Origin of the sequence: Enterovibrio gelatinilyticus, from assembly GCF_028683095.1 — a bacterium.
In the GTDB taxonomy this organism is placed as follows: domain Bacteria; phylum Pseudomonadota; class Gammaproteobacteria; order Enterobacterales; family Vibrionaceae; genus Enterovibrio; species Enterovibrio gelatinilyticus.
In genome coordinates this window covers 57672-115342 of sequence record NZ_JAJUBC010000018.1, presented here as the reverse complement: position 1 = coordinate 115342, position 57671 = coordinate 57672, and the positions used below count along the sequence as shown (strand labels likewise).

Annotated in this window: 50 protein-coding genes (2 of these 50 cut by a window edge); 18 read left to right on the top strand and 32 right to left on the bottom strand. The window is 46.2% G+C overall.

Annotated elements, in window-relative coordinates; all coding sequences use genetic code 11:
- Positions 1-251: part of a hypothetical protein coding region (locus LRP50_RS15930; protein ID WP_274165447.1), annotated on the top strand (this coding region is incomplete at its 5' end). Its footprint begins 239 nt before the window's first position; the window shows 251 of its 490 annotated nt.
- 351 nt (positions 252-602) lie between these two features.
- On the opposite strand, the gene LRP50_RS15925 is transcribed toward LRP50_RS15930, so the two are convergent.
- Both LRP50_RS15925 and yccS read right to left on the bottom strand, forming a co-directional pair.
- The gene (locus tag LRP50_RS15925) at positions 603-887 is read right to left on the bottom strand and encodes a hypothetical protein (protein WP_274165446.1); all 285 of its coding nucleotides are present in this window, start codon (positions 885-887) and stop codon (positions 603-605) included.
- A 24-nt stretch (positions 888-911) separates the two neighbouring features.
- Positions 912-3086: a YccS family putative transporter gene (yccS, locus tag LRP50_RS15920; protein WP_274165445.1), complete on the bottom strand. Its 2175-nt coding sequence runs from the start codon at positions 3084-3086 to the stop codon at positions 912-914.
- Positions 3087-3284: 198 nt separating this feature from the next.
- On the opposite strand from yccS, the gene helD reads away from it, so the two are divergent.
- On the top strand, positions 3285-5372 hold the full coding sequence (gene helD, locus LRP50_RS15915; RefSeq protein WP_274165444.1) for a DNA helicase IV: 2088 nt from the start codon (positions 3285-3287) through the stop codon (positions 5370-5372).
- Between the two features lie 72 nt (positions 5373-5444).
- On the opposite strand, the gene LRP50_RS15910 is transcribed toward helD, so the two are convergent.
- Positions 5445-6896: an HD-GYP domain-containing protein gene (locus LRP50_RS15910; RefSeq protein ID WP_274165443.1), complete on the bottom strand. Its 1452-nt coding sequence runs from the start codon at positions 6894-6896 to the stop codon at positions 5445-5447.
- A 28-nt stretch (positions 6897-6924) separates the two neighbouring features.
- Positions 6925-7362, bottom strand: a complete 438-nt coding sequence (locus LRP50_RS15905; RefSeq protein WP_274165442.1) for a hypothetical protein — start codon at positions 7360-7362, stop codon at positions 6925-6927.
- Positions 7363-7825: 463 nt separating this feature from the next.
- Here LRP50_RS15905 and LRP50_RS15900 point away from each other — a divergent pair, with 463 nt between their 5' ends.
- The 3 genes from LRP50_RS15900 (at position 7826) to LRP50_RS15890 (ending at position 10186) form a co-directional block, all read left to right on the top strand.
- Positions 7826-8575 carry a flagellar brake protein gene (locus tag LRP50_RS15900; protein ID WP_274165441.1) on the top strand — a complete coding sequence of 250 codons (750 nt, stop codon included), beginning with the start codon at positions 7826-7828 and terminating at the stop codon, positions 8573-8575.
- A 204-nt stretch (positions 8576-8779) separates the two neighbouring features.
- A complete protein-coding gene (locus tag LRP50_RS15895) occupies positions 8780-9400 on the top strand; it encodes a chemotaxis protein (RefSeq protein WP_274165440.1) in 621 nt (206 codons plus the stop codon).
- A gap of 51 nt (positions 9401-9451) precedes the next feature.
- A complete protein-coding gene (locus tag LRP50_RS15890) occupies positions 9452-10186 on the top strand; it encodes an oxygen-binding di-iron domain-containing protein (RefSeq protein WP_274165439.1) in 735 nt (244 codons plus the stop codon).
- 104 nt (positions 10187-10290) lie between these two features.
- Here the strand turns inward: LRP50_RS15890 and LRP50_RS15885 are convergent, their stop codons facing one another.
- Positions 10291-10701, bottom strand: coding sequence for a BLUF domain-containing protein (locus tag LRP50_RS15885; RefSeq protein ID WP_274165438.1), 411 nt, complete (start codon positions 10699-10701; stop codon positions 10291-10293).
- A gap of 46 nt (positions 10702-10747) precedes the next feature.
- A complete protein-coding gene (locus tag LRP50_RS15880; RefSeq protein WP_274165437.1) occupies positions 10748-12475 on the bottom strand; it encodes a VRR-NUC domain-containing protein in 1728 nt (575 codons plus the stop codon).
- A gap of 72 nt (positions 12476-12547) precedes the next feature.
- Here LRP50_RS15880 and LRP50_RS15875 point away from each other — a divergent pair, with 72 nt between their 5' ends.
- From LRP50_RS15875 to LRP50_RS15865, 3 genes are all read left to right on the top strand, one after another.
- A complete protein-coding gene (locus tag LRP50_RS15875) occupies positions 12548-14005 on the top strand; it encodes a bifunctional NUDIX hydrolase/phosphatase PAP2 family protein (protein ID WP_274165436.1) in 1458 nt (485 codons plus the stop codon).
- Positions 14006-14243: 238 nt separating this feature from the next.
- Positions 14244-17297 carry a D-2-hydroxyglutarate dehydrogenase YdiJ gene (gene ydiJ / locus LRP50_RS15870; protein ID WP_274165452.1) on the top strand — a complete coding sequence of 1018 codons (3054 nt, stop codon included), beginning with the start codon at positions 14244-14246 and terminating at the stop codon, positions 17295-17297.
- A gap of 178 nt (positions 17298-17475) precedes the next feature.
- Positions 17476-17889 (top strand): VOC family protein, encoded by a 414-nt coding sequence (locus LRP50_RS15865; protein ID WP_274165435.1) that lies wholly within the window; start codon positions 17476-17478, stop codon positions 17887-17889.
- A 182-nt stretch (positions 17890-18071) separates the two neighbouring features.
- Here LRP50_RS15865 and aqpZ read toward each other — a convergent pair whose 3' ends face one another.
- Entirely contained in the window at positions 18072-18761 is a 690-nt protein-coding gene (gene aqpZ / locus LRP50_RS15860) for an aquaporin Z (protein WP_420791230.1), read from the bottom strand.
- A 300-nt stretch (positions 18762-19061) separates the two neighbouring features.
- On the opposite strand from aqpZ, the gene LRP50_RS15855 reads away from it, so the two are divergent.
- Positions 19062-19217 (top strand): hypothetical protein, encoded by a 156-nt coding sequence (locus LRP50_RS15855; RefSeq protein ID WP_274165433.1) that lies wholly within the window; start codon positions 19062-19064, stop codon positions 19215-19217.
- A 57-nt stretch (positions 19218-19274) separates the two neighbouring features.
- Here the strand turns inward: LRP50_RS15855 and LRP50_RS15850 are convergent, their stop codons facing one another.
- The 4 genes from LRP50_RS15850 to LRP50_RS15835 all read right to left on the bottom strand — a co-directional run bounded on the left by LRP50_RS15850 (position 19275) and on the right by LRP50_RS15835 (position 24403).
- Positions 19275-21635, bottom strand: a complete 2361-nt coding sequence (locus LRP50_RS15850; RefSeq protein WP_274165432.1) for a YgiQ family radical SAM protein — start codon at positions 21633-21635, stop codon at positions 19275-19277.
- Between the two features lie 133 nt (positions 21636-21768).
- The gene (locus LRP50_RS15845) at positions 21769-22755 is read right to left on the bottom strand and encodes a DUF2860 domain-containing protein (protein ID WP_274165431.1); all 987 of its coding nucleotides are present in this window, start codon (positions 22753-22755) and stop codon (positions 21769-21771) included.
- Between the two features lie 183 nt (positions 22756-22938).
- Positions 22939-23520 carry a DUF6942 family protein gene (locus LRP50_RS15840; protein ID WP_274165430.1) on the bottom strand — a complete coding sequence of 194 codons (582 nt, stop codon included), beginning with the start codon at positions 23518-23520 and terminating at the stop codon, positions 22939-22941.
- Between the two features lie 13 nt (positions 23521-23533).
- The gene (locus tag LRP50_RS15835; protein WP_274165429.1) at positions 23534-24403 is read right to left on the bottom strand and encodes a LysR family transcriptional regulator; all 870 of its coding nucleotides are present in this window, start codon (positions 24401-24403) and stop codon (positions 23534-23536) included.
- 419 nt (positions 24404-24822) lie between these two features.
- Between LRP50_RS15835 and LRP50_RS15830 the strand changes: the two genes are divergently transcribed.
- Entirely contained in the window at positions 24823-26025 is a 1203-nt protein-coding gene (locus tag LRP50_RS15830; RefSeq protein WP_274165428.1) for an MFS transporter, read from the top strand.
- A 19-nt stretch (positions 26026-26044) separates the two neighbouring features.
- Here LRP50_RS15830 and LRP50_RS15825 read toward each other — a convergent pair whose 3' ends face one another.
- The gene (locus LRP50_RS15825; RefSeq protein WP_274165427.1) at positions 26045-27217 is read right to left on the bottom strand and encodes a GGDEF domain-containing protein; all 1173 of its coding nucleotides are present in this window, start codon (positions 27215-27217) and stop codon (positions 26045-26047) included.
- Between the two features lie 295 nt (positions 27218-27512).
- Between LRP50_RS15825 and LRP50_RS15820 the strand changes: the two genes are divergently transcribed.
- Entirely contained in the window at positions 27513-28187 is a 675-nt protein-coding gene (locus LRP50_RS15820; protein WP_274165426.1) for a hypothetical protein, read from the top strand.
- 185 nt (positions 28188-28372) lie between these two features.
- The gene (locus LRP50_RS15815; RefSeq protein ID WP_274165425.1) at positions 28373-28567 is read left to right on the top strand and encodes a DUF4250 domain-containing protein; all 195 of its coding nucleotides are present in this window, start codon (positions 28373-28375) and stop codon (positions 28565-28567) included.
- Between the two features lie 45 nt (positions 28568-28612).
- Here LRP50_RS15815 and metR read toward each other — a convergent pair whose 3' ends face one another.
- Positions 28613-29524, bottom strand: coding sequence for an HTH-type transcriptional regulator MetR (metR, locus tag LRP50_RS15810; RefSeq protein ID WP_274165424.1), 912 nt, complete (start codon positions 29522-29524; stop codon positions 28613-28615).
- A gap of 103 nt (positions 29525-29627) precedes the next feature.
- Between metR and metE the strand changes: the two genes are divergently transcribed.
- On the top strand, positions 29628-31907 hold the full coding sequence (gene metE, locus LRP50_RS15805) for a 5-methyltetrahydropteroyltriglutamate--homocysteine S-methyltransferase (protein ID WP_274165423.1): 2280 nt from the start codon (positions 29628-29630) through the stop codon (positions 31905-31907).
- Positions 31908-32152: 245 nt separating this feature from the next.
- Entirely contained in the window at positions 32153-33757 is a 1605-nt protein-coding gene (locus LRP50_RS15800) for a CHASE domain-containing protein (protein ID WP_274165422.1), read from the top strand.
- Between the two features lie 30 nt (positions 33758-33787).
- On the opposite strand, the gene LRP50_RS15795 is transcribed toward LRP50_RS15800, so the two are convergent.
- The 8 genes from LRP50_RS15795 to moeA form a co-directional block, all read right to left on the bottom strand.
- A complete protein-coding gene (locus LRP50_RS15795; protein WP_274165421.1) occupies positions 33788-34234 on the bottom strand; it encodes an META domain-containing protein in 447 nt (148 codons plus the stop codon).
- 395 nt (positions 34235-34629) lie between these two features.
- Positions 34630-35385, bottom strand: coding sequence for a phosphate ABC transporter ATP-binding protein PstB (pstB, locus tag LRP50_RS15790; RefSeq protein WP_274165420.1), 756 nt, complete (start codon positions 35383-35385; stop codon positions 34630-34632).
- A gap of 16 nt (positions 35386-35401) precedes the next feature.
- Entirely contained in the window at positions 35402-36247 is an 846-nt protein-coding gene (pstA, locus tag LRP50_RS15785; protein ID WP_274165419.1) for a phosphate ABC transporter permease PstA, read from the bottom strand.
- A 4-nt stretch (positions 36248-36251) separates the two neighbouring features.
- The gene (gene pstC / locus LRP50_RS15780; protein ID WP_274165418.1) at positions 36252-37166 is read right to left on the bottom strand and encodes a phosphate ABC transporter permease subunit PstC; all 915 of its coding nucleotides are present in this window, start codon (positions 37164-37166) and stop codon (positions 36252-36254) included.
- A 97-nt stretch (positions 37167-37263) separates the two neighbouring features.
- Positions 37264-38085, bottom strand: a complete 822-nt coding sequence (locus tag LRP50_RS15775; protein ID WP_274165417.1) for a phosphate ABC transporter substrate-binding protein — start codon at positions 38083-38085, stop codon at positions 37264-37266.
- Positions 38086-38310: 225 nt separating this feature from the next.
- Positions 38311-39930, bottom strand: coding sequence for a putative bifunctional diguanylate cyclase/phosphodiesterase (locus LRP50_RS15770; RefSeq protein ID WP_274165416.1), 1620 nt, complete (start codon positions 39928-39930; stop codon positions 38311-38313).
- A gap of 135 nt (positions 39931-40065) precedes the next feature.
- Entirely contained in the window at positions 40066-40815 is a 750-nt protein-coding gene (gene moeB / locus LRP50_RS15765; protein ID WP_274165415.1) for a molybdopterin-synthase adenylyltransferase MoeB, read from the bottom strand.
- Positions 40816-40924: 109 nt separating this feature from the next.
- Positions 40925-42160: a molybdopterin molybdotransferase MoeA gene (gene moeA / locus LRP50_RS15760; protein ID WP_274165414.1), complete on the bottom strand. Its 1236-nt coding sequence runs from the start codon at positions 42158-42160 to the stop codon at positions 40925-40927.
- Positions 42161-42381: 221 nt separating this feature from the next.
- Between moeA and folE the strand changes: the two genes are divergently transcribed.
- The gene (gene folE / locus LRP50_RS15755) at positions 42382-43038 is read left to right on the top strand and encodes a GTP cyclohydrolase I FolE (protein WP_274165413.1); all 657 of its coding nucleotides are present in this window, start codon (positions 42382-42384) and stop codon (positions 43036-43038) included.
- A 98-nt stretch (positions 43039-43136) separates the two neighbouring features.
- On the opposite strand, the gene LRP50_RS15750 is transcribed toward folE, so the two are convergent.
- Both LRP50_RS15750 and asnS read right to left on the bottom strand, forming a co-directional pair.
- Positions 43137-44330, bottom strand: coding sequence for an amino acid aminotransferase (locus LRP50_RS15750; RefSeq protein WP_274165412.1), 1194 nt, complete (start codon positions 44328-44330; stop codon positions 43137-43139).
- A gap of 395 nt (positions 44331-44725) precedes the next feature.
- The gene (gene asnS, locus LRP50_RS15745) at positions 44726-46126 is read right to left on the bottom strand and encodes an asparagine--tRNA ligase (protein WP_274165451.1); all 1401 of its coding nucleotides are present in this window, start codon (positions 46124-46126) and stop codon (positions 44726-44728) included.
- Positions 46127-46475: 349 nt separating this feature from the next.
- On the opposite strand from asnS, the gene queD reads away from it, so the two are divergent.
- Positions 46476-46838, top strand: a complete 363-nt coding sequence (gene queD, locus LRP50_RS15740) for a 6-carboxytetrahydropterin synthase QueD (RefSeq protein ID WP_274165411.1) — start codon at positions 46476-46478, stop codon at positions 46836-46838.
- Positions 46839-46972: 134 nt separating this feature from the next.
- On the opposite strand, the gene queE is transcribed toward queD, so the two are convergent.
- Positions 46973-47635 carry a 7-carboxy-7-deazaguanine synthase QueE gene (queE, locus tag LRP50_RS15735; RefSeq protein WP_274165410.1) on the bottom strand — a complete coding sequence of 221 codons (663 nt, stop codon included), beginning with the start codon at positions 47633-47635 and terminating at the stop codon, positions 46973-46975.
- Positions 47636-47893: 258 nt separating this feature from the next.
- Between queE and mlc the strand changes: the two genes are divergently transcribed.
- On the top strand, positions 47894-49108 hold the full coding sequence (mlc, locus tag LRP50_RS15730) for a sugar metabolism global transcriptional regulator Mlc (protein WP_274165409.1): 1215 nt from the start codon (positions 47894-47896) through the stop codon (positions 49106-49108).
- A 161-nt stretch (positions 49109-49269) separates the two neighbouring features.
- On the opposite strand, the gene LRP50_RS15725 is transcribed toward mlc, so the two are convergent.
- The 8 genes from LRP50_RS15725 to bioA all read right to left on the bottom strand — a co-directional run bounded on the left by LRP50_RS15725 (position 49270) and on the right by bioA (position 57476).
- On the bottom strand, positions 49270-50109 hold the full coding sequence (locus LRP50_RS15725; RefSeq protein WP_274165408.1) for an energy-coupling factor transporter transmembrane component T family protein: 840 nt from the start codon (positions 50107-50109) through the stop codon (positions 49270-49272).
- Positions 50106-51800 (bottom strand): ABC transporter ATP-binding protein, encoded by a 1695-nt coding sequence (locus LRP50_RS15720; RefSeq protein ID WP_274165407.1) that lies wholly within the window; start codon positions 51798-51800, stop codon positions 50106-50108. Before LRP50_RS15720 ends, LRP50_RS15725 begins: the two co-directional genes overlap by 4 nt.
- An 8-nt stretch (positions 51801-51808) precedes the next feature.
- Positions 51809-52357 carry an ECF-type riboflavin transporter substrate-binding protein gene (locus LRP50_RS15715; RefSeq protein WP_274165406.1) on the bottom strand — a complete coding sequence of 183 codons (549 nt, stop codon included), beginning with the start codon at positions 52355-52357 and terminating at the stop codon, positions 51809-51811.
- Positions 52358-52639: 282 nt separating this feature from the next.
- A complete protein-coding gene (sstT, locus tag LRP50_RS15710; protein ID WP_274165405.1) occupies positions 52640-53878 on the bottom strand; it encodes a serine/threonine transporter SstT in 1239 nt (412 codons plus the stop codon).
- 351 nt (positions 53879-54229) lie between these two features.
- Positions 54230-54901: a ChrR family anti-sigma-E factor gene (locus LRP50_RS15705; RefSeq protein WP_337992920.1), complete on the bottom strand. Its 672-nt coding sequence runs from the start codon at positions 54899-54901 to the stop codon at positions 54230-54232.
- On the bottom strand, positions 54894-55526 hold the full coding sequence (locus tag LRP50_RS15700; protein WP_274165403.1) for a sigma-70 family RNA polymerase sigma factor: 633 nt from the start codon (positions 55524-55526) through the stop codon (positions 54894-54896). Before LRP50_RS15700 ends, LRP50_RS15705 begins: the two co-directional genes overlap by 8 nt.
- Before the next feature lie 66 nt (positions 55527-55592).
- A complete protein-coding gene (locus LRP50_RS15695) occupies positions 55593-56156 on the bottom strand; it encodes an LON peptidase substrate-binding domain-containing protein (RefSeq protein ID WP_274165402.1) in 564 nt (187 codons plus the stop codon).
- Between the two features lie 51 nt (positions 56157-56207).
- Positions 56208-57476 (bottom strand): adenosylmethionine--8-amino-7-oxononanoate transaminase, encoded by a 1269-nt coding sequence (gene bioA, locus LRP50_RS15690; RefSeq protein ID WP_274165401.1) that lies wholly within the window; start codon positions 57474-57476, stop codon positions 56208-56210.
- Between the two features lie 177 nt (positions 57477-57653).
- Between bioA and bioB the strand changes: the two genes are divergently transcribed.
- Positions 57654-57671: the beginning of a biotin synthase BioB gene (gene bioB, locus LRP50_RS15685; protein ID WP_274165400.1), read on the top strand. It continues 1035 nt past the right edge of the window; only the first 18 of its 1053 coding nucleotides appear in the window; it begins with the start codon at positions 57654-57656; its stop codon lies off the right edge, out of view.

Sequence of the window (57671 nt, the reverse complement as noted above, 5' to 3'; positions counted from 1 at the left end):
TCACCTTCCCTAGGGAATGTAAAAACGCATTGGTATCAACCAAAACTACTATTAATGGAGCGCATGAGAGAGTTAAAGCGGGTTTCACTATCATGCAACAAAAAGAAGGTGTGTGGCTGATACCAATGCAAAACGGTATATCGTCAACTTCAATACGCTTAAGCAAGAGAGAACAAGTATTGGTTACTGAATCTGTATCAGGAACTATACCAACTAGGGTGAAAGTTCTACTTGAGTCTTGGGAGCTTTAAGCAATGCGGAAAGAAATACCTAACAGTGTATTAGACCCAAAAATGGTGTGTTTAAACACGCCATTTAGTCCAAAAACAACAAACTGCTATTTTACCACCATGCGTAACATTCTGTTTTATAAAACTAAGATCCGACCTGCAAAAATCACGTTGTTAAAATGTGACAAATCGGTGAGATTGAAGATTATGCACCGTCACCATCAGGCCTTAGTGTCATAACCAGTGCTTTAATTACTACAGATACGCTATCGGTCATTAGCTTAGATATGGGAAATTTAGTGGCGCGGAATTTTGATGAGCTTTTACTCTAAGTGACTTTGGGGCAAAAACACGCCAACAAAGCGCGGCATGTTAGTCCTCGCTTTGTTGGGTGAATCCGTGTTTCTCGAAGCAGGCGGCGGCTGCTTTTAAATCATCGAGAGCGGCTTCAATATCGCCGTCATTAAGGTTGGCAATATGATGAGCGGCTTGGTTAATGCCGCAATTGTCAGAAATGACATCAATCACATCATCGGGAACCACTTCGCCTTGTTGGTTTAGCCAGACAATGCTGGGAAAGGGGTCTGCATTATGGCTGTCGTTGGCGTGCGCATTGAATGCAAAAAGCAATGCGAGAACCATTGGGATTTTCATCATGCCTTTCTATACCTTCTATACCTTCTATGCTTTTGAGCTCTTGAGTGCTTTTTGTGCCAACACATCCGTTAGTTGGTGCATTTCAGGCATGATTCGGTGAATCAAATGAAGTTGCTGCAATACCATTCGGGCAGAGCTGCTTTCTTCTTCACGCCATCTTTCTAAATGCTTGCCCAATGCATCATCTAAGCAAGGCGTTTGAGTCTCTGAATTGCCAGAAAGAGTGGTGATCAAGCAATCCAATTCTGCATGAATGCCCCGGTGCGCTTTGGATACCAGTTCATGAATGCTGTCATCATCCATTTGCATACGGTGTGCGCCAAGCGTTGATATATAGCTCAACATGGCATGATTCAAACAAAGAAAGCGAAAGCTCTCATCAATCGCAGTGCGGTATCGCCCTGGTTCGGCGAGCATGTTACTGATAGCAGTGGTCAGTTGCGCGTCTTGGTTGTGCGCTTCTCGACGTGCAACGCGATAAGCCATTGTGTCTCGTTTACCGATGCGATATTGACCGATGATTTGTGCAAGATAGTCGCGGTTTGCTGCTACGGAATCTTTCATGATCCCCCGCAAGCGGTGAGCCTGCCAATCTGGCAATACAAAACGTACAGCGGCGACGGCGAGTAAGCAGCCGATCAAGGTATCTCCTAATCGCGGTAACATCACGGCATAGCCTTCACCAAGTTGGTTGAAACACATCAACACCAATAAAGTGATAAAGGCTGTCGCGGCGGCGTAGTGCGTGGTTCTAAAGGCGAAAAACAACACGCCAAATAGCACCATTAAGACGAGTTGCCCGGTTAAATCAGGGAAGAGGGTAAGCAATGGCAGGCCAACAAGCAAACCAATCAGTGTGCCTGATATCCTTTCAGTCAGTTTGCTTCGGGTAGCGGAATAGTTGACTTGGCAAACGAACAATGTGGTGAGCAATATCCAATAACCACGTGTGAGATCAAACGCTTGAATGATACCGTAGCCAGCACCTAGCGCTAAACTCAAACGCACCGCGTGACGGAATAGCAAGGATTTTGGCGTCATCTGTGCCCATACGCGAACACACTTTTCCTTGAAGCCGTGGGCATTTGAATCGGGGATTTCTTTGTCTTCATCGTTGATCGTGGCATCAGGGTTGCTGATGTTTGATAACTGGCGCTCGACCGTGGCGAGGTTATTGAAGAGGAAATCGAGTTGCCCCAGCAGTAAATTCCATTCAGGGTTGTTTTCCGCTTTGATGTACATCAGCGATTCATGCAATTCATCCAGTGCTTTAACGCTCTCTTCACCATGACGGTAGGGGCGAGATAGGGTTAAGCAATGAGATACCTCCAAGCATGCCTTGGACTGCAAGTGCAGTAAACGTTGAAGGCGGAACATGACATCACTATGGAAAAACACTTCTGCTAAATCTTGGTAGCGAGAGTGGGACGAATTTGCGCGTTCATGGATATCTTGAGCGAGAAAGTAAATCTTGAGCAGTTGGCGTGTGTTGCTGTTGACGCGTCCACGACGCATTCGATTCATGAGCGCGTTTTTTGCCCCGTTCAACGCATTAACGACTTTGATGTTTTCATTCGCATCTCTCAGGCGTAAAGGCTGAGGGTTGATGTTTCGGCTGGGGTGGAACATCTCAGATTTTTGGTCGAGGTACTGGGACAAAGTGTTAAACACCAAGGCGATGCTTTGTTGTACCGGCTGTAACGGCCAAAGAAGCAGCCATACTAATGAAATACATCCATACCAAGCCGCACCCGCGATAAGCAGAGAAGGCTGATACCACAAAGATACAGAATCTTGCGCCCCGAGCATGGTGTAGATGGCGGTTAAAACGGATGCAAACGCAATGCTGGTATACCGCGGGCCAATAGCCCCTAGCATGATGAAGCTGAAGGTGGAAACAACCATTCCAGAGACGAATAAAAGGGGATACTCAAACAGTATTTCGACAGAAAAGGTGGTGATGGCGAAACAGAACAACGTGGTAAGCAGTGCAGAGAATCGACCGGAGAAATTATCATCTGTTTCTGCCAGTGCCGAAGCAATAATGCCTAGAACAAGCGGTGTGATGGCCTCTGACGCGCCGTACCACCAACAAGGGATCGCAACGCCGACCAGAGCAATAAATACTCTCACGCTATAATTGATGCGACTGTTGGCCCAGTATTCACGGAATGTTAGCGAAGTGCGTTTTGAAATCATGAGAACGAAACTGGAGGAAGAATGGGAGTAAGATAGCAGATTGGCGTCTTCATCCAAGGGATGAGATCAAAATCAATGTATTTTTCCCTTTCATAAGATCATTTTGTTGTATTTCATTCACCTAGTCCCAGCTATACAGTGAGAAGGGAGCGATAAATTGTTATTATCGTCTTGTTATTCCTATGATAGAAACCGTTCATGAAATTGTCTGCCAGTAAGCTTGCTCAATGGTGTGTACAGGGCGATCACTACAGCATCGCATTGTGTGATAACCACCTTATCTTTGAGTCAAAACAGCTCACAGAAACCGTTCCTTTTGCAATTTGGGATGGTCAATGCAGGCTTTCCCGTGGCCTGCTCTGGGGCAAAGTCACCTTCATTGTTTCCCCTTCGGATCAACCGGCGCGTTCCATCTCAGTGTATGGTCTTCCTTGGCAAGATTTAACGGCGTTTGTGAGTAGAATCACTGACGCTTACCAGTTGTGGCTGGGTAAACAGCAAAATCGTTTCATGTTGGTGGAGCATGAGTTGATCGCACTACGCGATGAGATTGGTGCCCATAAAGGCTATCTACGTGATGCCGACCTGCGACAGTGGATGAACAAGGCAAATAAGCAGATTGAGGAGTTGGGCGTTCACCCTCAGGTGGCGGCGTTAGCAAACCCTGAGCTTTATCAGTCGCTTTTTGTCTGGCTGCAAAACGGAAGCGCGATGCGGGATGCGCGTAATGTCCGATGGAAGAAAAACGAACTTACGCGATGGTCTCAGTGGTTCGATGGCATCGAGTCTTCACCACTGAATCTTTCGCAACGTCAGGCTGTTCTAATGGATGACAACCATAATTTGCTGCTTGCAGGCGCAGGGTCGGGTAAAACCAGTGTGTTGATGGCGCGTACTCAATATCTTGTCGCCAGTGAACAGGCAACGGCAGATCGCATTGTGATGTTGGCGTTTGGCAAAAAAGCCAGTGAAGAGATGTCCCAGCGACTGAACGCTGCGGGTTTGAAAGATGTACATGTAGCAACGTTCCACAGTTTTGCGACCCGAGTGATCAAAGAGATCACGGGAAGCGCACCTGTATTGTCACCGCTAGCGACCGATGAAGAAGCGAAACTGACGTGGATGACGTTGTGGTTAGCAGAAAATCTGTCACAACCCGCTGTTGAAAAACGTTGGTTGAAGCATCTCACTCAGTGGCAAATTTCAGGTTTGAGCAGTGAAAGAGCGCTGGCAGAGCAAGCGCACGAGCCTCGTCTTCATAAATGGTTATGGCGACAAGTTGATTTGCTGATCCAGCAAGACAAGTCACAATCGGCGTTTCGTGGCTTGGTGAAAGGGGATGCCCGTGCGGAAAGTGAATTCGCAATGGTGTGGCCGCTGATGCGAAGCTATCAACAACATCTGTCCCAAGCCAACGAGCATGATTTTAACAGCCTGATTAAGACAGCAACCAAACTGCTATCGAAAAAATCCAGTACATTTGCGGCGCAATATGACCACATTATGGTGGATGAATACCAAGATATTTCGCCATCAAGGATGGCAATGTTAGAAGCATTGTGTGGTGGTAAGCGAGAGCGTTCGCCTTCGTTATTTGCAGTAGGGGATGACTGGCAGGCCATTTATCGTTTTGCGGGGTCGGATGTGAGCTTAACGACTGACTTCTTAACGCGATTCTCTGCAGGTGTGATTGGATATTTGGATGTGACCTATCGTTTTCATTCTCAGATAGGTGCTGTTGCTAACCCGTTTATTCAAGTGAACCCCAAGCAAATCACCAAACCGCTCAATAGCCAAAAAGAACAGAAGAAAAAAGGCGTACACCTTTTAGCGTCGGAATCGATTGAAGAGACATTAGCCAAGTTGGCGAACACCGTGGGTGATCGCGACGTGTCACTTATGATGATTGGCCGTCAACATTCCTGTAAACCTGCCGATCTATCGTCGTGGCAAGCCCGTTGGCCTGCAATAAACATGACGTTTGTGACGGCTCACGCCAGTAAAGGCTTAGAGGCGGATTTCACGTTTATTCTTGATATGAATGAGGGTGTATTTCCCGCCAATAGCCACAATGAGGGGTTAGAGTTCGCACTATTGAGTGTTGATGGAGAGATGGTTCACGCAGAAGAACGGCGCTTGTTTTATGTGGCTCTCACGCGTGCCAAACAAGAGTGCTGGATTTTCTGCCAACCAGAAAAAGCCTCTGAGTTTGTAAAGGAGCTTTGGCAAGGCGACTATCCAGTAACGGTAAAACTGCCCAAAAAAGCCCTTCATTCGTCGTTGTGATGGCGGGATGCTTCCTATCGCGATCAGACAATAATCAGACAATAGTTGATCGGCGTGGCTGGAACTGTCAGATTAGGCTGCATGCGTGTCTTTATCGCTGTATTGCGCCGCAATATCAATAAACTGGTGTTCACACATAAGAAACGCGTCAACGATGGCGGGATCAAAGTGGGTGCCATTGCCCTGCAAAATGATGGCTTTTGCTTTTTCGTGACTAAATGCGGGTTTGTAAACTCGTTTTGAAATCAACGCATCGTAGACGTCTGCAAGGGCCATTAAGCGCCCTGACAGCGGGATTTTTTCGCCAGCTAACCCTAGCGGGTAACCCGATCCATCCCACTTTTCATGGTGCGTTGCCGCGATTTCTTTGGCGAAGCGCAAGAAAGCAATGCCATCAACGCTTTGTTCTGTCATGGACAAGGCATCAGCCCCTAACTGGGCGTGGGTTTTCATGATCATAAACTCTTCATCCGTCAGTTTGCCCGGCTTGAGTAGAATTGCGTCAGGGATACCTACTTTGCCAACATCATGAAGTGGGGCGGATTTGTAGAGTAGATCAATCGTTTCGTTGCTGAGGTACGCCGCATATTTGCTTTGTCTACGCAGCGTGTAGGCGAGTGCTCGCACATAGTTCTGTGTGCGAAGAATATGCGCCCCTGTTTCGTTATCCCTCACTTCCGCTAGCGTTGAAAGTCCGATGATGGTCGCATCCCGTGTTCTATTAATTTCGTCATAACTGGCATGAAGGTCGCCCAACATCTTGTTGGTGTAGTAAGCAATAATACCCAATTCACCAACATGATTTGACGGAAGCGTTTGATCTAATTGACCGTGAGAGGCGAGGACCATTACATGGGTTTGACGTTCCAATTGCTGGTGGATTAAATCCGCCCCATTTTTTGAAATGATCGCGATATAACCAACGACGACCAATGCGACGAAGAAGAACTCCTTAAGAATGCTATCAATATCGGCAATCGCTGGCTTGTGTTCAGTATGCTCGACTAACCAAAGCAAATCTTTGGTGACGACTAAGCCCAAAAGTACCGTTACCATAACAACCAGAAACATCGCCCCCAAGCCAATCTGTCCTGCCAGTGGTGTGCATTTTTCGGGAGCATCTTGAGATAGATTTGGTGACTCAAAAAGGTGGCGAGCGTTATCTATAGCCAAATCAAGACTGATGACAATGCCCAGCAATGTCACGCCAAACATCACCTTCAGATTACTGTCTAGCGGAAAGTCATAAAGGACTCCGTACCACGTGGCAAAGCCTATTCCTGTGACAGCAAAAACGGTGACATTAGCCGGTAGGCTGGCTTCTCCATGATAAATAGTGCGTAAAATCAATCGTACAAAGAAGAGTGCAATAAACACTGTCGCAGTTTGGATAAGTAAGACCGTGGTGGGAAGAGAGTCAATGAAGGGGCAAACTTTTGAGCCATATAGGGTGAAAATAATAACCGCGACGACATAGTGAATGATGGCTCGTTTTGGAGATTGTACCCGTGCTCTTTCTGTCATGTTGTCTTTCTCTATTGGGTCAAAGTGTTTAGTTTGTTTGGCCAGCGCTTACGCCACATTGCATTAGTGTTTTGTTGGCGATGAGTTCGGTCACCAACACATGAAAATAGAAAGGAGCATCGCCAGAACGTATTTTTTGCTCGGGTTCGGTCAGTGCGTTTTTCGTTAGCGAACCAAATTTTTTGAAGACGATGGAGGACGACTCTCCCGTTATCGCCATGCCGAGTTTCGCGCAAGTAGTGAGGTTGTTCATTAAGGACATGTGCATGCCATTTTCATCAGTGTCACTGACTCCCAACACGGCAAAATAGTCATTGTTACGCAGCCAGATTTCCCCATTTTCAATGATCTGCTTTTCCCCTGTACCTATGCTCGCCCACGGTCTTTCGAAACCCAGCGCTTTGAGTGCTTTCTTGATGTTCTCTGTCGGTGGATAGCTTTTTCCTTCCGAGGAATGTGCTGACACGGAGTAAACCGCGAAAGTGATCATTGACCCGAAGAGGAGAAGAGCGGGCGCAAAACGCCACAAGCCGCGTTTAACCACAGGCACCACGTTTATCTAAGAATGTTCTCTAAGTGTAGACGGATGAATGTATTTATCGATAAATCCCGAGTTTGAAATTTCCGTTCATCTAATGACTCACATCACAGAATCCATGTTTCTTGATGGCTGGATTTATGCTGAACAAGAGAGCGAAGGATATAACTCAATAAAATACAAGGTAGTAGAGCGTGATTTTCGAATAGGCGCAGTTAACTAGTTTGTTGAATTTACGTGATCTTTTGCCTATATATTAATGATAGGAAAAAGAAATGTTAGTCATGGGATATGCGAGGGACTTGTCAATATTTCTTACATTGACCGATTAAGCATGTAAATAAAACTGAAATTATGCATTAGAAATATGTATTTCCGGCGAGGGATAGCAATGAATACAAACTCGGCACCAGCGAAAAGTCCGCCGGCAAAACCAAAAGAACGTGTGATTATGGGCCTTCAGGCCATGGATTTTATCCAGCACGGCACTGAAGCGTCATTGGAAATAGTAACGCCCCTAGGACAAAAACTTGATTTCAAATCCAATTTTATTGGGTTTGATGATCAACAACATATTTTCTTTACGATGCCAAAGCTGAGTAAACGACAGTATGAAGAGTTTTTTATGGAAGGCTTTAACGTTGATATTGAAGGCATTTCTGAGCAAGGAGAGGGGGCTTTAATACGCTTTCGAACGCGGATCGCGCATGTGGTTTTACGTCCTATTCAAGTGTTGGTTTTCCCCGTTCCTCAGCAAGCTAAGCTTGTTTTGCTACGAAACGAAGTGAGATATGACTTGCGTCTACCTGGCGATATTCAACTGTCGAACAGAAAGCTGGGTGTGATTTTGACTGATGTGTCTTCAGGTGGGTGTGGCTATAGCTACGAGGCTATTTCGCCAGAATTTGATGTCGACCAAAAGATTGTGCTGGAAGTGGTTAACAAAGCCAATGGAGATACTTATGCACTGAGTGGCTCTGTGAAAAATGGTCGTAAAAAGCGAGGGAAGCAAACCTATGGGATGGTATTTGATGAACCCGGAAAGGCTAACTGCCGTCGCTTACTCTCAACCTTGATTTATGATGGGACAAAATATGTATTTAGAAATCCCAAAAAAGAAGCTGGGCCCGGTGGAGGCTAAGTTCTAGCGACACGACGTTTCGCAAAAGATATAAACGACAAAAGCACCGATGAAAATCGGTGCTTTTGTCTGTTGTTAAGTTTCTTAGTCATCGGTTGTGAATAGTTGCGTTAAATCAAATAATTAACAAAAAATGTCTTATTTCTGATTATATGGGAAATCTTGTCTAAACTTAGCGGATAGCGTTATAAATCAGAGTTTTTCATGAATGACCTGAATGTTGATAATCACTTTGTAACGGCTGCCGTAGTTGCCGCAGAATTGTACAAAGCGAGAGAGATAGCCAATGACATTTCATTGACGGCGAGCAATGCCCGTGCGTTGGCGTTACGAGCAGGTCAAGGCGCGGCTGGCTTTCGCGCCATAACAGATTTCATTGATCAGCTAGCCGATACCACAGTTAAAACGTCAGACATCATCAATTTTAGGGCAGTGACAATCAGCCGCTTAGCGACCAATATCGTTCGAAGTGAACGAACGATAGCGCGTTTTAAACAAGCAGCGAAAGCCAGTCACGATGCTCGGTTTGTGCAAAGTATTATTGATCCCATCGTGCACATGAAAAATGAACACGCCATAGTGCTTCGACAATTTCACCGCGAAGTCGCGCAACTCAGTGAGCTTCTGGAAAACCTCGCGAGAGAAATAAAAACGGCATCCGTTTTGTCTGCGATGTCTCGCGTGGAAGCGTCACAGTCAGGGAAAAAGTTTGAAGAAGGACTAAATGTGGTGGCAGATAATGTATCGACCGCTGCTGAGCGTATTCAAGTGCACATTTCGCTCTCTCAGTCACTGTGTCGTGAATTGTCGGACGACTATTACTGAGATTAATTGCATTTATTAGGAACGGCTCTACTGCCTCGGAGATAGGCTTTAATGATTACAAAAGAAATCTATTCTGGTGAAACGCATCAATGGTTTATGTTTGGTCGAGATCCCTCTAAACCTGAAAAAATCATTGATACAAACCAGTACATGATTCGTACCCCTAAAAGTGCTTTGTTGATGGACCCCGGCGGGATTGAAATATTCTCAGCGATGTTGGCATCAGTGGTTAAGCAAGTACCTATCACGCAAATTACTCATTTATTTGCTTCTCACCAAGACCCTGACATTATTTCGTCGTTGGGGCTTTGGGACACGGCATTGCAAGACGCAAAGCTTCATGCTCCTTGGTTGTGGGAAGGCTTTATACGTCACTTCGGGATGGAAAATATCGAATATGCACCGATTGCAGATGAAGGGGGAAGCCTGGTCTTAAATGGGGTGGAAGTGCGTTTTATTCCAGCTCATTACCTTCATGCATCTGGTAATTATCATGTTTATGATCCCGTGGCTAAGATCCTTATGAGTGGGGATGTTGGGGCGGCGTTGGAAGCCGACGACTCACCGTTAGAGGTGGAAGATTTCGAAGAACATATCCCGAAAATGCAGGGTTTTCATCAGCGTTGGATGCCGTCGAACGAAGCAAAGAATGACTGGGTGAAGCGTGTAAGAATGCTAGATATAGAGATGATGTGCCCGCAGCATGGGCGAGTCTTTACTGGGGATAATGTGGGCAAATTTTTGGATTGGTTTGAAAAGCTTGACGTAGGTGTGGCTATCAAATAGGTCAATCCTTTAGGTTTAGGTTTAGGTTTAGGTTTAGGTTTAGGTTTAGGCTTCTGCATTCATTCAGTTTGCTGACAAAAATAGAGCGCCATTGGCGCTCTTTTCTATTCTCTGAAGACTAGCAATAGATTGAGTGCTTCACCGGGGTCAATTTGGTGATTGATGTCATCGGAAAAAAACTGATTAAAGCCAGCGAGTCTTGGGTCATTATTATTTATATGATGAAACCCCATACTCCAGTTTTTGAATTGTCGCTCTGTGATGCTTTTTCGCATGAGTTCTACGATGGAATAGTGCCGATGGTCTTTACATATCACCTCAAAAAGTGGGTAAATCACGTCTTCTTCACCTTCCATGACTTGTATAAAGTCGCCGTCTTTGTAAAGAAGCATACCAGTAATACCGCGTTTTTCGTTGTTCTTGCGTATTGAAGCGAGCATGTTCGCGAGTTCTAGTTCGCTAAAAGGGTGCTCAGCGCTACTGATATAGACAAGTTGCCTTAATGTGTCACTCATTATTTACCCTGTTACCGTGTTCGACTTTTCTTACTATAAGTATGTATTAAGTCGCAGTATTTGCACGATAACTTGATGAATTTACGTAGAGAACTGAACTTTCTATTTGTTGTTGGTTCAAGAAGTTAAGCCAGCGGACTTGGTGGTGCTGTAGCTTGTCACCAGGGCCTTTGATTTCAACGAACTGGCACTGTTTCTCCTTAACCATAAATAAATCGGGATGTCCTGCTCGGTTGGATTTGGGGTCAAAGAGAATGCGTTCTACACAGCGGATGATCTGTGTCGTGGTGAATGTGGAGCATATTGCTTCTACCAATGATCTATCGACGAGATGCCATTGTACCCAATCGTTGGTGATACCTATTTTTTCGTCGTATACCTTGAGCAACGAATAGTGGCCTTGTTGTAGCTCAAGGAAGCGGCTCTCTATCAGCGAATGTCTATTTAAGCCAAATTCTGGGGAATACATGTCTCTCGGTGAGCGCTGAAAAGGGTGCATAAATGCCCCTTTAATAGGGGCAAATATTATGTCCCAGAGTAGAAGTCCAAATACTGCGTTCAGTACGGCATTTTCACAAAACCAGACATTCCATCCTTGTGCTTCAAAGGCCAATGCGGCAACCCGTTCGACTCGCTGATCGATATCCATTGAGGCCATATTCGTAGCAAATTCTTGAGGTGGAACGGCGGTATTCTCCGAAAGAAGAGGGGGCAATAACACGCTGGTCTTCGGGGCTTTCTTGACAATTTGCCGAGCGAGTCGTTGAGCCACCTCCTTTTCATCTTCAGTGATGGGTGAGCGCAGCATCGCTTCTATCCAATTACATGCACCGTTAAGGTCACTTTGCTTGAGCGCGATGCGTGCAAGCCGCTCACGAGCGGGGGGCAAGTTGGATTGTGCAAACAGGGTTGCTGCAGTTTTTAGATCGTCCACACGTTCAGCATCTCTTGCCAGTTGGTTCGCTAAACGATCCCACTTTCTGCTCAAAGGAGACCATGAAGGTTTGGGCGGCAACGCATTGAGCATGGAAAGTGAAGACTTAACCTCTTTATTTTCAGTGAGTTTGAATAAATCATCGCTTAGTGTTGAAAAAATTAACCAATCTTGCACTTGGTCTCTGGAGTTAAACAGTCTGTCTCGATAAAGAAGTGATACCCTTTCGAACCGATAAATACCTAAGTCGCTTAAAACAAACTGGCTAAGGTCTTGTCGTGAGTTACCAAAATATAACAAGAGAAACACAGGCAGTACGTCATGCGATATGCATAGGCAGTCTGATGTCATTGGCGGGATCTCTTTCCCTTCTAGTAACACCACAATTTCATCTATGAGGTCAGCTTTCTTGGCCGAGGGTTTGAGTGCGTTTGATGCGTGCTCTGCAATGGATGAAAAGTGCTTGATGAGTTCAGGTTTTGTCATGAGGTCAACAGCCACGAGCACTGGCGGTGTTCGTGTTACCGATATCATGTTCTGCTCGACAAGCTCTTGAATGGCTTCGTCAATATCGGAGATTTCATCGTAATGAAGCTTGTCACGACGAAACCAGTTTCCTTTGCGTGAAAGCAGTCGCACCGTCAGCAACTTTGCGTTTGTCGCGAGGGCAGAAAAAGAAGCTAGCCATTCTTTTTCTGTGTTAGTCAGCAGGTCTTCATAGCGATGCGTCACGATATCTACGATGGATAAAAAGTTGTCGAGATAGTACCGCTCAGGCAAAACCTCAGTAGGGCGTTTTTCCGAATTGTCCTGATGTATAACGAGGTTTTCACGTTTCATAATTTGTATTTTTTGATTTTGCTTGGCTCAGTATGGCAGGCGTCATTTTGTTTTGATAGAGGTTCTCGGCTCGTGAATATTGTTCGCTTAATAGTAGTGTCAGTTTTCTTTTTGGCATTTAACGTGTTTGCTCAGGCGTCAGGGAATGCAATCAATAGCACCTTGCCTATCAAAGCGGCGGACTGTTTGATCGTTGATGAGGCGGGCAATATCTTGATGGTTCAAGAAGTCATCAGCGGTAAGTTCTCCATTCCGGGTGGCGCCATCATTGATGATGAATCGCCGGCAATGGCCGCCATCAGAGAAGTCTATGAAGAAACAGGATTTCATATCTCGGTCGGAGATATGATTGCTCGAACGTATAATTCAGCGATTTTTTCGTGTCAGATAAAAACGCCAACGCCCTATTTCGTCGATGAAACAGGCAAACGCGTTGTCATGGGGTGGTCGGCACCGCACTTTGGCAAAGAAGTGAAGCGAGTTCTCCTGTTGCCTAATACGGCGCGTATGCGAAATAACTACCGATTCCCAGAACACAAATGGATGTTCCCTAAGTGGGTGCCAGAGGTGCCAGCGAGTGATTTCGTATTATCCCCCGGCGAAGAGAAAGGATTAACGCCTTTTTACCGGAGCCAGTTAAATGCGCTTCAAGCATTGCACAGTGCGAGCGTTTCAAGCCGAGGCTTCATATACACCAGTAACACATTGATTGCTTTTGGGAGTCTATTTACGCCACTTTTCTTCGTGTTGTCTTTGGCGTTTATTCGTGCTTTTCACGGGCACCGTGCGTTGCTAATTTATGGCGCAGGTTTGCTTGGGGTGTCGTTTTTCTCATTGTTACTGAGTACGGTTATTGAGTTGCCTAGACCGTATTTCATCGACCCTGTATTTGGGGAGCAAGATACCATTGGGTACACACTACCGAGTATGACCTTAGCGCTGACAGCCTTTATGTTTTGTTGGTTTGTACTAAGTTGGGATAAAGAAAAACAACCGAAAGGCAGAAAGCGATTGGCACTGCTGGGCATTGTTGTCGTTATGCTAGTCAGTGGGAAATCGCTTCTTCAAGGCGAACATTTTCCTTCCGATCTTTTTGTCGGTGTGTTGATCGGTGTGGCGGCAAGCTTTGCACTGCGGCGTGCGAAAGATTTACGCTTTTCCAATCGAAACCGCGTGCTGATATCGGCGAGATTTTGGCTGCTGGCATTTGTGTTTAACGCAGTGATTGGTCTTTGGATTCATAAGCCACAAATTATCTATCTCTCAGCGATCTGCTTGGGGACGTATTGCTCCTTATTGTGCTTAAAGATATACCCGATCTATGTGTCTGCTGTTCGGCGTCCGGCGAAAGTGACATTTTTCGCTTTGGCGACGGTGGGTATTTTGTTATTGGTAACAAGTAATCTGTACGTGACTGGCAAGTATGCGATTAATCAAATTGTTGTCGCTATGAATTGTGGAACAGCTTGGGCAATTGCCGTGTTGTTGCTGGTTGTCACACCGAGAGTGTTTCTTCGGTTGATGCGCTAATCAAATTGTTTATACATTGCGTTATACATTGTTTTATACGTTGTGAATAAGATGAACGAAAAAGCGGTTGGGTATGCACGGGTAACTTGTGTGTTTTCAGCCGCTTTTCGCTATTGATGAGCATCATTTCCACTTTGATGCACCTCACACCTGAGGTAAAGTGTGTGGCATTGAATTCAACGTAATTTGCCAGAAGCCGTATGGAATAACGGTGAGTATACTGGCCTCAGGGAGCATGATGTTACCAGCACTTACCCATCAGCACACACTTGAACCTGTTGTTGGACGCTATCTGGATGCGCTCAAAAGCAATGGTTTTCAAGGTGATGTAGAAACATTCTACGCAAGCCGACTTGCCGTCGCGACGGATAACTCTGTCTATCAACTCTTGCCACAAGCCGTGGTTTTCCCAACTTCAATCCAAGATCTGTCGATGATTGGCTCTTTATGCCAACAATCAGAATTCAGTGATATTCGTTTTTCAGCGCGAGGGGGCGGTACAGGCACTAATGGGCAATCGTTGACCCAGCACATCGTTGTTGATATGTCTCGTCACATGCGCAATATCCTTGAAGTGAACGCGGAGGAAGGCTGGGTTCGTGTTCAAGCCGGTGTGGTGAAAGATGCGCTGAATGACGCACTGAGACCTCACGGTTTTTTCTTCTCGCCTGATCTCTCAACCAGTAACCGCGCGACGATCGGCGGTATGGTTAACACCGATGCGTCAGGTCAAGGGTCGTTACGTTATGGCAAAACCTCGGATCATGTTCTTGGTCTTACTGCGGTCATGGCAGATGGCTCTTTGCTGGATACTGACACGCTATCAATGGATGAAATTGCAGCCAATCCACGCCAAGATTTTGCGGGAAATGCACTGCGAACCGCTGCGGATATTTGCCGTTCAAAACGCGCAGAAATAGACGCTAAGTTCCCACCATTGAACCGCTTTTTGACAGGCTATGATCTCAAAAATGCCTATCAACCAGAGTCGGACACCTTCAACATGGCTCGTTTGCTGTGTGGCGCCGAAGGTTCGCTGGCATTTATTGCTGAAGCTAAACTCAACATTACCCCAATCCCGAAAGCGCGTACTTTAGTCAATGTAAAGTACGACAGCTTTGATTCGGCACTGCGCAGTGCGCCAGTGATGGTCGAAGCGAAAGCCCTGTCTGTTGAAACTGTTGACTCACGGGTATTGAACCTTGCTCGGGAAGATATTGTTTGGAATACGGTCAAGGACCTTCTGACCGATGTACCAGGCAAAGTGATGCAAGGCATCAATGTGGTGGAGTTTGCGGGTAACGACATTGACGAAGTGAACGGGCAGGTCTCGGCATTGATAGCGCGTTTGGACGTGTTAGTTGAAGCTGGCGATCAGGGTGTGATTGGGTATCAAGTCTGTGATGATCTCCCGTCAATTAACCGAATTTACAACATGCGTAAAAAAGCGGTGGGTTTACTAGGTGCGACCAAAGGCGCAGCCAAACCTATCGCATTTGCTGAAGACACCTGTGTGCCGCCTGAAAACTTGGCAGACTACATTGTGGAGTTTCGCGCCTTGCTCGATAGCCACAAGCTAGATTATGGCATGTTTGGTCACGTTGATGCGGGCGTACTTCATGTCCGTCCCGCCCTTGATATGTGTGACCCTGAACAAGAACGTTTAATGAAAACAATCTCCGATCAGGTAGTCGCGCTGGTGGCGAAATATGGCGGCTTGATGTGGGGCGAACACGGTAAGGGCTTCCGCTCAGAATATGGGCCTGATTTCTTTGGCGATGAATTGTTTAACGAACTGCGTAAGGTCAAAGCTGCGTTTGATCCTGATAACCGGATGAACCCGGGCAAAATCTGTACGCCGTTTGATAGTGAAGAAACGCTGGTAAAAGTGGACGGAGCGAAACGCGGTACATTGGATCGCCAAATTCCGGTTGTAACACGTGACAGTTTCCGTCAGGCGATGGAATGTAATGGTAACGGGCTTTGCTTCAACTACGACACCAGTTCTCCGATGTGTCCGTCGATGAAAATCACTTATGACCGCCGCCACTCTCCAAAAGGTCGTGCCGGTATTGTGCGCGAATGGTTGCGTTTACTTGCCGAACAGGGCGTTGATCCACTGGTACTTGAAAAAGACCTCAATGAAAAAACGCCGTCAGTACGTCAGATTGTTGCGCGCTTTAAAAACACATGGCTTGCAAAGAAAGATGACTATGATTTCTCACATGAAGTGATGGAAGCCATGAATGGATGTTTGGCATGTAAAGCATGTGCCACTCAGTGTCCTATCAAAGTCGATGTCCCTAGCTTCCGTTCTCGCTTTATCAACTTGTACTACAGCCGCTATCAGCGACCAGCTAAAGATTACTTAGTTGCGAACATTGAATCTATGCTGCCGTGGATGGCGAAAGCGCCTGTTATCGTTAACACCTTTACCCAACCAAAGTGGGCACAGGCTGCGACCAAGAAAGCGATAGGGTATGTTGATGCGCCTGCGTTGTCGGTTCCGACTCTGATGGAGTCTCTTGATGGTCATCATGCTGTTAACTTCGATTTGCAATGGCTCAAGGCGCTGAGTGTTGAAGAACGCTCGCGTTATGTATTGATTGTTCAAGATCCCTTCACCAGCTTTTACGAAGCCGATGTGGTGAGTGACTTAGTACGCCTAGTCGAAAAATTAGGTAAGAAGCCGATGTTGTTGCCATTTAAGCCAAATGGTAAGGCTCAGCACATTAAAGGGTTTTTGAAGAAGTTTGCTAAAACCTCGGCAAATACGTCAGAGTTTCTTAACCAAGTCGCTGACCTGTCTATTCCAATGGTGGGTGTCGACCCCGCGCTAGTGCTTTGCTATCGCGATGAATACAACGAGATCCTCGGTGACAAGCGCGGTGATTTTACGGTGTTAACTGCGCACGAATGGCTCTTGGATGAAATTCAAGATCTACCCGCAAAAGACAACGTCGATACCGACGCTTGGTATCTCTTTGCGCATTGCACAGAAAAAACCAAGTTGCCGAATGCGGAAGCTGAGTGGGGACGTATCTTTGCGCACTTTGGTGGAAAACTGGAAGCCGTTCCTGTTGGCTGTTGTGGAATGGCGGGTACATACGGTCATGAGTCAGACAAACTCGAGAACTCGAAAGGTATCTACGGCCTAAGCTGGAAACCGCAACTTGAATCTTTGCCGAAATCTCGTTGTATGGCGACAGGCTATTCATGCCGTAGTCAGGTGAAACGCTTTGAACATAAGAAGCTGTTCCATCCTGTGCAGGTATTGCTGAGGATGGCGTAAACCTTGGTGCGAATGTCTGAAAAAGGGCGTTTACAAACGTGATGAAAGGGAGCGATAAGCTCCCTTTTTGCTCACTAGATAGATATGAATGTGAGTGCTGTCTTAATAGTTAGCCGAGACTAAATGAGCCAACTGTTAGTCTTACCCATAACGATTTCGTTATTGGTGAGGAGTTGTTATGAATATGCTTCAGCCACATATCACGTTTCATGGAGTATGCAGAGATGCTTTGCTCTTCTATCAAACAGCCTTGGGAGGTAAGGTTAACACCGTCACCACTTTCAATGATTCGCCTGTTGAATTTCCTTCCCATATCCTTGATCGAGTGATGCATGCAGAATTTGTTTCTCCAGAGGTCAGTTTTCTTGCATCCGATGGGCTTGATGACTCATTAGCCCAAGGCTCTGGCGATGTGGCATTTCACGTCTCGTTCAGTGAAGAACGCCGCCAAAGTGAGGTGTTTATAGCGCTGTCGGATAGGGGGCAAGTCATCATGCCATTGGACTATACGTTTTGGGGAGTGAAGTTCGGCATCGTTACTGACCAGTTTGGTATCCGCTGGATGCTTAGTTGCTCGGCACAGGACAATTGAACGGTCGCTGATTTTAAGCTTAAGGATTTAATGAACGAGAATTGTAAGCTAAGGATGATTGTAAACAACAGAGTGTTAGCCCCACATACCCACAAAAAGCCCCAGTCCTTTGCAAAGACTGGGGCTTTTATCGTTTTAGCGTTGAACCATAACTAGCCTCAAACGCTGAAACACGACAGGATTTATTCCTCGTTAGGGCTAAGCCAGCGGTAAGTCACACCCGCAATAAAGGCGCCAATAAGCGGGGCTACCCAGAACATCCAAAGTTGCTCAATCGCCCAATCACCGACAATCAGTGCTGGCCCAGTGCTTCGCGCTGGGTTAACCGAGGTGTTTGTAATAGGAATACTGATTAAGTGAATCAATGTAAGCGACAAGCCGATTGCCAACCCAGCAAAGCCAGGGCTAGCAAGTTTATGGGTAGCACCCATGATGACAATCAAGAACATAAAGGTCATGACAACTTCAGTCAGGAAGCCAGAAAGCATGTCATAGCCACCCGGAGAGTGATCACCATAGCCGTTTGAAGCCAATCCGCCTGCGAGATCAAATCCGGGTTGTCCGCTGGCAATGATGTACACAGTGAAAGCACCGAGTATGGCTCCTAAAACTTGAGCAACAATATAGGGGAGGAGATCACTCGTTGGGAAGCGGCCACCGGCCCATAAACCTACTGAGACTGCGGGGTTTAAATGACATCCTGAAATATGGCCAATGGCGTAAGCCATGGTGACGACCGTTAGGCCAAATGCGAGTGCAACACCTAAGAATCCGATGCCCAATTCTGGAAAGGCTGCGGCAAATACTGCGCTACCACACCCACCAAGTACGAGCCAAAAAGTGCCGATGAACTCAGCGGTAAGTTTTTTCAACATATTATAACCTTCTATTACAAAAAGTTTTTGGAGCGAGGGAATCCCTTGTTCAGAAAGTCTAGTAGAGCTTTCACCCGTCGAGGTAAATAAATCTAGCGAACTATACTGATTGATTAGTAAATACTATTCTTTCGTATGGGCGTGCCATCAAATGGTAGTAATGACTTACCACATGCTTTATGTGTCACAACTGAGTGTGGGTATCGCAGAGCGACAGTCGCTTGATCCATTCGTCGCTGTCTAGACGTATATGTGTTAACGTTGAAAAATCATAGAGTTGGCTAACGAGGCTATAAAATGATTAAAATTGCGGTGATTGTTGGACTGATCATTGTTGGTTTATTGGCTGCCAAATTTCTTGATGAAAACGCACAGAAGAAAGTATTGATTGGGCTGTGTGTGGTCGCGGCGCTTGCGTCCTTGGGACTGGTGATTTCTGAATTGATGCGATGAACATTGTGTGTGCAAAAAAGTAAAAAGCGAACCTTTCGGTTCGCTTTTTTGGTTTTGTTAGCGTGCTGCAGGGCGATTTCGGTTACCGGAAGGACGGTTTTTGTTTGCGTTCGGCTTCGAGGCTCCAGGCTTAGAAGCTGTTGGTCTAGAAGCACCAGGTTTAGAACCAGTCGGCTTGGCGCCTTGGGCTCTTGTTCCTGGCTTAGAACCGTTCGCACCTTGAGGCTTTGGCTTACCTGTCACCGGTCGCTTCTGACCATTCGACGCAGATTGACCTTTGGCCCCTCTACCTTGGCCCTGAGGCTTACGGATGTCAGGTTGATTCGGATGCTTGGTTGCAAAGCTCTTCTTACCTGAACGGTTTGAGTTACGACGCATCAACGCGGCTGCTTCTGCTTCGCTGCCTTCTCGTGGGATCAAACAGTCAGCACGATCACCAATCAAATGGCGTTTGCCCATGCTGATCAACGCTTCGCGAATCATCGGCCAGTTGGCTGGATCGTGGTAGCGTAGTAGTGCTTTGTGCAAACGACGCTGAAGCTCACCTTTGGCAACGAACAGCTCCTCACGTTTCTTGTACTTCACGCGTTTTAGCGGGTTCGTCTCAGAGTGATACATTGATGTGGCATTACACATCGGCGACGGATAGAAGTTCTGAACCTGATCACACTGGAAGTCGTTCTCTTTGAGCCATAGTGCCAAATTCAGCATGTCATCATCAGTACAGCCAGGGTGTGCTGCAATGAAGTACGGGATCAAATACTGCTTCTTACCTGCTTCTTTCGAATATTTTTCGAAGAGTGCTTTAAAGCGGTCGTATGTACCCATGCCCGGTTTCATCATCAGATCCAGCGTACCTTTTTCGGTATGCTCAGGTGCAATCTTCAGGTAGCCGCCAACATGGTGTGTGACCAATTCTTTCACGTACTCAGGGGATTCAATCGCAAGGTCATAACGCACACCTGATGCGATAACGACTTTCTTCACACCCGGCAACTCACGTGCAGAACGGTAAAGATCGACAGTGTGCTTATGGTCCGTGTTCAATTTTTCACAGATTTTCGGGAACACACAAGATGGTCGACGGCAGTTTTGCTCGGCGCGAGGATCTGAACAACCAAGGCGATACATGTTTGCCGTTGGGCCACCGAGGTCTGAAATCACGCCTGTAAAGCCCGGTACTTTTTCGCGAATATCTTCAATCTCGTTCAGGATAGATTCCTGAGAACGGTTTTGAATGATGCGTCCTTCGTGCTCGGTGATCGAACAGAATGAACAGCCACCAAAACAGCCACGCATAATGTTGACTGAGGTTTTGATCATCTCGTACGCGGGGATTTTTGCATCACCATATTTCGGGTGAGGCACGCGTGCGAAAGGCAGGCCAAACACATAGTCCATTTCCTCAGTGGTCAGAGGAATAGGCGGGGTGTTAACCCAAAGCTCACGTTCGCCGTGTTTTTGGACGAGTGCGCGAGCCGAGTAAGGGTTGGCTTCCAAATGCATGACGCGACTTGCGTGTGCGTAAAGCACTCGGTCGTTGACCAGTTTCTCGAAAGAAGGCAAGCGAACATAGCTGTTTTCAGCATCATGGCGCGGAGGGCGAACCATGATAGGTTTCGCTTCAGCTTCTTTTTTGGTCTCTGTCTCGCAGGCCGTTTCTGTGGCATATGGGTTCGGCATGACCATCGACTTGCCCGGTTTGTCGATGCGTGAGCTATCAACTTCCGTCATGTCCTCTGGCGCTTTTTTCAACATCACGGCAGTACCAGCGATGCGATTCATGGTTGCAACGCTTTCGCCTTTAGCAAAGCGGTGGGCAACTTCAACCAAAGCACGTTCAGCATTACCGAACAGAAGGATGTCGGCTTTCGCATCGCACAGAACAGAGCGACGTACTTTATCTGACCAATAGTCATAATGTGATAAGCGGCGAAGACTGGCTTCAATACCACCTAGCACAATGGGTGTTTCTTTATAGGCTTCTTTACAACGTTGAGTATAAATCAACACTGCTCGGTCAGGACGCATTCCACCTTTGTTATCAGGCGTATAGGCGTCATCGTGACGAATTTTTTTGTCTGCGGTATAGCGGTTGATCATGGAGTCCATGTTACCCGCAGTAATACCGAAGAAGAGGTTTGGCTGACCTAGCGCCATAAACGCTTTTTTGTCTTGCCAATCTGGCTGCGCAATGATCCCGACGCGGAAACCCTGAGCTTCTAATGTACGACCAATAACGGCCATACCAAAGCTTGGGTGATCGACATAGGCATCGCCTGTAACAATAATAATGTCACAGCTGTCCCAACCTAGCTGATCCATTTCTTCTCTGCTGGTTGGCAGAAAAGGTGAAGTGTCATAACACTCAGCCCAATATTTAGGGTATTCGAAGATGGGAGTGACGGAATTGCGCATTTCTTAACCTCTTTTTCGCAAGGCGGCAATTATAGCGGCTTGTAGAGAGGAGAGCCAGAAGGTTTAAACCCGCAGTTTTGCAGGGTTTTTGACAGGATTGGGCTGCACTACCTGAAAATGCAGCCCATTTGATTCAGAATTTGTAGCTTACACCCAGCGAAAATAGGTATTGGCTTGCGTTGTAAAAGTCGATATTTGAGTCGATGTTGCTATAACCTGCCAGTGAAATGAATGACAAAGAATCCAGACCAAAAATCTCGCCATATTCATAGGCAAGGAAAGCACCATATTCTTTATCTTCTCGTGTAGCTTCGAAAACAGGATGTATCGCGTCGTAATCACGTACGTGATATTTACCCGTTAACACAATTTTATTTCTGCCGGCAAAGCTGAAATAAGAAAGCTCCCCACCAATGGATTGGTATGACATGGCATCGCCATCGGCATCATGGTTGATGTAGACCACGGCAGGCGCGACCCCTAGACCGCGACCTAGAAATTGACGATAGCTGGCCTTGGTATAAAAGCTATCCCCCTCGCGTGCAAGCTGGTTTTGTTCGGTTGGTGAAAAGCTGCTCGTGCCACTTTGTTCATTGTCGATTTCGGTTTGTGCGTAAGCGAAATCCAGTGACAGGGGTGAACCGCCAATTCGACTAACTTGCAGGCGATATGCATTACCAGACTTGTCTGTTTCACTGCGGGCTGTATCGGTGAGGTAAGGATTTGCCCAAACTTCTTCTGAGACAACGGTGGGTAGATAAGCGGCGGTGACTTGCGTACCTGAAGCAAATTCATATTTATAGCCGATTTCCAGTGCAATCGTTCCCACTGCAATATCTTCTCGCGTCGTACCTGCGAAAACCTGATGGTTTAACCCTGCACCCCATGTGAAAGCCACACTACCCAGTGGACCAAAAATGCTATCGGTTTCCCTGTTACCGCTACGGTTTAACGGTGAGTTTTTTGTAGCTTCACCACCTGTAGAGAGGTTGGAATCTGTAGAAACAACCCCACCAATCAGTGAAATTTCGCCACTAATACCTCCGTGCTCGGCGAGCCCCGCATGGGCAAACATGGGCAGCAGAGCAAAGCCCATTAAGGCATGGTGTTTAATATTCATCGGTGCAATATCCTTTTGCGCGTGCGGTTGGCCTGCTTATGTACTGTTTCTATATAAGCGATAAGTTGAGTAGTGTTGCCATCTTAGCAAAGGCTGTGACAAGAAAAATAGTCATGTCAGCCTGAAATTAACAATTAGTGCCGTAGTGATAAATTACGGGTTAGTACGCCAAAAACGATCACTCTATTCAAGGTGATTTATAAAGTTATCGTGTTGTTGGTGCTCAAGTGATTGCATTAACCCGATGAGAACGTCGATTTTATTATTCGATAATTGGCGATAATCAAAATAGGGGCAAACGATGAGTGGCATCGTGGGGTGTTTGGCAAATTCATGGTCAAGCCAAACACATTCCGTTGCAATGCCTAATTGGTTGGCATGTGTTTTTCCTGCAATAAGGTGGATTTGGTGCTCGAAAGGTTGATGATTCTTGGTTGGCAGTTGCAGGTGATGGTGACCAAAACACAACCGGGTATTGGATGATACTTGTAGCAGTTCGTTGTCTCTGTACGCTTGCCATGTCTCAAACCCTTTTGGCCTTAGAGGTGAGTTTTCGGGTAAGGCATGAAGTAACTTTGCATACACGTTGAACACTTTGCGCCAGCCGTTTCCGCCTACCTCTCCAATGGCTTTGATCTCTTCAGATGAGAGTGGTGTATTGCTCCCATTTAGCGGCATGTCACCCCATAGCTTATCCAGCGGTGGTGCTTTTTCGACATAAACAATGATTGATGCGTTGGGAGAGCCCAAGGAAAATGAATGCACAGTTGTTTTCCTGTTATTTGTTTTGTTGGACAAAGTCGATGAATGCGCGGTCTGCCAGTGATAAGTAACCGTGTTTGCGCCATGCCATAGAAATATCTAGGGTCACGGGTTCGTCAAAGGGAATCGCAACGAGCCCAGGTTCGTGTTCAGTGACCAGTTCCAGCAAAGCGGTGATCGCAAAACCATGACGAACGATATTGAGGATCATTGCCAGCAAATTGGTTTCAAAAGAGAGGTGGGGGCTGATTTTGTGGGTGGCACAAATCTGGTCAATGAATTCGCGATGGAAATAGCCTTTTTTAAACATCACCAGTTCTTCATCAAAAAATGACTCGAAGCTAATCGAGCTTCTTGTTGCCAGTGGATGGTCCGTACTTGTAACAGCGACCATTTGCGATGTGATTAAATGAGACGTATCCAACGCTGCAGGCACATCTTTGCTGTGAATCACTCCGACATCGAGTTCTCCATCTAGCAGCATTTGGCGAATAGACTGAGTACCTGCCTCTACGACACTGAGCTTGAGGTCGGGGTATTGGCTCTTAAAGCCCATTAAAATAGAGGGGAAAAAGTAGGAACCCAACATACCTGGTACGCCGACACGAACTTCGCCTTTTTGCAAACCACGTAGCTCCGCCATTTCTGTGTTCGCATCTTCCATCATTTGTAAGATTCGATGTGCATGGGGCAGAAGAAGTTTGCCTTCATACGTGAGGTGAACTTGGCGTTCGTTGCGATCAAAAAGGTTTAGTCCAATGCTACTTTCGAGTTTTTTAATCGCGATGCTTAATGCAGGCTGCGCGATGTGCAATTTTCTTGCTGCGCGGGTGAAACTCATCTGTTCCGCGACACACGCGAAGTAGCGAAGTTGGCGAACATCCATGTGCAGTAGCCTTTAGGGGAAAATGTCTAAGCGATTTATGGGAGTTTGGGTATATACCCAAACAACCTGAAGATGCTCGATTTCAGAGGCCATCAGTGCGTTCAATTCAAGGCAAATTCTTGTAGAAATAGTCATTCTATCTCACAGGAATTTAACGATGAAGTGGACGCACTGAGGGCCTCCCTTCGGGCGAGTTTACTGACGCCATGCTCGGTGTTATCCCTTTTTAATGGAGATCGCTACATCGGCAAAGGGACGCCTTGATCATAACGCCAGTAAAACTCGCTGAATCCTGCATCTTCATGTTACTTGGGTATAAGTATAAACAAACGATCTTACTTCTATATATTTAATATACTTTATATATCACCAGTAGGTTGCTAATTTCAGAGTATATTTTGACATCCGTAATGTAGAGCATGATTGAATTACAGACTCCCGCTTATCGCAAAGCCGCATTTGCCCTGTCTTTTGGCTCCTTTTTGGTATTCTGCAACCTATACCTATTTCAGCCAATGCTGCCTATTTTTGCCGATAGCTTTCATGTAACTGCAACCAAAGCCAATTGGTTATTGGCATCTTCAACCTTGGGTCTGTCCCTGAGTTTATTGCCGTGGGCATTGCTGTCGGAAAAAGTTGGCCGTCGCCCCGTTATGTTTTCGAGCCTCTTACTTCTGCCTATCGTGGGAATTGCTTCATGGCATGTTGAAGCTTTTTGGGGGCTCGTGGCTTTGCGTGGGTTAATGGGCATCGCCTTGGCGGGTTATGCCGCTGTCGCTGTGGCGTATATGGCTGATGAATTTAGCCCGACAGCGCTGGTGGTAGCAGTTGGTGGGTACATCAGTGCAAATTCATTAGGGGGTATTTTTGGCAGACTGTTTGGCGGCGTGTTCTCAGATTTCTTGGGGTGGCAAGGCGCGGTGATGGCAATGGCAGTTGTCACTGCGATTGGTATTATCTTGGTGTTCTGGCTGCTACCGGCACAGCGCCGTTTTGTCTCATCTAAGACTTCTTTTCTTGCTCAAGCAAAAATGATTGGTATGCATATTCGCTCTCCCATACTTTGGGTCGCGATGATCATCGGTGGCGTCAACTTCGCGTTGTTCGTTAACATTTATTCGGTAACAACATTTAGGCTTCTGGAAGCGCCGTTTAACCTCCCAGTGGGGGTCGCCTCTGCTATTTTTGTATGCTATCTCGCGGGTACGTTAACGTCTCGTTTAAGTGGACGTTGGGCAAATAGATATTCTCCTGTGTCCGGCATGACGTTTGGCACAGTTGTCACGTTACTCGGTGTGCTGGTGGCAAGTGTAGAGACCGAAATAGCTGTTATTGTTGGGCTTCTGATTGTTGGAGGTGGCGCCTTTTTTACCCATTCATTGGCTTATGGATGGGTGAGTCGTCGCGCTGTTAGTGGCAAGGCGACAGCAACCGCATTGTATTTGGTTCACTATTATGTCGGTGGAAGTCTGGGCGGGTTCTATTTGATTGGCTGCTGGGAGTATGGTGGATGGTTTGCTGTGACACTCGGTGCCGTTTCATTGGCAGCGGTGAACCTGATTTTGATTCAATTCCTAGGTGTCATTGAAAAGAAAGCTATCACCCATAACGTTTGCTTGTAATGGGTGAATGGGGATTAAGTTAATTTGTCGCTTCAAGCCAAGGGCGCTTGTATTTCTCTTGTACCTTCTCACCACAATTCTCAAACGTTTGACTACAATCTCTGCCATTGTTCTTGGCGTGGTACAGGGCAAGATCTGCCTTTTCTAGCAATTGGTTCATGGTATCTTCCGTCGATACGCTCGTGCTAATCCCAACCGAGGTTGTCACGTGAATTGGCTTAGAAGTACCTTGAACTGGAATGTTTAAGTTCCTAATTCTGCTCATTATCCTATCGGCCACCAGTTGCGCATTTTCTGCCGTACACTGAGGCAGAAAGAGGATGAACTCTTCACCACCAAAACGTCCAAAAATATCAGATTTCCGTAACGTTTCTTGCACTGATTTGGTGAAAGCTTGCAGTACGAGATCGCCAGCAAAGTGACCATATCTGTCGTTGATCCGTTTGAATTTATCGAGATCCATGATTAAGACGGAATAAGGACGTGCTCTGGTTCGTGTGTTTTCAATGTCTCGTTGTGCGAGGGTGAGTAACATTCGGCGATTGTAGACACCGGTTAGTGGGTCTAATGTCGCATGGCGATAGAGGCGAAGCATCATGTGCAACTTGGATGTTTGTCCCCAAATCACCAATAAACCGACAACAGTTTGTAGCCAGTAAATGGCTATTGTATCAAGTGATAACAATGCGCCGTTATGGTAGTCGACAAACAATTGTGTGAGGGCTGTAACCAAAATGAGTGATGATGATTCCCTGATGGACAATGGGAAAACGGTTAACATGATGACATGCAGAAAGGGCAGTAGCGTATAGCAGAAACTAAATGAATTAACGGTATGAGGGTAACCTAAGGTGTGATTCGCCAGAAGGTAGAAAACGTTGAAACTCATTACCAAACTCACTAAGGCAATTCGGCAATCATGAAGCGAATTTCGCACGCTGACAGCGCGAGCAATTGAAAGCAAAGCAACGGCGAGACCTACCCTTAAGAGTACTAACGAGTAATTATCCTGGGGCATAACAAGACGATCGACAGGAATCCATGCGAGGGTCAATACCGCCCACACATAACTCAGCGCGATGATACGACTGCGTAGATACGTCGCTCGCGTCGTATTGAAGCTACTCGCATGGCTACTCGCGCTCCAAAGCTCACGAAGAGAGAGTTTATAATTTCGGTAGGTTAACTCCATGTTTCCTTAGCCTAAAATTATTGGATAGTGCCTATCAGTACGTCGTAAATTAACCGACAGATCGTCTAATATTTTTGAACCGTGTTCACAATATTCACTTCTATATTAAAACAGTTACATATCAATGCGAGCTAAAGCAAAATAATCATCAATATCTGTGAGGTTATCTACGTTGTTTTGTGAATGAATCCTAAATTTGCATTCCAGTGGAGGTTCATGAAGGTGATGTTTAGAAACCTGCATATTCCCGTAATTTGGGTATAATCGGGCGCACGTTTTCATTGGGTAAGAAAGAATGTACGAATTGTTGAGTTCGGTGGTGATGTCTGGGGCCTTGGGCGCCCAGTGTGTTTTGACGTTAGTGTTACTTAAAGGGGATATCTGCCCCGGTCAACGTGGTCGTCTCCACAAAGCTTTTTGGTTTATCGTTGCAGCGTGGGCGGTGGTGATTCCCTTCTCGCCATTCTCGGTATTGCCGTTTATCGCGCTTGGTATTTTCTCGTTGCGCTCAAAATCAGGAAAAACGCGATTATCAGGCCCTATTCCAATACTGCATCTCGCCAATGGCTTTGGTGTTTTGGCGGTGTTGGTGTCTGCTTGGCAGCAGGGTAGTGCAGCAGGTTTGCTAATGCTTTCTCAAGTGCTGTTGGTTGGCGCAATTACAGCGCATTGTTTACTGGTTCGTGCTCGTTCTCGTTTACAGGCTTTTCACCGCATTTTGCCTGTCGTCGGCATTGTCGCCTCCATGTTCATGGCAGTGATTATTGCGGTGACAAGCGCTTCAATGCCTGAGTCCGAAGCTAACACATTGATTACTTCGTTGCTTTCTAGCTTGGGCTTGGTAGTGTGTGGCGTGATAATTTGGGCACTACATTTACTGCGTCAAACTCCCCCCCGGCTAGCCCAACTCTGTTGTGCGCTTATCGTTATTGCGAGCGCCTCTGGCTTGGCAATGTCTGCGATGGTCTAAGTCCTTAATAGCCAAACTCACTCTGTTATTCATCATTGTTCTGCGAGCTTCAGTTTTCTGTTTCAATGGTAGGAAAAGGCACATGAAGTGCCTTTTTTGATCCTGTTGTTTATAGCAGATGATCTAACTGGACTAAAATAGACATGTGGTTACTTGGGTATAATGGCAGACAGAGAGCAGTGTTTATGGAAATTCATAATCTCGATCATCTTGATGGTGCGATCATGTATGGCATCGTGAATGAAAAGCTGCGTTTGGAGTGCAGCAGTCTTGACGACTTGCTAGTGCAATTTGAATTGGACCAACAAGCATTCCAGCACAAACTGGACGAAATGGGATGCTACTACGATCCCGTTGTGAACCAGTTAAGGCAAAAATAGCCGTTTGAATTTTCTGCTTTGACAACCATGAGCCGATTTCTCGGCTCAGACTTTCTTGATCCCATCCAAATGCGTATGGCATTGATTTCGTGCTGTGGCGAAAAATGCCTGAAGGTAAGGACGGTCACTTTCTTGATGCCTGACTGCTGCATATAGTCGTCGCCATAGTCCTTTTCCTAACGGCTTATCAACCACTAATCCTTGTCGTGAAAATTCACTGATTGCCCAATTCGGCAAAGCCGCCACACCAAGACCTGCCGTCACCATTTGAATTAGCATCAGTGTGTTGTCTGCAGATTTAAAGTTTGCCGGCTCGATGCCCGCGGGATGGAGAAAGTGTTTGATGACATCCATTCGTTGACGCTGAACGGGGTAGGTAAGAAGCGTTTCATTCGCCAAATCCTCGGCTTCAATAACACTTTTCGATGCCAGTGGATGCGTATCCGAGAGCACCAATCGCATTTCAAAATCAAACAGCGGCTCATAGTGGATTTCGCTGCGAGGGCTAATGTCTGACGAAATAACGAGATCCAATTCCCCACTAGCCAAGGCAGGTAAGGGTTCAAACCCAAATCCTGAAGAGAAGTCCAATGTCACCAAGGGCCAGCTCATTCTGTATTCTTTCAATGCTGGCATTAACCATTGAAAGCAGGAATGGCATTCGATCGCCATATGCAATCGACCTTGCGCGTCTTCCTTCAACGCTGCGAGTTCCGTTTCAGCTCTCGCAAGGCGAGGAAGCATGTCATCCGCCAGTGCCAGCAACACTTGGCCTTCTGCAGTAAAACGAACAGGACGTGTTTTTCGAAGAAACAATGGAGCGCCTATGCGTTGCTCTAGATCTTTGAGCTGATGTGACAAGGCAGATTGTGTCAAACAAAGTTGTGTGGCTGTCGCTGTCAATGAGCCTGTATCGCGTAATACAGAGAGCGTTCGCAAGTGCTTAACTTCTAACATGAATTATTCTCAACATCCGTTTGAGTAATTTGAGTTTGTTTTATGCACTCTAATGAATCAAGGTGGACATGTAAACATCTGGACGGCTAAAAAGGAGAAGATAATGTCCACTACACATATTCTTGGTTACCCGCGCATCGGCAACAAACGTGAATTGAAATTTGCATTGGAGAGTTACTGGCACGGGAAAAGTGACCAACAAGCCCTTCGCGATGTTGCTGCTACTATTCGCCACAACAACTGGCAGTCACAAGCCGATGCTGGGCTTTCTTACGTCACGGTTGGCGACTTTGCTTGGTATGATCATGTTCTACAAACCAGCCTGACCTTGGGTCATATTCCTGAGCGTCATCGTAACGGTCATCCAGATCTCGACACCTTATTCCGGATTGCTCGTGGTAAAGCACCGACAGGTTGCAGCTGTGCAGCGTCTGACATGACAAAGTGGTTCAATACAAACTATCACTACATCGTGCCAGAGTTTACTAAAGACGATGAATTTTCTTTGAGCTGGAATCAGTTATTTGAAGAGGTGTCAGAAGCACAGAAGTCGGGTTACAAGGTGAAGCCTGTGGTTTTGGGACCTGTTTCTTACTTGTATCTCGGTAAAGAGAAAGAAGACGGTTTCAACCGCCTAGATTTACTTCCACGTTTGTTATCCGTTTATCAGCAAATTTTCACCAAGCTAAAATCACAAGGCGTTGAATGGGTGCAAATTGATGAGCCTATTCTTGCGCTTGATTTGCCCGAAGAGTGGAGAAAAGCCTACAAGCTTGCGTACCAAGTCATTAGTGGCGACGTAAAACTGCTTCTTACTACCTACTTTGAATCTGTTGAGCAACAGCTTGATGTGATTAGCGCACTAAAAGTAGACGGTCTGCATGTTGATTTGAGTGTTGCGCCACAACAGTTGGATGCCGTGATCGATGCAGTTCCCTCCAACTGGGTGGTTTCACTCGGTGTCGTAAATGGCCGTAACGTGTGGAAAGCCAACCTGAACAAATGGCTGCAAGCACTCCAGCCTGCCGCGGAAAAGCTGGGCGATCGCCTTTGGGTATCAAGCAGTTGCTCTCTTTTACACTCGCCGATTGATTTGAACTTAGAAACTAGCCTCGACGAAGAAGTGTATTCTTGGTTGGCCTTTGCTAAGCAAAAGCTGAATGAAGTAGCGTTATTGGCAAAAGCACTTGATGGAAATGAATCTGCCATTGCAGCTTGTGAAGTGTATAGCGAAGCCATTGAAGCGCGCGCATTCAGTGAGCGAGTCAACAAGCGAGATGTACAAGCGAAAGTGAACGGCATTACTGCTGCGTTAGGTGAGCGAGAACTACCGTATGAAGCGCGCGCAAAAGCGCAAAAAACGGCGCTGTCGTTACCTCTTTTCCCAACTACGACCATTGGTTCATTCCCGCAGACGGCCGAAATTCGTCAGCAGCGCCGTGATGTTAAGTCAGGTGTTCTGTCTGCCACAGATTACACGGCTGCAATGCAAGGCCATATTAAAGATGCCATTGAGCGCCAAGAGAGACTCGGCCTTGATGTGCTGGTTCATGGCGAACCAGAGCGTAATGACATGGTGGAATATTTCGCTGAAAACCTTGATGGGTTTGCTGCCACCCGATTCGGTTGGGTACAAAGCTACGGGTCTCGCTGTGTGAAACCTGCTGTCATCGTGGGTGATATTTCTCGCCCTGCACCGATCACTGTGGATTGGACGTCCTATGCACAAAGCCTGTCAGACAAACCGGTGAAAGGTATGCTGACGGGGCCTGTGACGATTTTGGGTTGGACTTTCCCTCGTGAAGATCTGTCTCGCCAAGCCATTGCAGAACAAATTGCGCTGGCGTTGCGTGATGAAGTGGCTGATCTACAAGAAGCAGGTATCAACATTATTCAAATTGATGAACCTGCAATTCGTGAAGGGATGCCGTTAAAAGCGGGTGATTGGAAAGCGTATCTCGATTGGGCGGTTAATGCATTTAAGATCTCAGCGGCAAGTGCCAAACCAGAAACGCAAATCCACACACACATGTGTTACAGCGAATTTAACGACATTATTGACTCTGTTGCTGCGCTCGATGCCGATGTCATTACCATCGAAACGTCGCGTTCAGACATGGAATTGCTTCAAGCATTTGAAGAATTTTCGTATCCAAATGAAATTGGCCCGGGTGTGTATGACATTCATTCACCAAACATCCCAGAGGTAGACAGCATGGTTGCTTTGTTGGAGAAAGCACGTAAAACCATTCCAGATTCACGTTTATGGGTTAACCCAGACTGTGGATTGAAGACGCGTAACTGGGACGAAGTTGAAGCCGCGTTGTCTAGCTTGGTCAATGCTGCGAGCATACTGAGAGATAACGTCAGTAAGCCTCGTTGAATCCTGAATCTACAGGTTGTTTGGGCATAAAGAGGTCGAAAATATAGACCCTCTTTAATAATTCTTTGCATTTTCAGCGATGCGAAATCTCGTTGATCCCTTCTCGCCCTGATGGTTTTTTCCGTCAGGGCGAATTTATTTTCACTTCCTCACCAAAGAATTCAAGCGCTTAGTTTGCCCCATGGTGGCAGGATTCGTAAATATGACTAACAATTAGTTAACATATAACGGAGGGTATAAAGAGGATGGCAAAGAAGGTTTTGTATTCAACGATTGTAACGGTCCTCGTTGGGCTGTTTTTTTCGTTCCTCGCAGCCATGTCTTTGTATCAATCTGAGAAGCAAGCCGTTAAACATGAAATTCAAAAAGACGTTGAAAATGCAGCCCTTTCTTTAGGCAGAGAGCTCAACATCAGTATCGAACTCCTTTACGCCCTACGCAGTCAGCTCTCCCTTAGCAATGAAATCAATGAAGATGCCTTCAGCGCGTTGGCTAACAATGTGATGGATCGACATCCTAATATACGCGCAATGGAATGGGCGGAATTTGTCACGAACGATGAACGCTCCCTCTATGAAGCGGAAGCGGCGTTAGAGTTTGCGTTGTTTGAAATTGTTGAGCTGAATGAAACGGGAGATTTGGCAAAAGCAGGGCAGAGGGATCGCTATTTCCCTGTTCGGTATGTGACGCCATATGCTGAAAATCAGAACATGGTGGGGTTTGATTTGGCCTCGCGAGCATCAATGAAAGATGCGTTGGAAATGAGTTGGTATCGTGGTGTTCCTATTGCAACACCTGCTATGCGCTTAAAAAGAGAGTTTGAAGACAATAGCGGCTTTCTTATGCTACTCCCCGTATTTTATGGTGAGCCGGAAACAGCAGCCGATCGCCAAGAAACGTTGAGAGGCTTTTTGTTAGGGCTGTTTGCTGTTGGGGATATTTTTGATTTAGCCATTAACAACACGGTAAAAGAGTCCATCAACTTGGAATTGCTGGATGTGGGGCTAAAAGCGCAAAGTGACGTGATTTATCGGAACGTTGTCGATTTGTCTGAGCCGCCAGTAGAAGCATTGAGCTATACCTCTGCGCCGATTTATTTTGCTGGAAGAGAGTGGTTGTTAAAAGGCACGCCTTCACCCAGTTATGTGAACGAGCGGATGAGTGTTTATCCCCACTTAATTTTCTTTATCGGTGTTTTGATTTTTACGTTACTGGCATATTTGCTTTATATGCTTCAACACCGCGCTTTACTGATACAAAAACGTGTGGATGCAAAAACCCGTGAGTTGCGCGAAGCTAACAAAAAACTCGAAAGGATCTCGAAGAGCGATGGTTTAACGGGGTTTTGTAATCGAGATTACTTCGAAGAATGTGTACAAGCTGAAGTGAAACGCACTCAGCGTGACAAGCTAGCCATCAGTATGATCATGATTGAAATTGATAATATGTCCCACTACAACGCAAAACATGGTCGCGTTGTGGGTGATAAGGCGATTCGTTTGATTGGTCAATCTTTAGTAGATACGTTAAAGCGCCCTGGGGATCTGTTGGCCCGTTATGGAGGAGAAACATTTGCCATACTTCTGCCAAATACCAAAGATGGCGCTCCGATTGCTAATGTGTGTTTAGAAGCGATTAAACAGTTGAAATTGCCTTTTGACAAAGAAGAAGGCAGTCAGCTCATGACCATTTCGGTTGGTGGGGTTACCGTGCTAAATGCCGATAACATGGATGCTTCGAAAGTGATTGCTTATGCGGAGATAGCCTTAGGTAAAGCGGTTGTTGCGGGGCGGAATCAGTCTAATTGGATATATACCGAAGAACGAAAACAGCCTCCCGAAGGAGGCTGAATATACTTGTAACTGGTTATCGAGGGGGAGTTAGTTCACCCAATCACGCAGCTGGAAAGACAGTACATGCTCGCCATTTTTCAGAACGAGTTTTTGTTTAGTCAGCGTCACGTCGCTCCAATCACCTAATACACTGGTCATTACGCCTTCGAGATCCATTGCTGATTCTGGGCATGCCATCATAGTGCTTGCCATTTTATCGATGCGGAATTGGTCTTCCTTCAGTTCACCTTGACCAAAGTAACGGTTACAACCGCCATGGCCATTAGCAGTGAATGACTCACCAATCTCTAAGCTTGGCGCAGCAAAACCTTCTGGAAGGTTTAATGGCTGACCATCAACGCTTTCCAGAATCCAGTTGTGGTGCTGCATGTTGACAACAGAAACATCCATAGCGTCGTTTTGTGCTGAAGTGCTGGTTGCACAGCCTGCTAAGATTGCTGGTGCAACCAGCATTGCAATTGCCATTTTTTTCATTTGTTACTCCAGATATGTCACTGAATGCATGTATTAAAGACAGTGCCGATGAAGGAAAGTTTCCTCGTAACTCAAACACGGTGTTATGAAGAACATTGTGCTTATTATACCGCAGTATTTCGGGGCTGCGCGGGTATATTGCTTACCAAATCAGCGGATAAGGTCAGAAATCTGTTAAATCTGAATGGAGTAGGTCATTTCGGTCATTTTTTGTTGGTGATATACCGGCACAATATGGGGAGAACCAGCAGAATGAATGGATAGCGGTTGCTTAAAAAGGTAGTAAAACGCTCTCACTGAAGTGAGAGCTTGAGGGAATCTTATCACGGCATTGCTATTACGATTTCTATCCTCTTAGTATGAGGATGTTTGGCTAAGTAGAAAAAATTGACCCGTTAGCCGAAATCGCCATTCACGTAACCACGCGTGCGCTGATCACGAGGGTTGGCAAATAACTGGTGTGTATCGTCATGTTCAACCAGTTCACCCATCAAAAAGAAAGCGGTGCGGTCTGAGATACGACGAGCCTGTTGCATGGAGTGTGTCACGATGACGATGGTGTAGTTCTTTTTCAATTCTTCCATCAAATCTTCGATTTTCTTGGTCGCTATAGGGTCAAGTGCAGACGTTGGTTCATCCATCAGAATAACTTCGGGTTCCATGGCTATGGTTCGGGCAATACATAGACGCTGCTGTTGGCCGCCTGATAAACCAAACGCATGGGACTTCAACCTGTCTTTCACTTCATCCCAAAGGGCAGCGCTTCTCAAACTCTTTTCAACGACTGTATCCAGTGTTTTTTTATCCTTGACGCCTTGGGCACGCAAACCGTAAGCAACATTGTCATAAATGCTCATTGGAAATGGGTTGGCTTTTTGAAACACCATACCAACTTTAATGCGAAGGTTTGCAATGTCGATGTTGCCATAAACATCTTCGTTATCCATATCCAAGCGACCGTCAATTTTCACGCCTTCAATGAGATCATTCATGCGATTCAGGCAACGTAATAGTGTGGACTTTCCGCAGCCAGACGGGCCAATCAACGCCGTCACTTTTTTATTCGGGATCGGTAGGTTGATATTCTTCAATGCGTGGTTTGCGCCGTTACCGTAGAACAGGTTTAGGTTTTCAATGTTGAATTTGTTCATGATTATTCTTCCAGACTCAATAAGTGGCTTTGCTGAATTTGCTAGCGATGAGTTTGGTCATCATGTTGATAAGCAGTACGACAACAATCAGTACCGTTGCAGTGGCGTAAGCTTGGTGCCACTCGTGGACGGTGTAGAGCTCCTGAGTCAATTTATACAAATGTACGGTGAGGGTACGGCCTGAATCCAACACGCTTTCTGGGATTCGGGCGACCATACCTGCAGTTAGAAAAACGGGGGCAGACTCGCCAATAACGCGTCCTACACTCAAAATGATGGAAGTCACGATGCCCGGCATCGCACTCGGTAGTATGAGTTTCCAAATGGTGTAGATTTTCGATGCCCCTAGTCCATAGGAGCCTTCACGGTAAGTGTTTGGCACTGCCATCAGCGCTTCTTCGGTTGTGCGAATAATGACAGGCAGAATCAAAATACTTAACGTTAATGCGCCTGATAGAATCGAGAAGCCTAGTCCCAACACGGCGACAAAGAATGTCATACCAAATAGACCGAAAATGATTGACGGAATGCCTGCAAGTGACTCCGTACAAAAGCGAATCACTTTTACCCATTTGCTACCGAGCGCGGCGTATTCGGTGAGGTAGATGGCGGTCATGATGCCGATCGGCGCTGCGATAGAGATAGACGCAATAACCATGTAAATGGTGGAGACAATCATTGGCCAGATGCCAGATTCTTCACCAATACGGCTGTAGTCGCTTGTGATGAATGACCAGTTCACGTATTGCAAACCGTTGCTTAAAATGTACCAGATGATCCAAAACAGAAATCCGACGGTCATGCCTGCAGCTAGCCAAACGGTAACTAGCGAAAGTTTGTCTTTGAATTGACGTGTCATCATGGGGTTACTTCGCTTTTTCTTGGTTTAGGTATAGCAGGGCAGCATTCAAAATCATGATGAATACCAAGAGAACGATGCCTGTGGCGTAGAGCGCATTGGCGTGAATGCCAGACGCGTAGGACATCTCTAGTGCGATGTTTGCCGTTAGCGTACGTGCTGATTCAAGAATACCCTCAGGCATTGCCGGTGCATTGCCCATCACCATGATGATGGCCATGGTTTCACCGAGAGCGCGGGCAATGCCCAAAATAACACCTGTCATAATGCCTGAACGCGCTGCTGGAATGAGTAGCTTAAACGTTGTGAACATCGGTGATGCGCCGAGCGCAAGGGAGCCTTCTTTGTAGGCTTTAGGTACGGCACGCAACGATGTTTCAGACACTGCAATCACAGTGGGAAGTATCATCACGGCAAGCACGATAATGCCTGCAAGCAGTGTGTTGCCAGCAGGTACGTTGAAAATGTCTTGGATCATAGGAACGATGATCACTAGGCCAAAGAAACCGTAAACCACCGATGGAATGCCAGCCAGTAACTCGACAGCTGGACGAATAATGTTGGCTAGCCACTTAGGTGCGACTTCAGCTATGAAAACTGCTGTTAGTACAGCAACGGGCACGCCGATGACAACAGCGCCAGCGGTTGATGCTAGCGATGCCACAATCATTGGGGCAATGCCGTAAAGAGCAGGGGGGAGCCACTCCGAACCTGTCACTATGTTGACAAGGCCAGCCTGCTGAATGGCAGGAATCCCTTCACGGAAAATGAAAAAGCCAATAGTGGCGAGAGACAACACGCCAAGCGCGGCAGCAGTGAGAAATAGGGCGCGGAAAAACTCTTCACGCCAGTCGTGGTTTCTACCTCGACCGAGCTTACCTGCCGGAAGGGGTTCGATAACGTGTTGATGTATGGTGGTCATGGTTCACTCCATGATGCCAGTTTTGGCATTGAGGAAGTTTGTTAACGTGGCCCAACTAGAAACGAGTTGGGCCAATATGGTTAGTGATTAAGTTTGATTAATTGACTGGCACGTAGCCTTGGTTTGAGACGATTTTCTGGCCGTCTGCAGACATGATCCATGTCAGGAACTCTTCGGCTTCAGGTGATGGATTACCCACCTTATTGAGCACCAAGAACGGACGCGCAACTTGGTATATGCCTGCAGCCACCGCTTCTGATGTTGGTGATACGCCGTTAACCTTGACAGCTTTCAGAGACGTGTCGATAGAGCCTAGTGAGATGTAGCCGATAGCAAATGGATTGTTAGCGACGATGGTTTTCACTACACCATTGCCGTTACCGACCTGAGCGCGTTGGGAAATGGCTGAGACAGACATGCCGTTGATTTTGCGCTTAAGGCTCATGATGTCTTCAAACGCACCGCGTGTGCCTGAAGCAGTATCGCGGGTCACAACAACGATAGGTTTGTCCTCGCCACCAACGTCTGACCAGTTCTTAACGTCTCCGCGATAAATTTTCGCGATTTGCTCAACAGTGAGGTCAATTAGCGGGTTGGCGTTGTTGACTACGACAGCGATGCCATCACGTGCTATTACGGTTTCAGTGATTGATGATTCTTTTTCTGATTCCTTCAATTCGCGAGAGGCCATACCAAACATGGAGGTGCCGTTTTTTGCCGCTTTAACTCCCGCCGAAGACCCCGTGCCTTGCACTTCAATAAATGTGCTGTTGTTTTGCTTGTGATAAGTCTCGGCAAGTACTTCCATTACTTCAGTCACTGAGGTTGAGCCGGAAACAGTGATTGTTTGTTGCGCTGAAGCGGTTGTGGCCATCAATGCGCTTGCTACGCACAATGCAGAAAATACGTTTGATTTCATTGTCGCTTTCCTTTGGGTTGCCTTTTGGTGAGGCGCTGTATGAGTCAACGAAAGCAACTTTAGGAGAGTTTTATGACAGCTATGTTTCACTAATTTGAAGCATTAATGACGAGACGAATGATTCGTAAATGAATCGCTTGTTTTGTGTGCGAATAGTTAGGTAAACGAATAAACGAGGGGAGAACGGAGGTGATTCTTAACATTTGGAGCGACTCAGGTGCAGGCTTAGTTTTGGCTAGCAACTCTGAAGTTAACTAAGTGAGATTCATGTAGCCAAGCATCCGTCTGGGCCAAAGTCATCGGACGTCCATACCAATAGCCTTGTATCTTGTCACACCCAATGGACATCAAATACTGGCCCAATGCCTCGGTCTCTACACCTTCTGCAACAACACGGCATTCAAGGCTGTGTGCAAGATAGATTGTCGACCTAACAATGGCTTCGTGGTTACTGCTATAGAGTAAGTCTGTCACGAAACTGCGGTCGATTTTTATTTCATCTATGGGCATATTGCTAAGAATTGATAGCGATGAGAAGCCCGTACCAAAATCATCGATGCTTAGCGAAACGCCCAGTTTTTTGATTTTTTCGAGGACTTCTCGCGCCTTGCAGGGATTTTGCATCATGCTGGTTTCGGTCAGTTCTAACGTTAATTGGGCAGGGTTAATGGCGTAGGTTTTCAATAATCGCTTTAAGTAGGGTTCCAGGTTGTTATCCTCCAGATCTTTCACCGATAGATTCACCTGTACTTGCGGAAAAATACCTTGTGAATGCCAAATAGCTAGCTGGGCAATTGCTGTTTCCAACACCCAATGAGTGATCTGTTTGATAGCATTAGTTTGTTCGGCGATGGGAATGAAATCGTCAGGGCGTACGATGTATCCATCATTCAACGTCCACCGAATGAGAGCTTCAAATGTAGTTTGGTTTGGAGTTTGAACATTCATGACGGGTTGAAAGTAAAGTTCGAAATCCATTGTCGAAATTGCATTGTGTAGCATGGCAGCTAATTCAGTCTGATCGTAAAAATGGCTGGTTCTTGAGGGTTCATAGATGGCGTATGGCGCTTGAATACGTTTCGCGCTATACATCGAAATCTCTGCGCGTTTTAGCAGTTCTTCAGCATTGGAACCATGTTCTGGAAAGAGTGCAACGCCAGCGGTATTGGTCAAGTTCATATCATGATCGTTGATGGTAAGTGGATGGTCGAGATACGCTTGCATGCCTTCAATGTATGCTGGGATGTTGGTGTTTTCAGGGTTAAGAAGAACCAAAGTAAACCGATTGCCACTTGAACGAGCAAGAAATATATCGTCGTCAACGTACTCTTTCAGTCGTGTTGAGAATTGAGCGAGTAAAACGTCCCCTTTTTGATGACTAAACACCTCGTTTAAATTGTTGAAGTTATTAATATCAATAATGATTAAGGCAAGTTTTTGCTGAATAGTACTGTCATCGGTGATTTGCTCGGTGATTGTTTTGAGGAGAAATCGTCGATTAGGTAAGCCAGTTAATCGGTCGTGTGAGGCGTTATGGCGTTGTTGGAACTCAGCAAAAGCGATGCGTTCCATACTCTGAGAAACGACGCCAAATATCATGACGCAGAAAATACCGCCACCAAAGAAAATGACAGCAACGACGCACTCGATAAAGGTGATTTCTGGCTTCATCGATAGAAAGGCAGCATACAAGATATAGCCAATGATGAAGCCAAGCACGACAGGAACAAAACTGAATGTAGAAGGGCGTCGATCACGTTGATATAAGGAGATCGACGACTTTAACGCAGAAAGGAGCGCAAACATACCCATGATGACAAGGACAATAGATAGGGTTTTTATCATCGTTGTTGCAATGCACCCACATAAAAAAGGAACGTCACTCTGTTGATGCTGTCAGGTAAGCAACAACAGAGACCCTCCTAATTGTAGTAGATGTTTCTCATTTTGAGATTTGTGTCGCTTAATTGAGACCGAGTGTTAAGTAGAGCAAGCACCACACTTAGGATTCTTAGGCAAAGAAAACGACCGCCATTCGCTGCTCAGTGCATCATAAAACATTATTTTACCTGTTGGCGCTGGTGAGAATTTTGATATGACTTTAATGGCTTCAAGTGCTTGGGTTGCTCCAATGATGCCAACGACGGGCGATAAGATCCCCGCTTCTACACAGCTCAGCACCTGTTCGCCAAACAGTGCGCTGAGGCATTGGTAACAAGGCTCTTTCTCTCCATAGGTGAAGACAGCTACTTGTCCTTCCAAACGGATAGCGGCACCGCTGATCAAAGGCGTTTTTGAACAGAAGCAAAGTTGGTTGAGTTGGTTTCGTGTGCCAATATTGTCTGAACAATCGATAACGATACTGTGCTGTTCGATTAATGCCAATAAGGCATTGTCATCCAACCGTTTTTCGATGGTGTCGATACTTACATGTGGGTTGAGAACACGCAATGCTTTGGCCGCAGACTCTACTTTCAGCTCACCAATTGTGCTGTCATTGTGAAGCACTTGTCGCTGCAAGTTTGATAGTTCAACGCGGTCATCATCAATGAGCGTTATTTTCCCAATTCCCGCAGCAGCAAGGTATTGGCTTGCTGCACAGCCTAAACCGCCAGCACCTAGAATAAGGACTTGGCTTTGCTTTAAAGCCTCCTGACCGTCGAAATCAAATTGTCTGAGCACGATTTGGCGGTTATATCTGAGTTCTTCTTCGGGAGAGAGAATGTCCACGTTGTCCCTTAGCGTTCGGGTAGATGAGTACAAGGAGTGGGGAGAGGCCGGGAGTGTTTTAGCGTGACGCTAAAACACCGGCGACCTCGTTGGCGAGTTCAATGCAGGATTAGTTCAACACTGCACTAAACGGTTCAACCATGACTGAGTCACCCACTTCTATGTGGCCGCGATCTTGCTCAAGAATGGCAAAACAATTTGCCAATGAAAGCGAACTAAATGCGCCAGAGCCTTGGTTGCCTGTTGATGCGACAACGAGTTCACCTTGTTCGTTCATGCGATAGATAGCTCGTTGGTAATCAGTGCGACCCGGGGCTTTTTTGAAACGCGTTTCTGCTTTGGCTTTTAGTGCGATGCTCTGCTGCCATTGCGTATGTCCTGCTAGTTTCGCTAGAAGTGGCTGAACAAGCACGTGCAAAGTCACCAGTACAGACACTGGATTGCCAGGCAATCCACAGAAAAGCGCGTCTTTAACAGTACCGAAAGCAAAGGGTTTGCCAGGCTTGATAGCGATTTTCCAAAAGCCAACTTCCCCTTCTTGGTCCAAGATGTCTTTGGTGTAGTCGGCCTCACCGACGCTGACACCGCCCGATGTCACGATGACATCCGCATCGTCTGCAGCACTTAGAAAGGTTTGTCGCAATTTTTCCGGGCAGTCAGGTACCACACCTAGATCGATTGCTTCACAGTGCATCTTTTCCAGCATTGCGCGAATGGTATAGCGGTTGCTGTCATAGATTTCACCCTTACCCAAAGGCTCACCAACTTGACGTAATTCGTCGCCTGTCGAGAAGAATGCAACTTTGGGCTTGCGAATAACAGTGACATTCGCAATGCCTAGCGTTGCCAGCATAGGCACTTCTCGAGGCGTTAGCAGCGTGCCTTTCGGAATAACGACAGCGCCTTGCTTAACGTCGTCGCCGATAGGGCGAATGTTCTGTTGAGCGGTCGCTGATGCAGTAAAGATAATCTGATCGCCGTCTACTTCTGTTTGCTCTTGCATAATGACCGCATCTGCACCTACTGGCACTTCAGCCCCGGTCATGATGCGAATACAGGATCCTTCAGGCCAATCGCCCTCAAAAGGAATACCAGCGAAAGATTTACCTGCCAAAACGAGGGTGCGAGATTTTTCTAAATCAGCACAGCGCAGGGCATAGCCATCCATTGCTGAGTTGGCAAAAGGTGGGACATTGATAGGCGATCGAATATCTTCCGCCGTAATGCGATTTTGTGCGTCAATCAGTGACACGTTTTCGGTTTGTGTCAGTGGCGTGGTTTGATCCAAAAGAATGTCGATAGCCGTTGATACAGGCATCAAACCAGGAGTGTCGCAGCAACCCATAATGAACTCTCAGTAGTTTCGAGCAACTTATGCTCAATACGCAGAATAAAGCGGGCATTATGGCAAACTTTAGCCGCTGAAACTAATGCCCACACGCATTTCGAGGTGTAAATTTTTTACTATAAACGCTATGCTTCAAAAATCTGACAGAAATTGATCCTTGTCTGTGAATGACGAGTAATTAATTAGATAACAACATTGCAATAATTCAAGGATTTTCCATGACAGCATTGAGCGATTCAGCAACACGAGTCCGCGAAGCCCTTATCGCACGCGGTATTGAGACACCAATGCAGACCGGCTCCACAATGACCGCGGAAGAAAAGAAAGAACGAATTGAATATCACATGCGGGAAATTTTGTCTGTTATCGATCTTGACCTCGATGATGACAGTTTGACTGAAACACCAGCGCGCATTGCAAAAATGTACGTTGATGAGGTGTTTTCCGGACTTGATTACGCAAATTTCCCCAAGATTACTGTGATCGATAACAAGATGGGTTGTGACGAAATGGTGAGAGTGAAAGACATCACCATGACCAGCACCTGTGAGCATCACTTAGTCACGATTGATGGCAAGTGTACTGTCGCATATCTACCTAAGAACAAAATCATTGGTTTGTCGAAGATCAATCGTATCGTACGTTTCTTCGCGCAGCGCCCTCAGGTTCAAGAGCGTTTGACTCGTCAAATTTTGGTGGCTCTGCAAACGCTATTGGAGACGGAGAATGTTGCTGTTCACATGCACGCGACTCATTATTGTGTGAAAGCGCGTGGAGTGATGGATGCGACTAGTGCGACGACAACGACAGCGTTGGGTGGTAACTTCAAACAGAATGCCTCCACGCGAGCAGAGTTTTTGCACGGCGTCGGTTAATTCCACGTTTGGTGGTACCCAAGATAGGTTTCCATTAACCGGAATAGAAACAAAAAAAGCGCCGAAAGGCGCTTTTTTATTAGAGGTTAGTGCGATGATTATTTAAGAACCGCAGCGATAGCTTTACACAGTGGACCCATGTTAGAGCGCATCATGCCGGCAACACTGATACGGCCAGAGCCTACGATGTACACACCGAATTCTTCTTTCAGGCGTGTCACTTGTTCTTTGTTTAGACCAGAGAAAGAGAACATGCCGTTTTGGCGTTGAATAAAGCTGAAATCACCTTCCACGCCTTCTTCTTTCAAGGTAGCAACGAATAGCTCGCGCATTTCTTGAATGCGAACACGCATATCCGCGACTTCTTGTTCCCACTCTGCACGCAAGGCAGCGTCGTTTAGGATCGCTGTCACAACTGCAGCACCATGCGCTGGTGGGTTAGAGTAGATAACGCGTGCAATGCTTTTCACTTGGCTAAACGCGGTTGCGGTTTCAGCAGCGTTTTTACCAACGATGGTGAATGCGCCTACACGTTCGTTGTACAAGCCAAAGTTTTTCGAGAAAGAGCTCGCAACTAAAAGCTCTGAACATGCATCAGCAAAAATGCGAAGGCCTGCTGCATCTTCTTCAACGCCCGACGCAAAACCTTGGTAGGCAAAGTCGAACATTGGGAGTAGGTTTTTCTCATTACACAGTGCAGCCAGTTGTTGCCACTGCGCGGCATCTGGGTCGATACCGGTAGGGTTATGGCAGCAGCCGTGCAGAAGAACCACATCACCTTCGCTTGCGGTTTGTAGATCTGTCAGCATCGCTGCAAAATCCATGTCTTTAGTTTCTGCGTTGTAGTAGCCGTAAGATGCCACTTCCAAGCCAGCCGCAGCAAATACACCGTTGTGGTTCGCCCATGTCGGGTTACTCACCCATACTTTTACATCGCCAAGTTGACGCTTGATAAATTCCGCCGCCACACGCAGTGCGCCTGTACCGCCTGGTGCTTGTGCTGTTTGTGCGCGTTTATCTGCAATAAGAGATGCATCGTTACCAAACAGCAGCTTTTGTACGGCTAAACCATATTCAGGCGTACCTGGGATGCTTAGGTAAGATTTTGTGGTTTCACTTTCAAGTAGAAACGCTTCGGCTTTCTTAACGGTAGCTAAAACAGGTGTATTACCGGATTCATCCTTGTAAATACCGACGCCCAAGTTGATTTTCTCGGCGCGTGTATCTGCTTTGAATTCTTCAGTAAGACCTAGAATAGGGTCGGCAGGGGCTGCAGCTATTTTTTCAAACATCTCATTCATCCATGGCGTTAGTAAAGGGAACTACCTTTGTTTATACCATTTTGATCCGTTGTAATAAAACCGAAATTTCCTGAAATTTTATTGTTCTTTGTATCTGTCTATTCGCGCGATCAATCGCACATTTTTTAGCAACCGTTGGAATCATGTTCTTATTGACCTTTTCGACAGGTTTCGCGCGGAGTCCTGTGTTCGTCAGGTTGCTTGTATCTCTAAGGAAGAATGATTCTGAATCGTACTTTTATCATCTATCAGCGTGTGGAAAGTGCATTGAAATAGACGATGTGGGCTGAGAGGGGCGTTTTGAGGGAAAATTACATAAAAAAAGACCGCTAATAACAACAGCGGTCTTTCGAAACATAATTAGAACGTATCAGCGATGCAAAAAATTAGAAGTTTGCACTGCGTGGCGTACGTGGGAATGGAATAACGTCACGAACGTTGCCCATACCTGTTACGTAAGAAACCAGACGCTCAAAGCCTAGACCGAAACCAGCGTGTGGTACGGTGCCGTAGCGACGAAGATCGCGATACCAGCTCATGTGCTCAGGGTCGATGTTCATTGCGCGCATACGTGAATCTAGAACGTCTAGACGCTCTTCACGCTGAGCACCACCAATGATTTCACCGATACCTGGTGCAAGTACATCCATTGCCGCTACTGTTTTACCGTCGTCATTCAAGCGCATGTAGAATGCTTTGATGTCTTTCGGGTAGTTTTTCACTATAACAGGCGCTTGGAAGTGTTTCTCTGCAAGGAAACGCTCGTGCTCAGATGCCAAGTCGATACCCCATTCAACTGGGTTCTCAAACGTTTGGCCTGATTGAAGCAAGATGTCGATTGCGTCGGTGTAATCCACTTGCGCAAAATCAGAGTCAACGAATTTCTCTAGACGCGTGATCGCTTCTTTGTCGATGCGCTGAGCAAAGAATTCAAGGTCATCACGACGTTCTTCAAGTACTGCTTTGAATACATACTTCAGCATGTCTTCAGCCAGTTTTGCTACATCGTTCAAATCTGCAAACGCCACTTCTGGCTCAACCATCCAGAATTCCGCTAGGTGGCGGCTGGTGTTTGAGTTTTCAGCACGGAACGTTGGGCCGAAAGTGTAAACTTTGCTCAAAGCACATGCATACGCTTCTGCGTTCAGCTGACCTGAAACGGTTAGGAAAGTTTCTTTACCGAAGAAGTCTTCGTTGAAATCCACTTTACCTTCGTCTGTGCGAGGTAGGTTTTCCATGTCCAGTGTAGAAACTCGGAACATTTCACCCGCGCCTTCTGCATCAGAAGCCGTGATAAGTGGCGCAGAAACCCAGAAGTAACCTTGCTCATGGTAGAAACGGTGAATCGCTTGAGACAGGCAGTTACGAACACGTGCAACTGAACCAATCACGTTGGTACGTGGGCGCAGGTGAGCAACTTCGCGTAAGTACTCAATAGAGTGACGAGTTTTTGCCATTGGGTAAGTATCAGCATCTTCAACCCAGCCAACGACTTTTACGTCAGTTGCTTGAAGTTCAAATGCTTGACCTTGTCCTGGGCTTTCAACAACTTTACCTGTCACTTCAACAGAGCAGCCTGTGGTAAGACGCAGTACATCTTCTTTATAATTATTCAGCTCATTAGAAACAACAGCCTGAATTGGATCAAAACAAGAGCCGTCATAAATGGCGAGGAAAGAGATACCGGCTTTTGAATCACGACGGGTGCGGATCCAACCACGGACAGTGACTTCTGTGTCGACTGCCGTTTTGCCGCGCAGGACGTCTGCTACAGGCATATAGTTCATAATTTGCATCTAACTCCGTTGAAGAATGCCTGACAAATCGTGTCATCAGGCTAGGATAATTCGCGCTTAAGCAGGCAAGTTTACCTTTATCGCCAAACTACCTCAAGATACTTGATTTACGTGGATTGCTTGCCCGTACTGTTCGGAGAAAATCTAAGCGAATACAGTGTGGATCATTGGTGCGGAAAGAGGGGATAGCAACCTAAATGTGTCATTTCGGGAACGACAAGGGGCTATTGGCAGTGATTCAATTTGAGCTGGGCTCAAATATTAAGTAGCATCGCCCCCGCAAGTGATACCCAAGTGCGATTATTTGGGTATGCCATTATCGATCACAGGAACGTACAAAATGCACACCGAACTGTTTAAAGAATTCATGTTTGAAGCGGCCCACCATCTCCCACATGTCCCAGAAGGTCATAAATGTGGTCGATTGCACGGTCATTCGTTCCTTGTGCGTATCTATGTCGCGGGTGAGGTTGACCCTTATACTGGCTGGGTCATTGATTTTTCTGAGATCAAAGAGGCTTTTAAGCCAATTTATGATCGTCTCGACCACTATTACTTGAACGATATTGAAGGGTTGGAGAACCCGACCAGTGAAGTGTTAGCAAAGTGGATTTGGGATGAACTGAAACCGTCTTTGTCTTGCCTAAGTAAAGTGATGATCAAAGAAACGTGTACTGCAGGTTGTATTTACACCGGTGAATAACACGCCATTCTGAGCCACATTCACGATATAACGTGTAGATGCGATGTGGAATGGAAAACGAAAAAGGGCCTGAGGGCCCTTTTTGTTTAGATTGTTGGTGAGTTTGACACAACGTCGAGAGTTTCTGGGTTGAATCAGGCGATATCTAAGTACTTATGTGTCTGAATCGACAAGCGCCAGTTGCGTTGAATGCATGTTTTTATGCAAAGTTCGGTAGCTCTTGGCTTCTGGCTAATGGGTTGCAGTGCAATTTCTTTATTACTCAAATTAATTCCATCAAGCAATGTATCAAGCTTTTCAATATCAGATTCTGTCCCGACAGGGTGCTTGATCTCATTGGCTCTCTCTAGCGCTTCTACCAACACCGGAAGTTTTCCGCGCATGTTGATTTTAGGCGATACCGTCACCCATGTGTCCTTGGTCGCTTTGATTGCGTAAGTGCCGCTGGTTTCGATTTGGCATCGATAACCTGCCGATTCAAGGCGTGAGGTTAGGGGGATGAGATCAAAAATACACGGTTCCCCGCCGGTGATAACCACATGTTTTGCAGTGTAACTTTTCGCTAAGTGAGCAAGAATAGTGTCAGCTGACACCTGTGACCAAGTTGGACTGTCGCCGGTTTTCGCTAGGACAGTTCCAAAATCTCGCTCATCGTTTGGGAGCGTATCCCACGTTTGGCGTGTGTCGCACCACGGGCAGCCTACAGGGCAGCCTTGAAGGCGAACGAATACGGAAGGCACACCCGTAAAGGTCCCTTCTCCTTGAATGGTTTCAAATATTTCGTTGACGTTGTACATACCGCTTCAACAATCAGATTTTCATGTGGTGCAAGATTATGGCAGTTTCCCTAGCACCTGTCTTGGGAAGAAATAATTTGATGCATTACTTACAGAATGACATACATTTAAATCATTGATTTTTAGTGTCAGATGCTGATTTATTTGGGATGAGACAAATAGCTCGTGATGTGTATCACGACATCTAACTATGAAGCTTCACAATTACTTCGCAAAGTAAAAAAATTCACTGTTAATGAATTTTATAGGGAAAGTGGGATGATTCTCGCCCAACCAGGACACATAGATCACATCAAGCGCAACAATGCTGGGGCGGTTTATAAGCTGATCGATCAACTTGGGCCTATCTCTCGAATTGAGCTTTCTAAACGCAGCCAATTAGCGCCTGCAAGCATTACCAAAATAACCCGTGAGCTCATTGATGCTCATCTTGTCAAAGAGACTGAATACGGAGAGCCTGGCAGCCGTGGGCGACCTGCCATTGGCTTGGTGTTGGATAATGAAGGCTGGCAGTTCCTGTCTATTCGTCTTGGTCGTGGCTATTTGACCCTTGCTTTGCATGAGTTAGGTGGCGACATCCTCGTGGAGGAGCGCCATGACATTCTCGTGCTCGATCAGGATGTGCTCATTGAACTGATTCAACAGTACATTAATCAGTTTTTTTCAACACATTCAAAGATTGTTGACCGTGTTACTTCTATTGCTGTTTCGCTTCCTGGGCTGGTAAACAGCACGCAAGGCATTGTGATTCAAATGCCGCATTATGATGTACATAATATGCCGCTGGGAGCGGCAATACATCGTGCAACAGGGTTGCCAGTATTCATCGGCAACGACACACGCTCTTGGGCACTAGCCGAAAAACTGTTCGGTAATGCACGTGACGTTGATAATGCCATACTCATTTCTATTCATCATGGGCTCGGCGCCGGCATTATGCTCGACGGAAAGGTTCTGGAAGGACAAGTTGGCAACATTGGTGAACTAGGGCATATACAAATCAAACCGTTTGGTAAGCGTTGTTTTTGTGGAAACAACGGTTGCTTGGAAACGGTTGCTAGCCTGCAAGCAGTATTGGATGACACGCAGACTCTCCTTGATCAAGGCCATGAAAGTGTATTGCACAATAAGCCACTGACCATCGACAGTATTTGTGATGCTGCGTTAGAAGGTGATGGCGTCGCGCAACAGATTATCACCGAGTTAGGTCATAACCTTGGGCAAGCTATCGCGATCATGGTGAATTTGTTTAACCCACAGCGAGTGTTAATTGGTGGAGAGTTCAACCGCGCAAAGTCTGTGCTTTATCCTGCCATTATGGAAAGAGTGTTGAATCAGGCTTTGCCGCACTACTGTGAGAATCTAATAATAGAAGAGAGTTATTTTTACACGCAAGCGACGATGCCCGGCGCGGCGTTGGTTAAGCGTGCGATGTATGACGGCTATTTGTTAATGAAGGTTCTAGAAGGCTAATCTTGGTTTAAGTGGTTTAAGTGGTTTAAGTGTCAAAGAAAAAGGAGCGCATGGCGCTCCTTTTTTGTAAGAGTCGAGTCCCGAGACTGGTGACTTATTCCTAACGGTAACTTATATATCCTGCGCCTCATCTCGTTAACACTGGCGTTTGAAAAACGTTGCTAAAACGGATACCAGATAGTCGCTGCTTCTGAAGAACGTTTGAAAATCGCTAGCGCCACCAATAGCGCAATAACAGCTAGCGCAATACCATCTTTGGCTGTTAGAGGGCGAGAGTGATACCAAGTTCGTTTTGGGTTTCTGCCAAATCCACGTAGCGTCATGGCGTTGGATATTTCATCTGCTCGATCAAGGCTTGAGAAAATGAGTGGAATAAGAATTTTCGCCACACCTCTAAATCGTTCCATAAGCGGTGCATTTTTCGAGAAATCAACGCCACGAGCTTGTTGCGCGTGCATGATATTCACAAAGTCATTCTTCACTTCAGGCAAATAGCGCAATGTAAGGCTAACGGCATAAGCGATTTTGTAAGGAACACCAATACGATTCAGGCTTGAGGCGAACTCGGTTGGATGGGTGGTAAAGACAAACACCAACGCAATAGGGAACATACTGAAATACTTCAGTGTCACGGTACACAGGTAGAACAGTGTTTCTTGTGTTAGTGAATAGTTACCCGGTAACGAAACTAGAGGCGTGGTTGTTCCAATCCACTCTGGACCCTGTTGTGGCGCAACAATAAACATGAATACGGCATTCATGCTGAGTACGCTCAACGTGCCGAGCAAAAGCGGCTTATACACCCGAAAAGCAACGCCCGTCATGTTAAGCAGCGCCAAGCCAAGTGCGACCATGCTTAAAATGATGCGCAAATCGAAGGTGGTAAGCACAACCGTTACCCATGCCATGAACAAGGCGAACTTGGTGATGCCATTGAGTGCATGCAGAGGGGAGTTTGTATCAATGTAGTTGATACCAAACTTCATCTTCGACGCTTTCATTTGGTATTGCTCTCAGTTTGAATGAATTGCTGCATAAATCCGTTGATGTCTTTGATTCCTACTCGGTCAGCGATCTGATAGAGGCTGGTTGTAGCAAGGTTTGCTTGGTCAAGCAGATTGGGTTGACTGAAAACGGAGGTCATTGGCGCATCGGCAATTAACTTGCTGTCGGCGATCACAATTGAGCGAGTCGTGTATTCGAGCACCAAATGCATGTCGTGCGAGATGATCATAACGGTGATGCCACGTTCTTTGTTTAGGCGCTGAATGAAAGAAAGCATTGCGCTGTAATTACGATAATCCTGACCTGCTGTGGGCTCATCAAGAACCAGCAATTCTGGCTCCATCACCAAAATTGACGCAATGGTTACGCGTTTTTTCTGGCCATAACTCAATGCATCAATAGGCCAATGACGATATTTACTTAATCCACAGAGTTCGAGAGCGTTTAGCGCACGCTGCTCGATGTCTTCTTCGCTGAGGCCTAGATTTTTAAGGCCAAAACTCACTTCGTCCATGATCATATGATGAGAAATCATATGATTTGGGTTTTGCATGACGACACCAACTTTCTTGCTACGCTCGAAAATTGAAAGTTGGCTGAAATCTTCACCATTAAAACAGATCGTGCCAGAGTCAGGTTCGAGCACGCCCATAATGAGTTTGGTGATGGTGGATTTTCCTGAACCATTCTTACCAAGAACAGACACGATTTCACCGCGATTGACTGAAAATGATACGTCTTCCAACGCATTCTTTTCGCCATCGTATGAATAGGTTAGCCCTTCAATGTTTAATAGTGGCTCGGCGTCTGGCTGCCCGTCGTTAGGCGTATATTCCTCTGCCCATTGCAGCAAAGGTGTTGCAAACTGGTCAACATCAAGCAAGTTGAGATAAGCAGGATTATCAGATTCCGAAAGATGACAACCTGCGTGTTTCAATGCTGAAAGATACAGAGGTTGGCGAATACCGTGCTCGTGAAGTAAACCTGACATCAAAATGGCATTTGGCGTGGTGTCAGCGACAATGGAACCATTATCCATCAAGATCACGCGATCGACGGTGTGTGTCAGGACATCTTCAAGGCGATGCTCAATGATGATGATGGTTTTACCAGTGTCACGGTGCAATTGATCGATGATCTCAATCGTGCGTTTGCCCGTTTTAGGGTCGAGCGCCGCTAACGGTTCGTCAAACAGCAACACATCAACGTCATCAACCAAGATGCCAGCGAGCGATACACGCTGCTTTTGACCGCCAGATAAATCATGTGGCGCATGGTTGAGTAGCGTTTCTAAGTCGACCATTTTGGCCGTAGCCTTGACCAAAGGGTACATGTCAGCCACTGAGACACATTGGTTTTCCAATGCGAAGGCAATGTCTTCTCCCACACTGAGACCAACAAATTGGCTGTCAGTGTCTTGCAAAACGGTGCCGACTTTCTCTGTGTATTCCACCAAAGACATCTTTTGGCTGTTTTTGCCATCAATCAGCAACTCGCCGTGAATGTGGCCTTCAATAGCATGTGGGATGAGTCCATTAATACATTGACCCAGCGTGGATTTACCGCTGCCGCTAGGGCCAATGATGAGGACTTTTTCGCCCTTTTCAATACGAAGGTTGATGCCTTTAAGTGTCGGATTGACTAATGCATCGTAGCGAAAGGTAAAGTTCTTAAATTCGATGGACATATTGGCGCTTAAGCCTCTTCCAAATTACGGTACTGGCTGTTGCGTTTGGCTACGGATTGCAGAATGAAATACCCCACAACAGTGACCAACAAAGCGTTACCTGCGGCAATAATACAGAGCTGAATAAATACCTTGGTAAAGGGTTCTGCGTATAACAAGGTGTCCAAAAATGCTGAACAGCCATAACCCAATACATTGCCCAATAAAGCGAGCAGTGAGAAAAGTACGATATCTATCGTTGGGAAACGGCCATATTTAAGACGATTCTTAGTGAGCATAGGAAAGAAGCCGATGACCATACCCACAATGCCAGAACCCAATACCCAAGTGAGCCATACGCCCCATCCTGCGAAAAGGTCGGTAACCCAGTGACCGATAAAACCGACAAAGAAGCCAACGCCGGGACCAAAGAGCACAGAGAAAAGTGCAAGGATAGCCATTGCTGGTTTTAGCGTTGTATTGGCGAATACGGGAATACCAAACATGGGCAAACCGCCAATACCATAAAGTGCCGCGCCAATCGCAATGATAACGACAGTTTTCGCTGAAAAATTCATAGATAACCCTTGGTGCCAGAGTGCTTTAGTGCAACACCTGACACGAACTTGAATGCTTTTGTTGATGTGCTTCACAAAAATGAGGCGGGATTATATAGGATAACCGCCAAAAAAAGAAAGCTATCAGTCTAGACGTCTACAACGCTGTGTAAACCATGATAGACAGAATGCTGGTGGGATGAGCAATCAATGTTGGGATTGTGGGTTGTTTGGGAAAACGAGGAGCTGAAGGGAGAAAAAGGAAAAAAGGCGCCGAAGCGCCTTTCTCGTAGTCAGTGTATTTTATTTGGCGATTTTTTCTTGCATTGCTTTCATCTCAACCGCTCGGCAAGCCGCGGCAGTGAAGACAACATCGGTTGAACTGTTCAATGCAGTTTCTGCCGAATCTTGAACCACACCAATAATGAAACCGACAGCAACAACTTGCATGGCGATATCACTTGGGATGCCAAATAGATTACATGCTAGTGGGATCAGGAGTAGTGAGCCACCAGCGACACCTGATGCGCCGCAAGCAGAGATAGCGGCGACAATGCTTAGTAGTATGGCTGTGGCTAAATCTACTTGAATACCAAGAGTGTGAACGGCCGCTAGCGTCAGTACGGTAATGGTAATCGCCGCACCACCCATGTTAATGGTAGCGCCAAGTGGAATGGAGACCGAGTAAGTGTCTTCATCCAATTTCAGCTTGTTACAAAGCTGCAAGTTGACTGGAATGTTCGCTGCTGAGCTGCGAGTGAAGAATGCGGTTACGCCACTTTCTCGTAGGCATTGGAATACCAACGGATAAGGGTTCGTGCGTGTTTTAACGTAAACGATGAGCGGGTTTATGACCAGTGCGATAAATGCCATGCTGCCCAGAAGTACGCTTAACAGATGCGCGTAACCGATCAGGGCTTCGAATCCTGTCTCTGCGAAGGTATTTGCCACAAGGCCAAAAATACCAATCGGAGCAAGTTTAATAATAAAACGTACGATGAACGATACACTCTCCGCAACGTCTCCGAATACGGTTTTGGTGGTTTCTGACGCATGATGCAATGCGATACCTAAACCGATTGCCCACGCCAAAATACCAATGAAATTACCTGTCATCAGTGCGTTAATTGGGTTATCGACCACATTGAAAAGCAATGTTGAGATAACTTGAGCAATACCTTCCGGCGGAGAAATTGCTGCTGTAGATGCAGTCAACGTCAGCATGGTAGGGAAAATAAAACTCATGGTAACGGCTGTGATCGCTGCTGCAAATGTACCGACAAGGTAGAGCGCGACAATGGGACGCAAGTGCGTGTTTTGACCTTTACGCTGGTTTGCAATTGAAGCAGCCACGAGGACAAAGACAAGGATGGGTGCGACAGCTTTTAGTGCGCTGACGAAAAGGCCACCTAGAAAGCCAACGGCTTTTGCACTGTCTGGTGAAATGCTCGCCAGAACAACACCCGCAATAATACCGATCAAGATCTGGAGCACCAGACTTGAATTGGTCATGCGAGAAAGAGGGGAGGATATTTGCTTCATTTTTATCTCACTTCACTGTGTTTACCTGAGTAACCATCAGTTTCTGGTTACTTGGTTATAAAACCCAAGCCGTCCAAACGTTAATGATAAACATTTGGGTGTCGGGAAAGCTGTTAACGAGTGGTTAGCGTTAGGATTAAATCAGGTGAATGAGTGCTCTGTAAAGTGATAATTAGATCATAATCTTTTATTTTTATATCAACTCATGATTTTGTGGTGAACAATAATTAATCTACGATGTAAAATATTGTCGCTATTATTGTATGGTTATTGTAAGCAGGCCAAAAAAAAAGCACCTCAGATAAGGTGCTTTCTTTGCAGGTATTGAATGCTTATAACATATTCAGATGACTAATAAATAACACGTCCTACCGCGTTCAGTATCTGGCTAACGCCTTTAGTAAAGTGCAATGGTGCATCAGCCACCGTGTAACATAAACAGCCATCACGGGTCTGCGGCGTATGATGATTTTCACTGTCCAAAAGGATGAAATCACCGGGTACATATTGGTCATGTTCATCTTCAAACTGACCACTGAGCAGCAGTGTCACTTCTATGCCTTTGTGTGTGTGGCTCGGCACTCCGCCATTCATCCCAATGTGAAGTAAGCTGGCGTGAGTGTTACCTTCATTCAATGGCAAACGTGCTCGGCTTATTGCACCAATACTGCTCCAGCCCAAATGATGATAACGACGCAATGCAGTTGGGAGTGTGTAACGCTCGCCAGCCACATCGATATTTGCTTCTGGTGAAGCGGAGACTAGAGTAATTGGCAATTGCTCATCGCTCATGATGGAGGCCATCATGGCTTCAAATTCATCATTTTCTATCTCTTGCTTCTCATCGTCTTGTTGCGGTGCACTGAAAGCCAATTCTGCCGCTTGATTTTCAAATGCTACAAGTTTCTTTGCGCAAACCTCACACATTTCACTGTGTGCTGCGACTGCAATTGACATTGAAGCGGGGAGTGTACCCGCAGCGTGAGCGATTAGAAGTTCGTCGGCCGGGTGATACTTAATCATCATTCACCTCCAAATGAGTGCGCAGTTTTTGCAACCCCAAACGCAGGCGTGATTTTATCGTGCCTAAGGGGACATTAAGTTGATCGGCAAGTTCTTGGTGGGTAAGTTGCTTGATGTAAACACCCTGCACCACTTGCTTTTGAAGATCAGGGAGTAAATCAATATACGAAAAAAGCTGAGTCTGTAATTGATTTTGAAGTGCATCGTCTTCTTGGTCGCCGGACTCTCCGTCAATGAGTGGCCAAATATCACCACTCAAGCAGTCTTCGCGATTACTCTTCACTTTACGAAGCATGTCGAAGCTCACGTTACGCATAATAGTGAATATCCAAGTGGATGCGCCACCTTTTGCACCATTATATAGGTGAGCTTTACGCCACACCAAAAGCATGGTTTCTTGAACCAGCTCAAGGGCTTGCCCATCGGCTCGCAAGTGCCTAAGTCCGTAGGACTTCACCTTTGGAGCGAAATGCTTGAACAAAGCAGCATAAGCGGACTGATCTCTGTCTTCCGCGACACGATGAAGTAATTCAGCCAGATGTTCCGGAGAGTTTGCTGACATAGTGTTTTTACTACTCGGACTGTTTATTGATTTCCTAGTATATGTGCCTTCGACCAATTCCATGATGATTGAATCCTAAAATTGCAAATAGAATCATGACTTACATAACGAACCGCATCAAAAAATGGATCACTCTTCTCGAATATTTTCTTCTTTTAATAAAACAGAGATGAACTGTTTGGCTTCTTCGAGATCGGTTTGGGCAATAAACCATTGTCTTTGATTATTGGCGAGAGGCAGCACCTCTAGCCATCGTTGGCATACCCAGTTCAGGTCATCAAAGTGTCGTTCAGAACCATATTGAGCGGCGTGTTCTGGGTGTGCTTCAAACAGTGCTAACAGTGCGTCACCGAGAAAGTCTGGATGTTCTCTGCTGGCTTCCCAGGTGGGTAATGCTTCTGCGTCTGCCACCCAAAGTCCATCTGCTTCTTGCCCTATGTTCGACAGTTTCACACGCTTTATCCCTTTGATGGTCACCCCAAGCAGACCATCAGGCAAGGTTTCGAAATCGATGATCTTAACGTGGGTACCGAAGGAACAAAGCGAATCACCTTCTTTCATTGCCAACACGAATCCTTGATTATCTTTCATTGATTCTTTTACAAGCCTCACATAGCGAGGCTCAAAAATGCGCAATCGGCTTACACCTTCGGGCAAAAGAAACAGGGGTAGTGGAAATAGACCTAATTGCATTTTTACCTCCATAAATCGTATTCAAATTTACGGGGAGAAAGCACTTGTCGATCACATTAGGTCCACCAAGGCGTTGTTAATAGCATCAATAAGTTGCTTTAGCTGTGCTTCGGTCATGTCATATGGGGGCATGATGTAAATGAGTCGACCGAAAGGGCGGATCCAAACTCCTGATTTAACAAAGTGTTCTTGAATGGTTGATACATTAACGCTGTCATAGGTTTCTACCACGCCAATCGCACCCAACCAACGCACGTCCTTCACGCAATCTAGGTGGCGAAGTTGAGGAAGCAATTGCGAAAGATGGTGCTCGATACCTAGCACTTTTTCTTGCCACGGCGTTTCTAGCAGTAGCGACAAACTTGCATTGGCAACCGCACTGGCAAGCGGATTTCCCATAAATGTGGGGCCGTGCATAAAGCAGCCAGCTTCACCACTACATACCGTGTCGGCAACATGTTTGGTGGTGACTGTCGCTGCCATTGTCATGTAACCCCCAGTTAACGCTTTTCCTAAGCACATAATGTCGGGCGAAATCCCGGCATGTTCACAAGCAAAGCGTTTTCCTGTTCGTCCAAAGCCTGTGGCTATCTCGTCACAAATGAGCAAAACGCCATGTTCATCGCAAAGCTCTCGAACGCGCTTTAGGTAGGTTGGGTGGTAGATACGCATTCCACCTGCACCTTGCACGATGGGTTCTAAGATCACGGCGGCAATATTCTCGAGATTGGCTTCGAGTTTTGTTTTGAAATCGGTGATGTCTGACTCATTCCACTCATCATGGAAACCGCATTCAGGAGAGTCTGCAAAAATGTGTTCGGGTAGGAAGCCTTTATACAGTTTATGCATTGAGTTATCTGGGTCAGTGACAGACATCGCTGCAAAACTGTCGCCGTGATAACCGTGACGTAGGGTTAAGAAGGTCGACTTTGGCTTGCCCTTGGCGTGCCAATATTGCAGCGCCATTTTTAAGGCGACTTCCACTGATATGGATCCTGAGTCGCACAGGAACACTTTTTCTAGTGGTGCGGGTGTCATCTCGACCAGTTTTTTGCACAAATTGATGGCGGGGTCGTGCGTGATGCCACCAAACATAACGTGCGACATTTTACCCACTTGCTCTGTAATGGCTTGATTTAAAACAGGGTGATTGTAGCCGTGAATTGCTGCCCACCAAGAAGACATACCATCGAGAAGCTGTGTGCCATCTTCCAAATACAAGTACATGCCTTCCGCACGAGAGACCGGATAGCAGGTTAATGGGTTAAGGGTTGACGTATAAGGGTGCCATATATGGTCACGATCAAAAGCTAAGTCCATGTTCAAATAATGTCCAGTTGTAAACCATGCATTGTTGTCAATGTTGACATTGTAAGGGTAGACCTTACACTGAACAAGTCATCAATCTCCAAATGACATCGATATAACAGGACAAGCGAATAGAGATTGGCAGGTTGCTGGGTATACGCGTTATTTAATCAAGTTGAGGTAATACAGGTGGAAGTTCGCCATAAC

Bases quoted from the DNA above. Each gene is read 5' to 3' on its own strand.
- LRP50_RS15925 (WP_274165446.1), bottom strand. From the start codon at position 887: ATGATGAAAATCCCAATGGTTCTCGCATTGCTTTTTGCATTCAATGCG.
- yccS (WP_274165445.1), bottom strand. From the start codon at position 3,086: ATGATTTCAAAACGCACTTCGCTAACATTCCGTGAATACTGGGCCAAC.
- helD (WP_274165444.1), top strand. From the start codon at position 3,285: ATGAAATTGTCTGCCAGTAAGCTTGCTCAATGGTGTGTACAGGGCGAT.
- LRP50_RS15910 (WP_274165443.1), bottom strand. From the start codon at position 6,896: ATGACAGAAAGAGCACGGGTACAATCTCCAAAACGAGCCATCATTCAC.
- LRP50_RS15900 (WP_274165441.1), top strand. From the start codon at position 7,826: ATGAATACAAACTCGGCACCAGCGAAAAGTCCGCCGGCAAAACCAAAA.
- LRP50_RS15895 (WP_274165440.1), top strand. From the start codon at position 8,780: ATGAATGACCTGAATGTTGATAATCACTTTGTAACGGCTGCCGTAGTT.
- LRP50_RS15890 (WP_274165439.1), top strand. From the start codon at position 9,452: ATGATTACAAAAGAAATCTATTCTGGTGAAACGCATCAATGGTTTATG.
- LRP50_RS15885 (WP_274165438.1), bottom strand. From the start codon at position 10,701: ATGAGTGACACATTAAGGCAACTTGTCTATATCAGTAGCGCTGAGCAC.
- LRP50_RS15880 (WP_274165437.1), bottom strand. From the start codon at position 12,475: ATGAAACGTGAAAACCTCGTTATACATCAGGACAATTCGGAAAAACGC.
- ydiJ (WP_274165452.1), top strand. From the start codon at position 14,244: ATGTTACCAGCACTTACCCATCAGCACACACTTGAACCTGTTGTTGGA.
- LRP50_RS15865 (WP_274165435.1), top strand. From the start codon at position 17,476: ATGAATATGCTTCAGCCACATATCACGTTTCATGGAGTATGCAGAGAT.
- LRP50_RS15855 (WP_274165433.1), top strand. From the start codon at position 19,062: ATGATTAAAATTGCGGTGATTGTTGGACTGATCATTGTTGGTTTATTG.
- LRP50_RS15850 (WP_274165432.1), bottom strand. From the start codon at position 21,635: ATGCGCAATTCCGTCACTCCCATCTTCGAATACCCTAAATATTGGGCT.
- LRP50_RS15845 (WP_274165431.1), bottom strand. From the start codon at position 22,755: ATGAATATTAAACACCATGCCTTAATGGGCTTTGCTCTGCTGCCCATG.
- LRP50_RS15835 (WP_274165429.1), bottom strand. From the start codon at position 24,403: ATGGATGTTCGCCAACTTCGCTACTTCGCGTGTGTCGCGGAACAGATG.
- LRP50_RS15830 (WP_274165428.1), top strand. From the start codon at position 24,823: ATGATTGAATTACAGACTCCCGCTTATCGCAAAGCCGCATTTGCCCTG.
- LRP50_RS15825 (WP_274165427.1), bottom strand. From the start codon at position 27,217: ATGGAGTTAACCTACCGAAATTATAAACTCTCTCTTCGTGAGCTTTGG.
- LRP50_RS15820 (WP_274165426.1), top strand. From the start codon at position 27,513: ATGTACGAATTGTTGAGTTCGGTGGTGATGTCTGGGGCCTTGGGCGCC.
- LRP50_RS15815 (WP_274165425.1), top strand. From the start codon at position 28,373: ATGGAAATTCATAATCTCGATCATCTTGATGGTGCGATCATGTATGGC.
- metR (WP_274165424.1), bottom strand. From the start codon at position 29,524: ATGTTAGAAGTTAAGCACTTGCGAACGCTCTCTGTATTACGCGATACA.
- metE (WP_274165423.1), top strand. From the start codon at position 29,628: ATGTCCACTACACATATTCTTGGTTACCCGCGCATCGGCAACAAACGT.
- LRP50_RS15800 (WP_274165422.1), top strand. From the start codon at position 32,153: ATGGCAAAGAAGGTTTTGTATTCAACGATTGTAACGGTCCTCGTTGGG.
- LRP50_RS15795 (WP_274165421.1), bottom strand. From the start codon at position 34,234: ATGAAAAAAATGGCAATTGCAATGCTGGTTGCACCAGCAATCTTAGCA.
- pstB (WP_274165420.1), bottom strand. From the start codon at position 35,385: ATGAACAAATTCAACATTGAAAACCTAAACCTGTTCTACGGTAACGGC.
- pstA (WP_274165419.1), bottom strand. From the start codon at position 36,247: ATGATGACACGTCAATTCAAAGACAAACTTTCGCTAGTTACCGTTTGG.
- pstC (WP_274165418.1), bottom strand. From the start codon at position 37,166: ATGACCACCATACATCAACACGTTATCGAACCCCTTCCGGCAGGTAAG.
- LRP50_RS15775 (WP_274165417.1), bottom strand. From the start codon at position 38,085: ATGAAATCAAACGTATTTTCTGCATTGTGCGTAGCAAGCGCATTGATG.
- LRP50_RS15770 (WP_274165416.1), bottom strand. From the start codon at position 39,930: ATGATAAAAACCCTATCTATTGTCCTTGTCATCATGGGTATGTTTGCG.
- moeA (WP_274165414.1), bottom strand. From the start codon at position 42,160: ATGGGTTGCTGCGACACTCCTGGTTTGATGCCTGTATCAACGGCTATC.
- folE (WP_274165413.1), top strand. From the start codon at position 42,382: ATGACAGCATTGAGCGATTCAGCAACACGAGTCCGCGAAGCCCTTATC.
- LRP50_RS15750 (WP_274165412.1), bottom strand. From the start codon at position 44,330: ATGTTTGAAAAAATAGCTGCAGCCCCTGCCGACCCTATTCTAGGTCTT.
- asnS (WP_274165451.1), bottom strand. From the start codon at position 46,126: ATGAACTATATGCCTGTAGCAGACGTCCTGCGCGGCAAAACGGCAGTC.
- queD (WP_274165411.1), top strand. From the start codon at position 46,476: ATGCACACCGAACTGTTTAAAGAATTCATGTTTGAAGCGGCCCACCAT.
- queE (WP_274165410.1), bottom strand. From the start codon at position 47,635: ATGTACAACGTCAACGAAATATTTGAAACCATTCAAGGAGAAGGGACC.
- mlc (WP_274165409.1), top strand. From the start codon at position 47,894: ATGATTCTCGCCCAACCAGGACACATAGATCACATCAAGCGCAACAAT.
- LRP50_RS15725 (WP_274165408.1), bottom strand. From the start codon at position 50,109: ATGAAAGCGTCGAAGATGAAGTTTGGTATCAACTACATTGATACAAAC.
- LRP50_RS15720 (WP_274165407.1), bottom strand. From the start codon at position 51,800: ATGTCCATCGAATTTAAGAACTTTACCTTTCGCTACGATGCATTAGTC.
- LRP50_RS15715 (WP_274165406.1), bottom strand. From the start codon at position 52,357: ATGAATTTTTCAGCGAAAACTGTCGTTATCATTGCGATTGGCGCGGCA.
- sstT (WP_274165405.1), bottom strand. From the start codon at position 53,878: ATGAAGCAAATATCCTCCCCTCTTTCTCGCATGACCAATTCAAGTCTG.
- LRP50_RS15705 (WP_337992920.1), bottom strand. From the start codon at position 54,901: ATGATTAAGTATCACCCGGCCGACGAACTTCTAATCGCTCACGCTGCG.
- LRP50_RS15700 (WP_274165403.1), bottom strand. From the start codon at position 55,526: ATGGAATTGGTCGAAGGCACATATACTAGGAAATCAATAAACAGTCCG.
- LRP50_RS15695 (WP_274165402.1), bottom strand. From the start codon at position 56,156: ATGCAATTAGGTCTATTTCCACTACCCCTGTTTCTTTTGCCCGAAGGT.
- bioA (WP_274165401.1), bottom strand. From the start codon at position 57,476: ATGGACTTAGCTTTTGATCGTGACCATATATGGCACCCTTATACGTCA.